This is a genomic window from Flavobacterium sp. ACAM 123 (assembly GCF_000264055.1).
GTDB lineage: Bacteria > Bacteroidota > Bacteroidia > Flavobacteriales > Flavobacteriaceae > Flavobacterium.
This window is the reverse complement of sequence record NZ_AJXL01000011.1, coordinates 1-56,196: the sequence shown is the minus strand read 5'-3', so window position 1 is coordinate 56,196 and position 56,196 is coordinate 1. Positions and strand designations below refer to the sequence as shown.

The window sequence follows — 56,196 nt, the reverse complement described above, 5'->3', positions numbered from 1 at the left end:
CTTATTATTCGTTTTTTTTTTTTTTGATATTTACTTTGGTTAACCAGAAAACAGTTATAAATTTAAACCAATTTAATTATGAAAAAATTAGTATTTACCGCTGTAGCAGTGGTAGCGTTTAGTGGTGTTGCAATGGCAAACACTGTTGAAGGAAATGAAGTTATAAATTTAGAAATAGAGAAGAAATTAGATGCTGATCCATGTAAGGATGAACAAGATGCTGCTGTGCAAGAGTGTCTGGCTAACGGATGTACTAAGGATGAAGCTTTTTATTTTGGAGCAGTAGCTTGGGGTGATTGTATGAATGAATTGAGTATCCAACCATAAAATCAATTTGATGGCGTCTTGAAACCAAAACTAGTTGTTTAAGCTCCGTCAAAACCTGAATAAATAATAGAAATAAGGCTGTTTTATGTTTTGTGAAATAGCCTTAATATTATCTACTTAAATTATGAAATTAATAAATTTATTTTTCTTTCTTGTATGTTTAAATTGCTTTAGTCAAATTAGTAATGGGAAAATTGAATATGGGCTCCACATTTCGTCTTTTGAAGGATTAGAAAAGACCACAAGAATGAAGGAAGCTTATGCAAAAGCATTTGAGAACGCACAATTTTTAAATTTTGATTTGATATTTAATTCTAATGATTCTTTTTTTTCTCTCAAGGATGGCTTAGGTATCGATGAGAGAGGGTATTTTTATGCCAAATTATTTTCAGGATATAAAGGGGTTGTTTTTCAAGACAATGAATTTTCATATTCAGAAATTAATAGTGAAATTGGGAAGTTTGTAATAAAAAAAGAAACTAAAAGGGATTGGATTTTAATTAATGAAACTAAAGAAATTAATGGTTTTGTTTGTTATCAAGCTACTGCTGTAAAAACTGTAGAAAATGGAGTTGGTGTTTTTCACTTCCCTATAATAGCTTGGTATTGTCCTCGAATACCTCTTTCGTATGGGCCAAATGGATTTGGAGGGTTACCGGGTTTAATATTAGAACTTCAAGTTAGAAACATTCTCTTCGGCGTTAATAAATTAGATTTTAAACCAAATCAAATTATTGTTTTGCCACAGCGTAAGGATTATAAAATTGTGAGTGAGAAAGAATTTGAAAGTTTACTAATTAAAAAATAAGTTTTACCGCTCTGGCAGTGGTGGCATTTAGCGGAGTTGCAATGGCAAATGATCTCGAAGTTAAAGTTGTTCAGGATACTGGGTGTTATGAGCAAGCTGCAGATTATGTAGACAATAGATATGACCCTGATGGTACGCACACAGAAGCAGAAAGTGAAGCTGCCTACCAAGGGTATTATGCAGCATGTGAAGATCAAAAAGAAACTCCCAGAATTACCGCGGGATAGTTTATTTTTTAATCACCAAGCAAAATGCGAAAGCAATTTTGCTTGGTTTTATACTAAAAGAAATGAAAAAAATTAAAATACTATTCTTTTGTGTTGCATTAGTAGCGATGTTTGACGGTTACAGTCAAGTTCTTTCCGGCAAAGTAACGTATAAAATTCAATTAGCTGATAATGGGGTAGATATCAAAAATTCACCTGACAGAGAATTCATTGAGGCCACAAGGGAAATTGCAAATAAGCAAACCGCCACTTTAAAGTTTAATAGGACACAGTCTAGTTTTATTTTAGATCAATATCTAATTGCTGATGCTGAGGATAGTGGGTTAAGAAAGTTTGCTAGGTCAATGGCTTTTATTCAAACAGTATTGAATGATTATTTTTTTGATAAAACGACGAACACCGCGGTACAACGAAAAGAGAATGGACAGTTACTTGAAATAGAGAACAAAAAATTAGAGTGGGAAATTACCGTAGAAAGCAAGAAGATTGATAATTATTTATGTTACAAAGCGATTTATTTAAATAAATTTATCAACCGCAGGGGCAAAGGTGTTAGTATACCCATTACCGCTTGGTTTGCGCCAAGTTTGCCTTACAGCTATGGCCCTAAATATTTTAATGGATTGCCAGGGCTTATTTTAGAATTACAAGATAGAGAAACCACTTTTTTAGCCTCGTCCATATCTATTTCTAATATCGAGGAATTGAAAATTGATTTTCCAAAAGGGAGAACCATTCCAAAAGAGGAATACGAAAAAAAGATGGAAGCACAGGGGAACAGGTAGTCCTGAAAGGAATTTAAAAATGAAATGTGTTACTTTATGTTAGGAATTAATAGTAAATGTGTAGTTGTTTTTTTGATGTTATTTGTCGCTTCTATATCCTTCTCGCAAACCATCACAGTTACTGGTGTCGTTTCTGACGATACAAACAAACCCTTGGAGTCTGCTAATGTTATCGCTAAACCGTTACAAGAAAAAGCGAGTCTAAAGTTTGCAATTGCAGATAATAAAGGACGTTATCGGCTTGAACTGGACAAAGAAGTCAAATATGAAATCACGGTTTCTTATATTGGTTTTTTGGAGGAAATTATTTTTGTAGATCCAAACTCGGCTCTTACGTCCTATGATTTTAAACTTAAACCTACTGGAGAAGAACTAAGTGAAATTGTGATCAAGTACGAGTTTAAGCCCATTATCGTTAAAAAAGACACGCTGATATTTGATATAAAAAGTTTTGCGAATGGAAACGAACGCAAGATGAAAGAAATTCTTGAGAAACTGCCAGGTGTTGAGGTAGATAAAAACGGTGGAGTTACCGTGCAAGGGAAAAAAGTCACCCAAATGCTGGTAGAAGGTAAATCCTTTTTTGGCGGTGGTTCTAAATTGGCTGTAGAAAATATTCCTGCGGATGCCCTAGACAAAATTGAAGTGATTGATCACTTTAACGAAGTAGGCTTTATGAAACAAGTTTCGGATAGCGATGAACTTGCAATGAACGTTAAGTTGAAAGCCGATAAAAAGAAATTCGTTTTTGGGGATGTCGAAGCTGGAGCCGAAGTTGGCAATGCGGATAATGGTTTTTATCTCGCTCATGCGTCATTATTTTATTATGCACCCAAAACTAATTTAAGTTTTATAGGGGATATTAATAATATAGGAAAAAGCACTTTTACGTACGATGATTTAAGCCGCTTTGGTGGCGGAACCAGTAGTTACCTTACTGGTAGAAAATCATTGACTAACTTGTATTCGTTTGCCAATGATAATCAAGATGTGGTCCAAAACAAATCGCAATTTGGAGCCGCAAATTTCAGTCACGAACCTTCCTCTAAACTAACGATTTCTGGATTTAGCATTTTTTCCAAAGTTTTTACCGCTTCACGAACTGAGAGTAAGAACGAGTATCTTCAAAATAGCACTGTCGCTTTTGAGAATAGGCTACAAAACGGAGACAATCGTTCAGTCTTAGGCATAGCAAATATAAAAGTGGATTATTCTCCAAGCGATACAGAAAAATGGTATTATAATGCCCAGTATCAATCAAGTACAAATGATGTATTCAATACCATAAATTCTATAACCGATAGTAATGCGAGCGTTTTTGAAACGATTAGTAAAGCAGATAACATTTCGGTAAAGCAGTATGTGGAATGGCACAAAAAATTTAACAAACGTCATACTACAACCTTTGTAGTTAATCAAGTGTATGAAAAGAGTACACAGAACAATCAGTGGTTTACAGATCAGCCTTTTTTAGCGGGTTCAATTCCATTACAAAATGATGTTTCCTATACTATTGACCAATTCAATAAAGTCAAAAACAACAGTGTTGATGCTTTATTCAAGCATTATTGGATTATTAATGACTTTAATCATTTGTATACCAATATTGGAAATAACTTGGGTAATTCCATTTTTAAAAGTTCAGAAAAACAAATTTTAACCAATGGCGCTATAAATGATTTTGGATTAGCAGGTTTTGGAAATGATGTTAAATACCAATTGAACGATAGCTACTTAGGATTAGAGTATAAATCTAAAATTGGCAAATGGACTAATAAGCCGGGGCTATACTTGCATCATTACAATTTGAAAACCAGCAAAATAGCACAAAATAATACTTTGTCAAAAATACTTTTTCAGCCACAATGGGATAGTGACTATGAATTTAATAAATCAGAAAATTTAAGCTTTACATACAAATTAGAGAATGGTTTTCCGCGAGTAACCCAATTAGCGGATCGGTTTACCTTGCAAAATTATAACTTGGTTTACAGAGGAAATGCACTTTTAGAAAACGAACAATACCACTCGGCTAGTTTGAGGTATTCTAAATTGAATATGTATCGTGGGATTACTTGGAATGCAAGAGCAAATTTTAATAAAAAAGTAAAAACGATTAGAAACGAAATTAAATTAGACGGAATCAATCAATTCAATACGCCAGTCCTTACTGATAATCCAGAAAATAATTACAATGCCAGCGGTTCTTTCAGTAAGAGAATCTATCGTTTTAATTTGAGAGTGAATACGCGTCTGAGTTGGTTTAATTACACACAAACCATAAATAATAGTATAACGGTAAATGATAGGAAGAGTCAAAATTTCGGAGTTTTGTTCAAAACTGCCTATAGAAAATGGCCGGGTTTAAGTATTGGCTATAACAAAGGTTTTAGCCAGTTTTCAGGATTAACCAAATCTAATTTTCAAACTGAGGCCATCACATCTGATTTTGATATTAATTTCGCAAAGTTCTGGACGTATAAATTCAGTTACGAAAATCTAAAAAATACAAATAACAACAATCAGAGTAATTTTTATGATATTGCCAATACTTCTTTGCGTTATCAAAAGAAAAATAGTCCATTTGGATTTGAATTAATCGCTAATAATTTGTTCAACAACAGGGTCAAAAATGATTATTCGTTTTCGGATTATTTAATCAGTGAACGAACAACCTTTGTTTTGCCAAGGGTTTTCTTGTTTTCAATAAGCTATAAACTATAGGTTTCTAGTTGTATACTCGTAGAACATTCCCATTAACCTCCACGCGATACTGTTTTAAAGGATATTGCAATCCACTCTGACCTGTAACCTGACCAGTAAATAAGCTGTATTCAGCATTGTCACAGGGACAGACTATATTAATGCCTTTCAGGGTCATAATGCCACAACTGCTCGGTGCCTGATTTGGGCAGGCAGCATCAAATGCATTGTAGCCACTTCCAGTATTGAAAATATAAATTCCGTTGATGCCAACACCTGCATAGTAGACCGCGTTACTGGGATATTGAAGATTAGAATAAGCGGGCAAATTCATGTTGATATCTATGGTAAACGTGTAATTAGGTAGGTAGGGGTTGTTATTGTTAAAACTACTGTCGCTGCAGCCAAAAAAGAAGGGTAATATTGCGAGTAGGATGAGGTGATTTTTCATTGTTTAAAATAAATTGAAAGTATTAGTGAAACAAATTTAATTTATTTACATTTGAATTATATATGATTTACATATAATTATTCACTAGAAAAAATAAAAGTATCTTTGTGGAAAGAAATCCCGTCCTGATGGGATTTTTTCTATTTACATAAACGATGAAATTATGAGCGCAATATCTTATTACACGGCAGAAGGATTAAAGAAATTGAGAGAGGAATTAGATTATTTAAAAAGTGTAATGCGTCCAAAAGCATCTGCAGATATAGCTGAGGCAAGAGATAAAGGAGATTTATCTGAAAATGCAGAGTATGATGCTGCAAAAGAAGCACAAGGAATGCTGGAGATGAGAATTGCGAAGCTCGAAGAAGTACATTCTAATGCGCGACTGATTGATGAAACAAATCTTGATATTTCTAAGGTTTTGGTTTTGTCTAATGTGAAAATAAAGAACCAATCTAACGGAATGGAAATGAATTATAAGCTTGTTGCTGAAAGCGAAGCGGATTTAAAAACCGGAAAAATATCAGTTACCTCACCTATAGGGAAAGGATTACTTGGTAAAAAGGTAGGCGATGTTGCTGAAATTACGGTTCCTAATGGTGTGCTGCAATTTGAAATTTTGGAAATTTCTCGAAACTAAAAAAGGTTTCTTAGGCTGATTTTAAAATCCTAAACTAAAATAATTACCCCGAGCGCAATCAAAGGGCTAAAAACAAAATTTACAATGAGTTCAATATTCACTAAAATAGTAAACGGAGAAATTCCTTGTTATAAAATAGCCGAAGACGATAATTATTTGGCTTTTTTGGATGTAAACCCAAATGCAAAAGGACATACTCTGTGTATCCCAAAATTTGAAGTCGATAAGATTTTTGATATGGACGAAGCACATTATTTAGGGCTGATGCATTTTGCAAGAAAAGTGGCTATTGCCTTAGAAAAAGCAGTTCCTTGCAAAAGGGTAGGTATGGCAGTCGTAGGACTGGAAGTTCCTCATGCACATGTTCATCTTATTCCATTGAATGAGATGGATGAAATGCGTTTTCAAAACAAAGTGTCTCTATCTACAGCAGAATTTGAAGCATTGGCAGAAAATATTAAAGCCAAAATGTAGCGTTTCAAATAAATTGGTACAGTTTTCGTTTAAAAGGGAATAGGTGAAAACCTAATCCCTTTTTATTTATACGGAACTCAGATCAGATGAAAAATATATATATAGCGCTCTCTTTGCTTTTTTCAATTTTAAGTTTTGCTCAAAAGCAGACTCAATATACTTTAGTTGATCAGAAAATTTCTCAAATACCCGTTCGATCAACCTATTCAACAGATGCAATTGCCGATTATATCAATGCTCATTTTCAGACTGATGATGAGAAAATACGTGCTGTTTTTTATTGGATAGCGTCAAATATCGGTTATGATGTAGCTAAAATGGTAGCGTTAAATAACAAAGAAGTCTTAGAAAATAATAGCACAAGAATACTGAAGAGTAAAAAAGGAGTGTGCAGTGATTACACCAAAATATTTAAGGAGATAGCAAATAAAGTGGGTATTGAGACGAACACCATAAGTGGCTATACAAAGCAAAATGGGAAGGTAGATACGATGTCACATGCCTGGTGTGCTTCTAAAATTGATAATCAGTGGTATGTCTTCGATCCAACTTGGGGTTCGGGATATGTGAATAACGGAAGGTTTGTCGCTGCGTTTGACAATCAATATTTTAAAGCGAATCCCAGCGAGATAATTGCTTCGCATATGCCGTACGATTATATGTGGCAATTCCTTAATTATCCCATTTCAAATCAAGAGTTTTACAATGGAGGTACTGGTGTAGATAAATTAAAAAAGCGATTTGATTTTGAGGCTGAAATTTCAAAATATTATAAATCATCTGAAATGGAGCAATTAATCGGTTCGTCAGCACGAATAAAAAAAAATGGAGTTGTAAATATGATGATATTGAATCAGCTTACCTATGAAAAAAGCAAGATAGAATATTATAAACAAGTTAAGACATCCATTTATTTCAATACTGTCGTGTCGCTTTATAATGAGGGGGTAAATGACTTAAACAAATTTATCAAGTATAGAAACAAGCAGTTTAAACCTGTAGCGTCAGACAAAGAATTGAGAGCTATGATAGATGGACCAAGAAACAAATTACTCCGTTGTCAGGAGATGTTGGCTAATTTTGGATTTATTGAAGAAAGGCACGCGTCAAGTGTAAATTCCATTAAACAATCTTTGATAGAATCTATTGGTCAGACAGAAGAGCATGCTGCATTTGTGAACGCCTATTTAAGAAGGTCCGAAGTAGTCAGAGAAACGATGTTTTATAAAACAAATAGCCTTTAAAAAATATTAAAATCAAGATGCTTTTTTTAAGCTGATTTGCATAGTAGTTCCTTTTCCTATTTCAGAATGGGAGACTTTTATAGTTCCTTTGTGGTATTCTTCCACAATCCTTTTTGTTAAAGATAATCCTAATCCCCAGCCTCTTTTTTTAGTAGTAAAACCAGGCTCAAAGACCCTCTTGAACTCTTTTTTCTGAATTCCATTCCCGTTATCAGTCACACTTATTTTTATGGAATCATGATCCTGCTCAATTTTTAAAGCCAGTTTTCCGCGTCCTTTCATGGCGTCAATAGCATTCTTTACCAGATTTTCAATCGTCCAACTGTGTAGGGTGGGGTTAAGCATAACGTAGATAGGTGATTTTGGACCTTCGAATGTGAATTCAATCTGTTTTGAAAATCGGGATTGAAGATAGTTATAGGATTGCAATGTCTCTTGTACAATGTCTTTCTTTTCTAATATGGGTTCCGAGCCAATTTTTGAGAAACGATCTGTAATAGTTTGTAATCGTTCAATATCTTTTTCAATTTCAATCGTTGTTGATTCATCAACATTTTCGGACTTCAAGATTTCGACCCATCCTATTAACGAAGAAAGTGGAGTGCCTATTTGATGGGCTGTTTCTTTTGCCATTCCCGCCCAAAGTTTGTTTTGAGTTGCTATTTTCGTGCTTCGGTAAAAATAATAGACCAAGGCAGAAAATAATACGATAATGAGCAATAAGGCGACGGGATAATATTTTAGTTTATTCAGTAGTGCCGAATTGCCGTAATATAATTTTTGAAATTTCCCTGGATCATACTCAATTACAATAGGGTCATTTTCATTTTTTAAATCCGATAAAAATGCGACAGCTCTGGCGTTTTCATTTACAATGTCGTCGTCGATATTAACGGTGTTGATGATGCTGTCATTCTCAGTAAGCACAATCGGAATTGACGTATTGTTGCTGAAGATTTGGAGAGGAAGTTCGACATCAGTGTTTTCACCTGCATTAATGAGTGTTTTTTGAGCTTTTGCCCAAAGATTCATTTTTAAACGTTCTTCGTTTTTGAATATTTGAAAAAAGGTATAGGTGTTCCAAAGTATCAATGAAATTATTAAAAATGAAGCAAAAATAATAATCCAACGAGTCGTGTCTTTTCTTTCAGAAAACTGCATAAACGAGATTTTGAGGTATAAATATAACGAAATATAAACAGTATTATTTTAGTTCTTAATACAAAGGAAAATTTTTAGGTGACGGGAATGTTTTTAGATTAAATAAGCGGGCGCTCTCATTAAAAACTTAAACCATTTACTTACTTTTGTAAATCAAGGTACTAAATAACTGAAAACAAAAAAGTATGATTACGATTGACCCAAAAAGTATAGAAACGGCTAAGTTGCAAGGATATCTTCAAGGTTCTGTAGGGCCTAGACCCATAGCTTTTGCCAGCACTGTAGATAAAAATGGTACTCCAAATTTATCGCCTTTCAGCTATTTTAATGTTTTTAGTGCAAATCCACCTATTCTCGTTTTTTCCCCAGCAAGGCGTGTTCGCGACAATTCGATTAAACACACTTTAATTAATTGTGAAGCCACGGGAGAAGTGGTTATTAATGTCGTTAATTTTGACATGGTACAACAAACATCTCTTGCCAGCACAGAATATGGCGATGGTGTAAATGAGTTTTTAAAAGCAGGGTTTACGGCAGTTCCATCTGATGTTGTAAAGCCATACCGAGTTAAAGAGTCGCCCGTACAATTTGAATGTAAAGTGAACCAGATAATTCCATTAGGGAGTGAAGGTGGAGCTGGAAATTTAATCCTTTGTGAAGTAGTCCGGATTCATATTAACGAAGCCGTTTTAGATGCTAAAGGAGCGATTGATCAACATAAAATTGATTTGGTTTCTAGGCTAGGAGGGAGTTGGTATTCACGCTCAAATCAAGGTTTATTTGAGGTGCCTAAGCCTTTATCGACCCTAGGAATAGGCGTAGATGTTATTCCGGATCGTATTAAAAAAAGCCTCATTTTTGATGGAAATGATTTAGGGAAATTAGGGAACATAGAAGCCTTGCCCACCCCGGAAGAAGTTAGTATATTTGTAAAACAGAATTTTTCTGTGAAAGGCGTTTTAAGCTCTGACGACCAGGATAAGCTGCATGTAGAGGCCAAAAAATACTTAGATGAAAACGATGTTCTTTCCGCATGGAAAGTACTTCTAGCAGAAAAATAAGATTATATAACAATTAAAATAACGAAGATGGAAGTTACAGGAAAAATTAAAGTTGTCAACCCAGAACAACAAATTAGCGCCGCGTTTAAAAAGAGAGAGTTAGTTGTTACAACAGAAGAACAATATCCTCAACATATTATGATTGAGTTTACTCAAGATAAATGCGATTTATTAAACAATTATTCAGTTGGTGAGACGGTAAAAGTGGGTATCAATTTAAGAGGTAGAGAATGGGTTAGCCCACAAGGAGAAACTAAATATTTCAATAGTGTGCAAGGGTGGAGAATTGAGAAAGCAGGAGCTGAGCCTCAAGCACCATCAGCACCTATGCCTACTGCTCAGACTTTCGCTCCAGCAACAAACTTAAATGAAGACGAACCAGACGATTTACCTTTTTAATTAAGAGTACATTGACAAAAAAAGCCTTGATATAGTCAAGGCTTTTTTCGTTTTAGAAAAGTTTAGAAATCAGGTTTTATAAGGATTCCTATCCCAGTAGTCCTTCCAAATTGGGGATAAACAAAAGCTGAGTTTCTATTTATTCTGTTAAATTTAATTGCCTGAAAAGGATTGTAAATAGTGACCAAAATTCCTGAGAGTAATCCAATTCCTGCTCCTGCTAATACATCAGATGAATAATGTTTGTTATTAGCCATCCGTAAGATACCAGTCGCTGTTGCAAATACAAACCCACTGCTGGCGTACCAAAAATTAGAATCTTTATATTCTTGAAAAAGTAGGGTTGCATTAGTAAAGGCAATGGCAGTATGACCTGAGGGGAAACTCAGATTATTTGAGCCATCCGGTCTTTCTTCTTTTACCCCATTTTTTGTAATTTGTACAACGGCTAATGTTAATGAATTAGCAATAACAACATCTACTGTTTGATGTAAAACTGTGTTTTTAGGTTTGAACCCCATGTATCGTCCGGCATATATTTGAGCAACTGGTACCAAAGGCGTAAAGTCATCTATTCTAGTACTAAATCCGTTTCCAAAAAAGGTGTTTGACTTTTCCTGAATGGTATTATTTGGAGTAGAATTCAATAGAAATATTCCGCCAGTTAAAAGAGCTGTGGGTACAATAAAGTTTTTATAGGATAGTTTTTTACTAATCGCTAAACTATCAATTTTTTGTCCCATTCATTTGTGAAATAAACAGCACTAAAAGGAAGATTGTTGATAATCTTTTCATTTTTAAAATGGTCAAATAAATAAGTTGTTTCAAATTTAATAGTTAGTTTTATATTTTAATTGATTATCCATGTTTTATTTATCTCAAGAATTGTTTTTTCCTCCAGTTTCTCATACTAGTTCGCATGGCATTGTTGCACTTGGAGGTGATTTGTCTGCAGAGCGCTTGAAATTAGCTTATAAAAGCGGTATTTTTCCTTGGTTTGAAGATGGAGAACCTATTACTTGGTGGTCGCCTGATCCCAGGATGGTTTTATTTCTAGATGAATTGGTGGTTTCTAAAAGCATGCGAAACATACTTAATAGGAATATTTTTACGGTTACTTTCAATCAAAATTTTAGAGAGGTGATTTCAAATTGCCAGAACATCAAGCGAGATGGGCAAGATGGAACATGGATTACAAACGATATGATCGAAGCATACTGTAAACTTAATGAATTAGGAATTGCAAAATCAATAGAAGTTTGGCAAAATCAAGAACTTGTCGGGGGATTGTACGGTATCGATTTAGGTCGTGTTTTCTGCGGGGAAAGTATGTTTTCTAAAGTCTCAAATGCGTCCAAAGTGGCTTTTATTGCTTTGGTTAACCAATTGAAAAAAGAAAATTATAGCTTGGTTGATTGCCAAGTCTATAATCCTCATTTAGAAAGCTTAGGTTGTAGAGAAATTGACCGTACTGAATTCATGGAGTTACTTCAAGAGAAGGATTAGGGCCTATTCCAGCTGTGCGTTACAAGTCCTCCTTTAAAAACCTTTTTTCTAAAGTCTTAAAGGAGCTTCCTGCTGGTCGCTCTTTTCAACTTAGAAAAAATAGTTTTTTCAGTCCGGGCTTTCCACTGCCATCTGGGGCAAAAGCACTACGGATTTTGAAAATAATAGTTCGTATATTATTCAAGAAAAAATATTTCTGGTAAACAAAAGATATGACTTGATCTGTATCATCGGCTTGCCATTGTTTTTAGTCTACGCACTAAAAATTCAACTTCACAAAACTCCAATCCAAAGTTTTAAACAAAACCAACTCATTCTTCAAAGTTGGTAATCCAATAATTAATTTTAAAGTTTCATGCGCCATCATCGTACCTATCATCCCTGGTAATGTTCCTAACACGCCGTTAAAATTACAATTAGGCACATCCTTAGCGCTTGGCGGCTCTGGAAATAAATCACGTAAATTTTTGCTTCCTTGGTGGTTAAAAACTGCAAGTTGGCCTTCAAAATTCAGAATGCTTCCATATACCACCGTTTTGCCTAAAGCCACACAAGTATCATTCACTAAATACCGAGTAGTAAAATTATCAGAACCATCGACTACGATATCAAATTGTGAAATGATATGAGAAGCATTCTCAATAGTAAGTTTTTCTTCAAATGCTATCACTTTAATCAGTGGATTCAGTTTTTCAACTGTGGTCTTAGCTGTCGTGGCTTTTGGTAATCCTGCTTGGTTCTCCGTATACAGAACTTGTCTGTGTAGGTTGTGAATTTCAATCAGGTCAAAATCGACAATCCCAATAGTTCCCACCCCAGCGGGAGCTATATATTGTAAAACGGGACAGCCTAAACCACCAGCACCAATGACAAGAACGCTAGCTTTCTTTAACTTTTGTTGTCCTTCATCACCTATTTCTGGTAGGATTACCTGTCTATTGTATCGTAAAAAATCTTGTACTACACTCATGTTTTGTCCTTAGTGATTAATTGGTTGCTGCGGTTTTCTTATTGCGTTGCTCCTAGAATTCGATGTTAGTTTAAGCGGAGGGACAGTCTTTAAAGGTTGTTGTTTTTATATGTGAAGAGGAAGATCAAAGCCAATAATTAGCTACTAAAACTACGATCCCAGTCTTTCCAAACTACTTCATATCCAGCATTCGAAATGACTTTTGCTATTTCACTTGGCGAACGTTCGTCACTAATTTCAAATTGTTCTAAGGATTGTGGATCAACTGCATAGCCACCGGGGTTAGTCTTAGATCCAGCGCTCATGCTTGTAATGCCTATATGAATAATATTATCTCGGAATTTTTCCTTTTCTCGGGTTGATAGTGATATTTCTAAATCTTCATTCCATAAACGATAGGCGCAAATGAGCTGGGTCAGATCCTTGTCGTCCATTATAAAATTAGGGGCTACAGTTCCTTCTGCAGGTCTTAAACGAGGGAAAGAAACAGAATACTTAGTCTGCCAGTAGGTTTTTTGCATGTAATCTAGATGCAAGGCGTTGAAAAAACTATCGGTGCGCCAGTCTTCTAAACCTAATAATGCAGCTAAACCTATCTTGTGAATACCCGCTTTACCAATCCGGTCAGGGGTGTCTAGTCGATAATCGAAGTTAGATTTCTTTCCTTTGGTATGGTATTTTTTATACACTTCCTGATGATAGGTCTCTTGATATACTAAAACAGAATGAACTCCTGCTTTATGCAAGCGCTCGTATTCCTCTTGTGTGAGCGGTTGTACCTCAACAGATATAGTCGAAAAATCATTTTTGATAACGTCAATAGCGTTTAGAAAATAATTGATGTTTACAGTATGATTTGCTTCGCCGCTGACTAACAGAACATGGTCAAACCCTAGATTTTTCAAGACTGCTATTTCTTGTCTAATCTCTGAATCCATTAGGGTTTTTCTTTTGATTTTATTATCCAAGCTAAAACCACAATAGGTACATATGTTTTGGCATTCATTGCTTAAGTACAAAGGGGCAAACATTTGAATCGTTTTGCCAAAACGCTTTTTAGTTAGTTCATGACATTCCTGAGCCATTTGCTCAAGATAGGGCTGTGCAGCAGGAGCTATCAGTACTAAAAAGTCATCTAGATTTCTTTTGGTTTTGGCGAGTGCTTGCTCGACCTGATTTGTTGTAGTGCCATAAATTTTAGATTGGATGTCATCCCAATTGTATTGTTCAAAAACGGATTTAAATGTGTTCATTTTATTTTTTATTTATTGCAAAAAAATATTTTTTGTTGGATGCAGATTTGACAGGGTTTCGCTGATATTTTTTAGAGCTGATTTGCTAAGCGTTTACTATCATTTAGAATTGTTGTGGTGTTGAAATTGACAAGTATTTCGAGTCTTTTATCAGTTAGTTTTAAATAATTCGTTTATCGTAAATTGGCGCTAAGTCTTCGATGGATTTTAATTCAATACTTACTTTGTCTTCAACCAATAAATCGATTCTAGAAGCAACATCTAAAATGAAGTCTTCTTAAGTAATGGTGATTGCGCGCTGTCGTTGAACTTTTAATTCCATTTTAGGTACTTCATAATATAAAGCACGTGCATAAACAGCTTCAAATAAACTCGGCCCCAATGTATCGTACACTTTGAAAATAGCTCTTCTGATTTTTAATGGTGTGTCGTTTTCTGTTATTTAAAAACAATCAATTTCTTTCAAAAAAAGCAGTGTTTTTTGTCTGCTCAAATCAGTTGAATCTGCGTGCTATTGCACATACTTTAATCAGACAAAAATCCCGTCAAAGGGCTAGATGCTATGGCCTGTTTGTATTGCGCCCCTAATTTAGCTTCATAGGCTTTGCGTCCAGCAATAACCGCCATTCTAAAAGCTTCTGCCATTAGTTTTGGGTTTCCGGCAACTGCAATAGCAGTATTTACAAGTACAGCATCTGCTCCCAGTTCCATTGCTTTTGCAGCGTCTGAAGGAGATCCTATTCCAGCATCTATGATAACAGGAACCTTGCTTTGCTCGATAATAATTTCTAAAAAGTCTATGGTTTTTAGTCCTTTATTACTCCCTATTGGGGAACCTAGTGGCATCACTGCTGCTGTTCCCGCTTCCTCTAAATGTTTGCATAAAACAGGATCAGCATGAATGTAGGGTAAAACGATAAAGCCTAATTTAGCTAATGCCTCTGTTGCTTTCAGCGTTTCTATGGCATCAGGCATCAGGTATTTTGGGTCGGGATGAATTTCAAGTTTTAGCCAATTCGTTTCTAATGCTTCTCTTGCTAGTTGCGCTGCAAAAACCGCTTCTTTCGCATTTCGGGCGCCAGAGGTATTGGGTAACAAATGAATATGAGGATGCTTGAGATGTGATATAATCGCATCTGTTTCCGTTTCTAAATCGATTCTTTTTAATGCTACCGTAACCATTTCGCTTCCCGAAGCTAAAATTGCCTCTTCCATTTCTTGGCTGGAACCAAATTTCCCCGTTCCTAATAATAAACGAGATGCTAAGGATAGATCTCCGATTTTAAATAGTGACATATAATTTTTCGTTTAGATGTGTGATTAATTCAGTTGGATTGTCGCTGTGTGTTAATAGGCCTGAAACCGCTATTCCATATATACCAGTTTCCATTAAGGGCGCAACATTTGCGGCTGTGATGCCACCGATGGCATAAATAGGAATTTCAATTTGCTGTCGTTTCAGTTTTTGTAGAATAGAGTGATACCCGTCAAGTCCAAGTATTGGACTCAGTTTTTGCTTGGTTGTGGTAAACTGAAACGGACCAAGTCCTATGTAATCTGCTCTATTACTGACATGAGTTAAAATATCTTCAAAAGTATTTGCTGTTGCACCTATAATTTTACCGGTGCCTAAAATTCTTCTGGCTTCGGGAATATCCATATCTGTGAGTCCTAAATGTACACCGTCTGCCGCAATCTCTTGAGCGAGATAGACATTGTCGTTGATGATTAAAATAGCCTTATAGTCGTTGCAGATTTCTTTTACGGCTTTCGCTAAAGTAACGACGTCAGTGGTATTTTTAGTTTTAAAGCGCATTTGTATCCAGTTACAACCGTTATCTACTGCTTTTTGAATGTTAAGCAATTGCGCCTCAACGGTGTTTCCTTGTGAAATGTATTGTAGTTTATTATACATGATGGTATCCTAATTTAGTTGGGTTTGATTGCAAATAGGTTTCGATGTAATCCTTAGCGAGTGAGCAGGCAGTTATTAAATCGTGTCCTAAAGCAAGGTTAGAAGCGATAGCAGACGATAAAACGCAGCCGGAACCATGCTTTTCTGAGAGAGATGATTTCTTAGGTAAAAATGAGGTGATCTCTTTATTTGTATATAAGGTATCGACGCCAATTTCTTCAGGATGATGTCCGCCTTTTAATAAAACAGCACAATATTCTGACAGCATTTTTGCAGTATTTTCAGCATTGGTTTCTGCCGGAGACAATTGTAGCATTTCATGATAATTGGGCGTAATCAAATCGACTTTTTTTACTATTTCAATCAAAACGGTTTCATTTTCGATATTGAGAAAGTCGTAATCGGTCGTTGATTTCAGAACTGTGTCCCAAACGATCCTTGTTTTTGGCGAAAGTCTTTTAAGTGCTAGCACTAATTCTTGCAAATATGCTAATGAGGGAACAATACCAATTTTCACTGCTGTAATGGGATAGCTTTTAAACAAAACTGCGATAGAATCCAATACTAAAGCAATCTCTGTCCATTGAATGGATAGAAACTGATCTTCGGTTTGGATAGTATTAGCAGTCGTGATTGCAAAACCATACACGCGATGTTGTTCGAATGTTTTGATATCAGTTAAAACTCCTGCGCCAGCTGTAGGGTCAAAACCGGCAATACTTAATACGAAAGGGCGATTTGCTGACATGATTTGAAATTTTCTATTGGGCTGTTACTTGTCCAGATTGTTCCTAAAAGTGCTATATTGTCAAAGCCACTTTTCAATGTGTGTTGAATGTTATCTACTGAAATACCGCTTAAAGCAATAAGCTTGGTTTTATAATTAGTTCTTTTTTTAATCTGGTCGAATAAATCTGTTTTTGGATGATAGTTTTCTTTAGAAATACTTGTGAAAACAGGACTTAAAAAGGCATAATCAAACGCGTAATCTAATTCGTTAAAATCTTCGATGCAATGGGTAGAAGCCGACAAAGTATACCCTTGTTTTTTGTAGGTTTCTAATTGTTTCTTAGTTGTTACTTTCTGATTATATTCTGTAAAATGAACGCGATGAATTGCTAAGGCTTTCGCCAAATGATGGTGACTGTGCAGCACCAGCCGGTTACTGTATTCTAGTCCAATTTGAGTTATAAAAGTGTTCAGTTCTTCCGCTGAGAAAGCAGGTTTCCTAATATGAAGCAACGCCATCCCTTCCTTAAACAAAGAATGGATGAGGCTGATTTCATTTGCTATTTCAGTAGGACTTGTTATTATAATCATACTTTTTATTTTAGATATTAGATAACAGAACAGAGAGTAAATGATGGAAAAACAGATCTGATATCATTGACTGCAACGATGCACCAAATCTGTTTTCTAAAATCAATAGTCTCTTCTTTCTAGCTGTAAATCTCTTTGCCGCCTTCTATAAATTCTTCTGACTTCTCTTTCATCCCTTTTTCTGCTTCGGCAACATCACGAATTTCTTGTGATATTTTCATAGAGCAGAATTTAGGCCCACACATAGAACAAAAATGAGCCACTTTTGCCCCTTCAGCTGGAAGCGTTTCATCATGAAATTCTCTGGCAGTATCTGGATCCAGTGATAAATTAAATTGATCATTCCAACGGAATTCGAAGCGTGCTTTGCTTAAGGCATTGTCACGGTATTGGGAACCAGGATGTCCTTTGGCTAAATCCGCAGCGTGCGCCGCAATTTTATAGGTAATCACCCCGTCTTTTACATCCTTCTTATTAGGTAGCCCAAGGTGTTCTTTTGGCGTAACATAGCACAACATAGCACATCCGTACCAACCAATCATTGCGGCTCCGATGGCAGAGGTAATGTGGTCGTAACCCGGAGCGATATCTGTAGTTAAGGGGCCAAGTGTGTAAAATGGGGCCTCGTCACAGTATTCCAGTTGTTTTTCCATGTTTTCTTTGATCATGTGCATGGGAACGTGTCCTGGACCTTCAATAAAAACTTGAACATCATGGGCATAAGCTATTTTTGATAGTTCTCCAAGCGTTTCTAATTCGGCAAATTGAGCTGCGTCATTGGCATCGGCAATCGATCCTGGACGTAGACCGTCTCCAAGAGAAAAGGCGACATCGTATTGTTTTAGTATTTCGCAAATATCTTCAAAATGGGTATAAAGGAAGTTCTCTTTGTGATGAAATAAACACCACTTTGCCATGATAGATCCGCCACGAGAAACAATTCCGGTGACGCGTTCTGCGGTCAAATGAATATAACGCAACAACACACCTGCGTGAATAGTAAAATAAGAAACCCCTTGTTCTGCTTGTTCGATTAAGGTGTCCCGGAAGATCTCCCAAGTTAAATCCTCTGCAATTCCGTTTACTTTTTCTAAAGCTTGATAAATAGGTACGGTTCCTATGGGTACGGGAGAATTGCGGATAATCCATTCTCGAGTTTCATGAATATTTTTTCCTGTAGATAAGTCCATAATCGTATCTGCGCCCCAGCGGCAAGCCCAAACTGATTTTTCTACTTCTTCTTCGATGGTTGAGGTAACGGCACTGTTCCCAATATTAGCATTAATTTTCACTAAGAAATTACGTCCCACAATCATGGGTTCGCTTTCGGGGTGGTTGATATTGTTTGGAATGATGGCGCGGCCTCTGGCGATTTCACTTCTTACAAATTCCGGGCTAATGTAGCTTTTAGGAGTATTAGCACCAAAATTATTGCCTGGGTGTTGGCATTGCATGGCTTTGGTTTGTTCTTGCAATAATTCAATACGTTGGTTTTCACGAATGGCAATGTATTCCATTTCAGGAGTGATAAGTCCTTGCTTTGCATAATACAACTGGGAAACATTAGCTCCTTTTTTGGCGCGCATGGGTTTGTGTAGGTACTCAAAACGCAATTCGTTTAGTTTAACATCATTCAAACGTTCTTTTCCATAGTCTGAAGATATTTCAGACAGTTCTTCTACGTCATTGCGATCAAGAATCCATTGTTCCCGTATCCGTGGCAAGCCTTTTCGGATATCGATTTCAATATTTGGATCTGTGAAGGGACCAGACGTGTCGTAAATGGTGATTGGCGGATTTTTTTCGATGCGACCATTGGACATTTTCGTATCGTCTTGGCTAATTTCGCGCATGGCTACTTTTATTGGGTGAATTTCCCCTGAGACATAAATCTTTGTTGAATTTGGAAATGGTGTTCTTGAGATTTTTTCTTCTTTGTTCATTTTGGTGTCTTTTACAGTTTCTTGTATTGTGGTTTTTGTTTATTGAATGCGGATTTGGACGGAATTATCTTCGTTGGTTGATAGGCACTGGAGTGCCTCTTTAGTGCTTTACGTGTTAGGGTTCTAGTTTTCTGCTAGGGATAGTAGTGGAAAGCCCGTAAAGCGAAAAACGTTCAAAAACAAGGCGTAGAAAAGCGACGGAAGGGAGCTTTTACTAAGACTATGTTTTTAAGTTTTTAGCTGCGGACTTGTAACGAATAGCCCGCTTGAGCAGCCTGATTATCCTCCTTGGGTTGCAGAGATGATGAGAATATCATCGGTATCGCTGAGGTAGTGCAAATCCCAATCTTTTTTTGGGACAATAGTATTGTTGATGGCTATGGCTATTCCGTTTTGTTTGAGGGGAATTTCCAAGTCAAGAAGCGTCTGAACAGTAAGGCTGTCAGATGTAAATTGTTTCGTTTGGTTGTTGATTTTAAGTTCCATTCCTTTTGAATTTAGTATATAGTTATACTTTAGGAATGGCTACAATGGTACATAAATGTACATGGAAGTCTTCTTACTTTTCCCTACGCTAGTATGAACTAGATCAGGTTCAGAGGGTAATTCTCAGCCTACATGTTGTAGACACCCCTAAAGTGTGAAACAAATGTAGGTTTTTTAGTTTTAGTATTCAGGTTTAAAACTTTTATATTTTAAACTAATGAGAAGCTGTTTGTTTTATTATTTGTTTACCATGTTGATAATTGAGCTAAGCTACTGCATATAATAGGGCTGCTTATGGGTTTCTTTTCCAACAATCAGTAAGATGATCGTTAACTATACCTGTTGCTTGCAAGTAGGCATAAATGACCGTCGAACCTACAAACTTAAAACTGCGCTTTTTTAAATCTTTACTGATGCTGTCAGAAAGTGGGGTGGTGGCGGGAACCTCTTTTAGTGTTTTTGGGCTGTTAATGATTGGTTTCCCATTAGTAAAATTCCAAATATATTTAGAGAAGCTGCCAAATTCTTCCTGAACTTTCATGAAGGCAATTGCATTTGAAATGGCAGAATGAATTTTAAGTCTATGACGAATGATTCCTGCGTTTTGAAGCAATTCCTGTACTTTTTCCTCAGAATATTGGGCTATAATTTTGTAATCAAACTGATCAAAGGCGGCTCTGAAGTTTTCTCTTTTGTTTAAGATAGTAATCCAGCTCAGTCCGGCTTGAAAAGTTTCCAAGATCAGGAATTCAAATAAAGTAGCGTCATCATACACGGGAGTTCCCCACTCTTGATCATGGTATTCTTTGTAAAGTTCACTTGATAAACACCAGTCACATCTTGTTTTAGTTTCCATTTTTCTGGGTTTGTTTGTTCAAATATAAAAGAAAAATCTCGTTTCAAATTGCTTTGAAACGGGATTTACTATCAAGTTTAGAATAATTTATCCTAAAAACAACTCTTTTGAAACCGGTAACGATACCCTCTTTATCTAAAGATTTTACGTAGTTAGCCACGCTCAATTTATTGTCTTTAATATAATTTTGGTTTGCCAAAGTGTTATTTCACAAAGGATTAAAAGAATCCTTGTTGTTGCTGCGATGTTAGTTATTTTTCATGTTTTCATTTAATTTTGTAGTAAAATTATTATGTAGTTTCGTTTTTTTTCCATTTGTACTCGTACGTCCTAAAACACTTGTTAAATAGTTTAGCAAGTTATAACCAAATTATTTTTAAGTTATAAAAAAATTCTTATTAAGTGCAACTTTAGTAGTTGCTTTTTCTTTAACTTCGTTTGCATCGGGAAGTAACACAGAAAATGTTTTATCTACTTCAACAATGGTTAATTCTGCTATTGTAGATCATGTAAACTATTCAAAGTTTAATTCTATTGTTTTTGATGGTGCATGTACAGTTTATGTAACACAATATAATAGCGAAGGAATAGCGACAGGGACTAGAATTCACACTCTTACAGCAACTAGTCAAGAAGACTGTGAGAAGACAGCTAAGTCAATACAAACACTTTATGAAATAGGTGCTTTAACAACGTAAAATAATAGGGTGGTTGCAATACCACCCTTTATTACTATTAAAATATGAGAAATCTATCTTTTGTTCTTTTTGTACTTATAAGTAGTACTATTTATTCGCAAAGCGATAATCAAACTTTTGCAAAGGTGCTGTATAATGTTTACTTTAATGTGGAAATACCAAATACTAGGAAAGCCATTTTAGAAATCAACTTAATTGACAACACCTCTGTTTTTGTAACTCTTACAGGAGATTTGCAGGCAGGATCTACGGTCAAAGACAACACAATAAGTTTAGTTGAAAAAGGAAGCGATCGTTATGTGAAAACCTTAAGTGATAAAAGAGCGTTTTTAGTAACAGAAAAGTTTAAAAATCAAGACTATTTACTTCATGACACTATTCCAGAATTGCTATGGGACATTAGCCACGAAGAAGTGAAGAAAATAGGGGAGTCTACTTGTAATTAAGCTACCGCTACTTTTAGAGGCAGGAATTTTATTGCTTGGTATGATGTTACTATTCCATTGAATTACGGACCATGGAAATTTAATAACTTGCCTGGTTTAATTCTAGAAATTTACGATGAAACTAAAAGGTTTAATTGGCAAGCAACTGCTATACTTTATAGTGATAAGTCCGAAGTTGTATTTCCTGTAACTAGTAATGCTAAAATAATAGTAATCAAGGATTATGCGAATTTGCGTTACAAGCAAATGGAATCCTCTGTAATGTCACAATTGCCGAGAGGTGTTGAGACGAAGACAATAAACCCTAGTAGAAATGGTATTGAGATAAAATTTGAATGGGAATAACATGAATAATTTTTTTTGTCTCTTCATTTCTTTTTTTTTCTCGCTATTTATTTTTGGCCAAAAAACAGTATCAGGTAAAATTACAAATCTTGCTAATGAGGCGGTTATTGCGACAGTCTTACTGAAAGAATCTTCAAGAACAATCTCTTTCACTATTTCCAATAATACAGGTAATTATGTATTGAAAATTAATAAAACGGGGGATTTCCAAATAGTAATCAATGCGCTAAATTACGAGCCTCAAGTTTTTGATATTCAAATTTCTTCTGAAGACACGAATATCGAAAAACATATACAGCTTCTTCCAAACCCTGTTTCTTTAAAAGAAATTGTGATTAAAACACTGCGACCTATAACTGTAGAAGAGGATAAAATCATTTTTGATGCTAGTTCTTTTGCTCAAGGAAATGAGCAAGTAGTAGAAGATTTATTAAAAAAAATACCTGGTGTAAATGTTGGTGCTGATGGAAGTATTAGAGTTGGCAATCAAGAGGTAGAGAAGGTAATGATTGATGGCGAAGATATGTTTGAAAAAGGATATAAAATCCTAACCAAAAACATGCCTGTTAATCCTATTGATAAAATAGAATTGTTAAAACGGTATTCCAACAACAAACACTTAAAAGGAATTGAAAATAGTAATAAAGTAGCGTTGAATCTCAGTTTAAAAGAAGATTTTAAGCGACAATGGTTTGGAAATGCTGTTGGAGGCTATGGTTTAATTTCAGAAAACAGATATGATTTTAGAGCTAATTTAATGAATTTTGGTAAAAAAAATAAGTATTATTTTGTAACAAATCTCAACAATTTAGGTGTTGATGCGGTTGGAGATGTTAATATGTTGGTGAGACCTTTCCGGTTTGATGAGCCTGGTAGTATTGGGGACAACCAGAGTGCGAATAGGTTATTAGGTATGGTTGCTGGCTTGCCTAACTTGAAACAAAAGAGAGTCAATTTTAACAATGCGGAGATGCTATCACTGAATAGTATTTTTACACTTTCAGATAAAGTCAAAGTAAAAGCATTGGGATTTTTGAATACGGATGAAAATGATTTTTTTAGAAATAGTTTTGAATCTTTCGCAGCAGGAACGACTAGTTTTCAAAACACAGAAGACTTTGTAGGAAGAAAAACTAAAATCACTGGATTTGGAAAACTAGATTTGACCTACGATATTACTAAAAACCAAACACTCGAATACACAGGGAAGTTTAATACAACCAACGAAAAAAATAGCAGTGATTTAGTATTTAATGCTGATTTACTCAATGAGCGCCTCAATACAAATAACCAACTCTTTGATCAAAAAATAGTGTTTACGAATAAGTATAAAGACAAAAAAGTTTTTCTGCTGTCGGGTAGGTACATCAACGAGAAAACACCTCAAAATTATTCGGCTAATCAGTTTCTTTTTCAAGATTTATTTGTAGCGAATGCAAAAAATACAAAGCAATTTTCGGAGAATAGTATGCAGTTCGCCGGTATAGAAGGTCATTTGTTAGACAAAAAGGAAAATGGAGATTTACTAGAATTAAAGGGAGGTGGTCAGTTTCGATTAGACCATTTAAATACTCGTTTTAAATTAGGTGATGACCAAACTAATTTATCGGTTCCTGATGGCTATCAAAATAATTTAACGTTCGGAACTACGGATTTGTATGCCTCTATCAAGTACCGTTTTAAAATCAATAATTTCACACTTCTTACTCAATCCGATTTTCATCAATTATTCAATCGCTTAGAAAATTTTGACGTTAGCAGAAACGAAAGTCCGTTTTTTATCATTCCAAAAATAGGTTTAGACTGGAAGATAAATGAAAAGAATAAGATCATGACAAGCTACTCCCACAACACTACTAACGCGGGTGTTTTGGATGTATATTCGGGCTTTGTGCAAACAGGTTTTCGCTCACTTTCAAAAGGACTGGACGATTTTAATCAATTAAATTCCTCTTCTGCAATTTTAAATTACAGTTATGGTAGTTGGGGCGACAAGTTTTTTGCTAATTCATTTTTGTTGTATTCTAAAAACAATGATTTTTACAGTACCAATAGTACCATATCTCAAAATTATTCACAGTCCGAAAAAATCATTATCAAGGATAGAGAATTTGTCTCCTTGTCCTCCAGTATTGATAGGTACTTTAAACTGATTCAATCCAATTTAAAAGTCAATTTGGGGGCAAGCAAAACTAATTTTAAGAATATAGTTAATAATTCTAATCTAAGAGAAGTAAAAAACTTTAATGCTGATTATGGTTTGGAGTTGCGCTCAGGCTTTAGAGGTTTTTTTAATTATCATATTGGTTCTAAATGGAATTATAATCAAGTAAAAACTACTATTACCAATGATTTTACAGACAATATGAGTTTTTTAGATTTGTCAATGCAGTTGAATGATAATTTCAACCTGCAAGTACAAGGAGAGCGATACTTTTTTGGGAATTTAAATAAGGATAGCAATAAATATTATTTTTTAGATATCGAAGCTCGTTATGTGTTGAAACCAAATAAGCTCACTTTTTTCCTTTCTGGAAATAATCTTTTAAATACCCAAACTTTCAAAAACTATAGTGTTTCGGATATCAGTATTTCACAAACAGAGTATAAATTAGTACCTAGGTATGTGTTGCTTAAAATGGAGTATCGATTTTAGGATTGCTAATTTAATAGTAGAACTGTTATTCTTATATTAATTAAAAACTCCCTTTCAAATTGCCTTGAAAGGGAGTTTTATATTTTAAATCAAACTTTAATATTATCTTAAAAACAACTCTTTTGAAACCGGTAACGATACCCTCTTTATCTAAAGATTTTAGATGTTCTATTTATTTTACCTCGATCTGATTTAAGAGATTATTGTTTTCCTGTAATTATAATAAGTAAACGCTATTATTTGTGTAGTGTACTTTTTTTAAAGGTTTAAGAACCCTTGTTTTTACTAGGGTGTAAGTTAATTACTTTGTTTTTATTTAATTTTGTAGTAAAATTATTAGTTTATATCGTTTTTTTTTAACTTCGTTTGGTGACGAGAAAGAAGTTAATAGTGAGTTAATCGACTTTGAAATGTCAACTGATTTAAGTAGTCCATTTAATGCAGAGGTTATAGTTGATCAAAATTTAGACGGATGTGAAACCAGTACTATTCGTTGGACATCCGCAGAAAGTGATGGTGAAGGTGGGATGATATTAACTTTTCACAAAGCCACTTTAGTGACTTGCGATGATGGTTTTGCGGCTATAGTTCCTTAAAATGTTTAAAATTATTTATCAAGGAGTGGTTTACCACTCCTTACTAAAAAATCTAGCCATGAAATTTTATTTAGTATTTATCTGTTTGCCTTTGTTCAGTATTTCGTTTGCCCAAAAAAGCATTAAAGTTACTTACGAACAAAAAATAATATACAGTGACACTTTCTTTAATCAACTTCCCGAAAGTGACAGGGAAGAATTTAGAACGATTTTAAGTGCTCCTACTTATTTTGAACTTACTAATAATGGCGATGGTTCGTTGTTTAAAAGTGTAAATCTGAAAAAAGAAGTAATTGCATCAAAAGAGATGAATACAGCAACATCTAGAAACATGGGTACTATATTTAAACCTTTTAAAGTTAGGGTTTTGAAAGATTTTATAAATCAAGTGATTATTAAAAGTGCTGAAGTAGAAGATAAAGAATATTATCTTGAAGAACCTTTTAGTAAAGAAGAACTACACTTTGATGAAAAGATTAAAACCATTGATAGCTATACTTGTAAATCAGCTTATACCTTGACTGCCGCAAATGATACCATTCAGTATTGGTACACGCAGGAGATCCCTGTTATCGATGGTCCTTTTAATATGCAAGAAATTCCAGGGCTAATTTTGAGTGTCGAATCTAAAAAGAAAGTCATCTATGCTACCAAAATTGAGTTTTTTGATAAAAAGTTACAGTTAGAAACAGTTCCGGTAAATGCTTCTTTTATTACTGATAAAGAGTTGAATAAGATGAAATTAGAAGCGCTAAAACCTACATCTTATACAGATGAATCTGGAATGAAACACGAGACCTATTCCATACACATTAAAGCAGATAAATAAAATGGAAGTAAAAGTAAAAAAGGGTCTATTAGTTATACTGATTAGTTTGGGCTTTTTCCAGATTAATGCGCAAAAAGCTATTGCAATTTTATACGAAACGCATACTAATCTTAAAGAAGACGCATTGAAAGGCCTTCCAGCTTATATAAGAGCAAGTGCACTTAAACAACTTCAAAGTATTAAAGGGGAATCGTTTATGACCATTCAAGGTGATAAAGTTTATTTTGAAATTAAACCTCAGGAAAAAGAAGAAACGAACAAAGGGATAATTGATGCAAATGGAACTGAAGGGAAAGTTTTTTTTGCAAAGAATTTGTCTGTATCAAGACAATACCGTTCAGTAAAATTGATTAAGGATTATAAAACAAATACCTACATAGAAAAAACGAACAATAACCTACAGACTGAAAAATTACCAATAGTAGAATGGATTTTCACCAATAAGAAAAAAGTAATAATAGGTTATACATGTTATGAAGCGATAGGTCAATTTAATGATCTGCAGTTGGTCGTGTATTTTACCAAAGAACTGAAAGTAATTGCAAGCCCTAATAAGCTTCCTTTTGTAAATGGTGTCGTTTTAGAATATAATTATGGACATACGTATGGTAAAGCTGTAAAAGTGAAAATGAACCAAGCTTTGATTGCTAATTTTTTATAAAATGTGAATTTGAAATATTTATTTTTTCTTTTCTTCCCAGTTATACTCTTTTCACAAAATACGATAAGTATTAAGATTTCCGACGAAAACAAATTCGCTGTTTCTAGAGCGATTGTAATAGTAAGTAAAGAGGATAATCAAATTGTTTTTGGGACAACTGATAGCGAGGGTGTTTTTGATAAGGAGCTACCTTCTGGCACCTATGTCTTCAATATTAAGAAGCTTGGTTATACCTCTATTATGAAAGTCGTGCTAGTTAAAGAAAGTGTAACCCTAAGTTTTGTAATGCTGCCTGAAATGAATCAGCTTCAAAATGTAGTGATTACAAGTAGGCCTAAAATAATGCGGATTAAGGGAGATACTATTTCCTATAATTTAAAAGCAATTGTTGATGGAACCGAAAACAAAATTGAGGATGTTATAAAAAAACTTCCAGGACTTGAGGTAGATTTAGATGGTAAAGTACTGTACAAAGGCCAACAAATTAATAATGTACTTATCGATGGGAATGAGTTCTTCGGGAATAAACATCAGATGGCAACCCAGAACATCAATGCCGAAATGATAGAAGGGATTGACTTATTGACAAATTATTCTGGTTTTGCATTAGCCGATGGCGCGTATAAGGGCATTGCTTTGAATCTTCATACGAAAGACAACTATAAAAATAAGTGGGTTTCTGATGTTGAAATTGGTTATGGAATCAATAATGCCCTTCGTTTTCACTCTAATTCTTTTAAATTTTTTAAAAAGGGTAATCTGGCTATCTTATCGGATTACAATACAATAGGAAAGACTCCGATATCGCTAGAGGATTACAGGGAAATGAGAGTAGCTTCTAACATTGATAATGAGGGTAGTGAGTCTAAAGAGCTTGAGGTTCCTTCTTTCCTTAATCCAAACAGTCTTAATAAAGAAAAGAAAAACAGCTTTATCGGACTCACTTATACCAGTTTGATTTCTCCACGTGCAAAAATAACCTTTTCTCCTATTTTTAATAAGACGAATTTAATGGAAGAGAATAACAAAACACAAACTAATATAGGAGATAGCGATAATCAAATTTCATTTTTTGAAGACAAAAAAGGTTCTTATTCCTTAAATAATTCCGCCTTTAAATGGGAATTCAATAAATCTAAAACTACTTTTTTATCCTATGTTGCTGGCTTAACTCCAAATTCAGATGAAGACAATCAGGAACTATTAAGGAATGTCAATCAAATTAATTATATCAAAAGCAATACTAATTTAAGCTTTGCGCAAGTTTTTAAATTGAAAACCTTGTTGTTAAAAACGATTGACTATAAGATATTAGTAAAGCAAAGCTCAGATTTAAGCGAGCAGTCTTTAGATTTGTTTTCACAAGAGAAGCTATTTGATTCTGGTTTTGAGGTGCTTAATCAAAAGAGTAAAAACCAAGACAGAAGTTTTGGCTTTTATAACTTGTTTTCGCTGTCAAAAAAATCGAATACCTTTACTTTAAAATTAAATTTGTTGACTCATAATACTGCAATAGAGAACACTATTTTTCAAAATTCTTCTTATAATTCCGTTTTTAATTTAAAGAATCAGTCGGTAGAGTCTAAGTTATCCTGGTTTAAAAACTGGACTTCCAATTTCCAGTCACTTATTGGATTAAATAGTACGAAAGTCAACAGTACATTTCAAGAATCACAAAATACGTTTTCACGATACGAGTCGAATTTGAGTTTGATATATAATTTTTCTGGATTCAATAAACTCACTTTTAATTACGCTTTAGAACATCAATTACCAACCGTGTTACAGATCCAAGACGCTAGTATGATTTTTGATTTTCAAACTATATTCAGAACTAGTTTAGTAGATTTCTCTAAAATAATACCCAAGAATAATTATTCGCTACAATATTTTAGTATTAATACTAAGACTAATAGTGTTCTTTTTTCAATGCTTTCGTACAGCAACGAACAGAATTCTATTTCAAATAATATAAACTATGCCTCTGATTATATAGAAAGCCAGCTATTCAATTCGGAGGGGAGTAAGTCTTTAAGAGCGGTGCTAGCTTATGATTTGAAATTTAAACGGCTACCTTTGTCTATTAAAACCACTTTGTTTTATTTAAATGGAAGTGGTTCTTCTCAATTCAGTGGCATTAATTATGACTTTTCATCAAACAACTTTACCAGTAAGATTAAAGTGATTTCTAATTTCAAAAATTCAGATATTCAGTTTGGTTTTGATTATAATTATAGTCAGAGAAGGATAGAGCAACAACGGAATGATTTTAGTAATGTTACGATAAATCATCAGCTTGGTTTTTCGTTGCGCGGTAAAAACAAGAACAAATTAAAATGGGATCTTGGTTTTGTTGTAGATAAGCAAGATTCTGGTTTTAACACTAATACTATGTTTTTTCTTAATTCGAATGTAGAGTACGTAGTTGCTAAAGATTTAAAACTAATATTCAAAGGTAGTAATATGTTGAATCTAAATAATAATCGGCTTATAGCGACTTCCTATACTCAAGGGTTTTTTACTGAATCTAGGGTGTCAATTATGCCAGGTTATCTTATGCTAGGAGTTAATTATTCATTGTAGTATTAATTGAAAAATCCCATTTTGTTATAAACAAAATGGGATTTAATATAAAGTTTAGAATAGATTATCCTAAAGCAGCTCTTTTGAAACCGGTTACAATAAGATCTTTATCTAAAGATTTCACGTAGTTGGCCACGCTCAATTTACTGTCTTTAATATAATCTTGGTTTACCAAGGTATTGTCTTTAAAGAAACGAGCTAGTTTGCCTTTAGCGATATTGTCTAACATTGCTTCTGGCTTTCCTTCTTGACGCAATAGATCTTTTGCGATTTCGATTTCTTTCTCGATAGTTACAGCATCAACTCCAGATTCGTCTAGAGCAATCGGAGACATAGCTGCGGCTTGCATAGATACGTTTCTAGCTACTTCTTCAGCACCTTCAATATTTTTAGATAATGCAACTAAAGTAGCAATCTTGTTTCCAGAGTGGATATAAGATCCTACAAAAGCACCTTCTAATTTGTCGAAAGTTCTGATTTCTAATTTTTCTCCGATAACTCCTGTTTGCTCGATCAATTTATCGGCAATAGTGATTCCGTTGAAATCTGAAGCTAAAAATGCTTCTTTACTATCAAAGTGCAATGCTTGATTAGCCATTTCAGTAGCCATCTTCACAAAGCTTTCATTCATACCTACAAAGTCTGTCTCACAGTTTAATGTGATAACTACACCAGCAGTTTTATCAGCGTTTACAACAGCAATTGCAGCGCCTTCAGTAGATTCTCTATCTGAACGGTTTGCAGCTACTTTTTGTCCTTTTTTACGTAGGTTTTCAATCGCTAAATCGAAATCACCATCAGCTTCCACTAATGCTTTTTTACAATCCATCATTCCAGCACCTGTAGCTGTTCTTAATTTATTTACGTCTGCAGCGGTTATTGTTGCCATGTTGTGTTTGTTTATAAGGTTAAAAGTAAAAATTCCAATTCCTAAATTCCAAATCCCAATTGTAATAAATTATCAACTTATTGTTTCTAATTTTATTGCGGGAATTTGGAATTTAAAATTTGGAATTTAAATATTGTTTTATTCTTCAGTTGCTGGAGCCACTGTATCGGCAGTCGGAGCTGCTGTTTCAGTTACTGCTGGGGCTGCTGTTTCAGTTGCTACTGGAGCTACTTTTTCAGCTGCCGGAGCTGCTTTTTCAGTTGCATCAGTTTCTTTATCAGAACCTCTATCAGAAAGTCCTTCAACTATTGCAGCTGTTACTAAAGTTAAAATTTTATCGATTGATTTAGAAGCATCATCATTTGATGGAATTACAAACTCTACTTCACGAGGATCAGAGTTAGTATCAACCATTGCAAAAACTGGAATGTTTAATTTTTGAGCTTCTTTTATTGCGATGTGTTCAGCCTTGATATCCACTACAAATAATGCAGCTGGTAATCTTGACATATCAGAAATTGAACCTAAATTTTTCTCTAATTTAGCACGCTGACGATCAACTTGTAAACGCTCTTTTTTAGAAAGGGTCATGAATGTACCATCTTTCTTCATTTTATCAATAGTAGCCATTTTTTTAACGGCTTTACGGATAGTCACGAAGTTAGTTAGCATTCCACCAGGCCATCTTTCAGTAATGTAAGGCATGTTTGCAGCTTTTGCTTTTTCAGCAACGATGTCTTTTGCTTGCTTTTTGGTAGCTACGAATAGTATTTTTCTACCTGATGCAGCGATTTTTTTCAAGGCTTCATTAGCCTCTTCAATTTTTGCTGCAGTTTTATATAGATTGATAATGTGAATACCATTACGTTCCATATAAATGTAAGGAGCCATATTTGGATCCCATTTTCTAGTCATGTGACCGAAGTGGACACCTGCTTCTAGTAATTCTTTTACTTCTACTTTGTTTGACATTTTTTGTACTAGTTTACGTTCTGTTGATTAGCAATGTATAAATGGCGATTGCTCGGCTAAATACATTTAGATGCTAAACTAATTCCTACCTCGGTAGGCAACAACAACATTGTTTTAAATTCAATAATAAACTCAATAAGTCTTGAATAAATGTATTCAAGACAGGCAATATTAACGTTTCGAGAATTGAAATTTCTTACGAGCTTTCTTCTGACCGAATTTCTTACGTTCAACCATTCTTGGATCTCTTGTCAATAAACCTTCTGGTTTCAAGATTAGTCTGTATTCAGGATTTACTTCACACATAACGCGTGCTAGTGCCATTCTTACAGCTTCTGCTTGTCCAGTTGAACCACCTCCGTAAACATTTACTTTTACATCAAAGTTAGTTGCATTCTCTGTCATAGACATTGGTTGCATTACTTTGTACTGTAAAGTAGCCGTTGGGAAGTAAGTTGCGAATTCTTTTTTGTTTACAGTGATTACTCCTGTTCCTTCCGAAACATAAACACGTGCAACAGCGGTTTTTCTTCTACCGATTTTGTGAATAACTCCCATTACTTAAGATCGTTTAGGTTAACTGTTTTCGGTTTTTGTGCACCTTGTTTGTGCTCTGAACCTACAACAACATTTAAATTTCTAAAAAGTTCAGCACCAATTTTGTTCTTTGGTAACATTCCTTTTACAGCTTTTTCTACTAGTAATGCAGGGTTTTTTGATTGCAATACTTTAGCAGTTAAAGTTCTTTGCCCTCCTGGGTAACCTGTGTGACGCATGTAGATTTTCTCGTCCATTTTGTTACCTGTAAGGTTGATTTTCTCTGAGTTGATAACGATTACGTTATCCCCACAGTCAACGTGCGGTGTGTAACTTGGTTTGTACTTACCTCTAAGAATCATTGCGACCTTTGATGCAAGACGACCTAAGTTATGCCCATCAGCATCTACAACAATCCACTCCTTTGTAACGGTGGCTTTGCTTGCTGATTTTGTTTTGTAGCTTAATGCGTCCATAATATTATTTTAATTAAACATTCCATCCCCATTAAAGGGGATGCAAAAGTACAATTAATTATTTTAAATACAAATAGCTTAAAAGAATAATTTTATCTCGCCTTATCCCTGATTATCAAATGGATATTTGATGTGCCTCGGATTAGTTATCTTTTACAATTATACAATATGGCGACTTTCTATTTTTATATTACTTTTGTTATCGAAATAAAATTTTTATATTGCGAAATAGCAATAAAAAGCCATTAGCGTAAAAATAGCTATTTGCAATCAAAGAAAACCATATATTTAGTATAGTAAGATGGATTTCTAATAAATTGCTAATAAAGTCAACACATACCTTAATTATGAAAGTCAAAGCAACTCTTAAACAAATAGCAAAAGAACTTAACGTTTCTGTTTCTACAGTTTCAAAAGCACTTAATGATAGTCCTGAAATTAGTGATCAGACAAAAATTAAAATTAAGGAATATGCAAAGCTTAAAAATTATAAACCCAATGTGATTGGTTTAAATCTTAAAAACCGAAAAACAAAAACAATAGGGGTTATTATTCCCAATATTCTTAATTCCTTTTTTGCCAAAGTGTTTAGCGGTATCGAAAAAGTAGCAGATGAAAAAGGATATAACGTTATTATGTGTATTTCTAATGAATCCATGGACAAGGAAGCGCATACCCTAGAAATGTTGAGTAATGGTACGATAGACGGATTTATTTTATCAGTGTCTGAAGAAGCGCAAAAACTGCATGAATACAATCACTTTTCGGCAATTATCAATGATGGCACTCCTATAGTTATGTTTGATAGAACTGCGGATGGTATTGAATGTGACAAAGTGATTGTTGACGACTTTGATTCTGCTTTAAATTCTACGCAGCGATTAATTGATTTGGGATGCAAAAATATTGCCTTGTTGTCTTCTGTAGATAATTTGAGTGTTGGAAAATTAAGAGCTGAGGGATATTTGAAAGCGTTAAAGAATAATAATATTCCAATTAATGAAAATATAATTCTTCGTACGGATTCAGAAGAAGATTTGAAAAGTAAAATTGATGCTGTTTTTGATAATAATGCCATTGATGGTGTTTTTGCCTTAGAAGAGAATGACTCTGTCGCAGCTTTAAAAATGGGCTTAAAGAAAGGATATAAAATTCCTGAGGAACTTTCTATAATAGGTTTTGCAGATGGTATTCTTGCTTCAAGAAGATTGACACCAAGTTTAACCACCATAAGTCAACACGGAGTCGAAATTGGCGAAGTAGCTGCTAAGTTACTTATTGACAGATTAGAATCTAAAGAAGAAAATATTCCTTATGAAACAGTTGTTATTAAAACTAAACTGAAAGAGAGAGAGTCTACTAGAAAAGGGTAGTTATAAGTAAGGATATTTAAAACATAAAAAAATCCATTTGCAATTTTAATCTGCAGATGGATTTTTTATTTTCACGAATCTTTAGTTATAATTTTTAATTGACTAATGCGCTTCCAGCCAATCTTTACCCATACCCAGCTCAACGGTTAAAGGTACATCAAGTTTAAAGGCGTTTTCCATTTCGTGTTTGATCATCGGTTGAATTTTTTCTAATTCACTATTGTGTACGTCAAATATTAGTTCATCATGAGCCTGAAGTAGTATTTTTGATTTTCCGTTAACTACTCTTTTCACTTGTTAAAATATTGTTAAAATAATTGATTTGTAAGTTAAATCGTTTTTTTTTTTGTTAAATTTGAAATGATCAGTAGCTGTTACTCAGTTAGTCAACCTTATATTGAACAAACATTAGCTTTAAAATAGTCGCGAATATTAAAAGCTAACCTTGCGAGGATGTTTATCTATGATAATGTTGACGGGGCGGAACAAATAAACCAAAAATATGTTCCTCAAGTTTTCGTCCTTAATGGCAGAGAGTCTGCAAGTCGAATTAATTGCCATATGAAAAATTTTAAATTTTATCCCATTTTTATTGCTACATTGAGCTTTTGTTTAGTTCAATGTTCGTCAGATAATTACAAAAAAGATGAAGTAATATCTAGTAAATATCAGTTAGAGGAATTTGTTAAAAAAACAAATCTTACCCCATATGTTGCAAATTTTGCGGTTTATGATTTATCAGTAGAAAAAATTAGTGTGAATAGTTTTAAAGTAACAACTTCGAATTACGATTTATCTACTGTTAACAAATATTTAAAAAGCTACTATTATATTGATGTGGTGCAAGACGGAGTTGTTCTTAAAACAACTATTGATAACGTTACTTATAAATTTTTAAAAAATGATATACGTGATGAAACTTTCTTTCAAATCGATGATGAGAAATTTCTAATTAATGAAGATTTTTTTACAAAAATGAGCACTGATAATACATTAGTTTTTAGTAATTTAGTATCTGTATATATTGAACTGTATGACATTGATGCAAAGCGTTTTAATTCTGATGTCACTAAGAAAGTTGCAGCCTCAATAGCTAATAAAACCGCTAGTGGATGTTTGAAATTTGAGTCAGGTGTTGGATTAACTGGTAGTGGATCAAAACTAAGAGCCTCAATGGACACCCAAGAGTATATTAGCGATGGGAATTCAGATTGTATTATAGTGGGTTCGGATACGTCTTGTGTTGTTGATAGCCATGTATGCATTACAACGGTAACGATGTCATGCTCAACTTCTTGCAGTTGGTGGAATTAATTAACTTTAAATTTATTGATTATGATTGAGATGTTTTTTGTTTGTCTAGTGGTTTTTTATCTGGTCTTTTGGGTTTACACTTTGTTTAAGGTAATACAGAATCAGTCTTTATCTTCTACGTCCAAATTAATTATAGTTTTATTACTTGTCTTTTTGCAGCCATTAGGTTTGGTAATATTTTGGACTGATACGTTTTTTAGATATAGAAAACAGACCTTAAATTAAGGTAGAGTTCATAATATCTATCCTTATGGTTAAATTAAAAAATCCATCAGTTTTTTTGTCTGATGGATTTTCAATTTTAAGTCAATCTTTTTTGAAAAGTGATATGCTAGCTCATTAATGCGTCTCCAACCAGTTTTTCCCCATACCTAGATCTACAACTAGCGGAACTTCGAGCTTAAAAGCATTTTCCATCTCGTGCTTAATCATCGGTTGAATTTTCTCTAACTCGCTATTATGAACATCAATAACAAGTTCATCATGAACCTGAAGTAGTATTTTTGATTTTCAGTTAACTACTCTTTTTACTTGTTAAAATATTGTTAAAAAAGTTTATTTGTAAGTTAAATCGTTTTTTTTTTGTTTAAATTTGAAATGATCAGTAGCTGTTACTCAGTTAGTCAACCTGATATTGAACAAATATTAGCTTTAAAATAGTCGCGAATATTAAAAGCTAACCTTGCAAGGATGTTTATCTATGATAATGTTGACGGGGCGGAACAAATAAGCCAAAAATATGTTCCTCAAGTTTTCGTCCTTAATGGCAGAGAGTCTGCAAGTCGAATCTATTTATTCTAACCAAAAAATTAAATAAAATAGAAAATGTATTTTTTTGTCTTACCTTTATTTGCATGAGTTTTTTCTCATTTGCAAAACCAGTTAAACAAACACTAGTAGTTACTCAAAAAGTAGATAAAACAGAGCTTTTTAACAATGGAGCTTTAAATGAAGATAATTCTACAGATGTTAAATATGTGTTCGCAGATGCGACTTGTCATGCAGATGTATACTATTACGGCAAATTAGTGAAAACGCTTCGTGCAGTTGGATCCGGAGACAGCTCTTTTGATGCACAACTAGATTGTCTTGCTGCGGCAAATCGAATGGCTCAAGAGTATATTAGGATGATGGATAAATATTTATCTGAAAACTAATTTATATAATAATTTAATAACAAAGAGGCTTTTTCTTAAGCCTCTTAATTTTTAGTTTATGAAAAAGAAATTTATAGGTTTATTTTTTTTCTTGTTTTTAATTCCCTGCTGGGCGCAGCAAGACTCTATACAAATGATTGCTGTACAGTACAATTATGTGGTTAGGGGGAACGCAACAAAACAAGTTACGTTTAAAGCAGATTATGATATGATTGTTGTACCGGACCACCAAGTTTCTATATATGATGAGAAGGTTGAAAATGAAAATTTGAAAGAGAGGCCAACCAATGATGGAATTATTAATTGGAAGCCCAAAGGGAGAAATCTTGAAACAGTTTATAAAAATTATGGTACAAATGAAATGTTTTTAAAGGATATTATCGATATGCGTTTTTTTGTCCAAAAAGATTCGTTAAATATATTCAATTGGGACATAAAGGAACAGACTAAGATTATTTTAGGTTATTCCTGTCAACTGGCAATTACATCATTTAGAGGAAGATCTTATGAGGCTTGGTTTACTGCAGTACTGCCAGATGCAGGGCCATGGAAATTTGGGAACTTACCGGGGTTGATATTAGCAGTAAAATCCTCGGACGAATATGTAAGTTGGGAGGCAGTAGGAATGAGTGTAAAAAATGTTTCCTCGGAATTTAAAATGCCTGAAAATCCTTTTCAATTGGATAAATTCCTTACTTGGTCTGAGTTTAAGGCTTTATACAAACAAAAAGCGATAGCGGCCAGTAAATATGCAACAGAAAAGGGTCCTGGTTTCTCGATTATTACTCCTAGAATGCAAATACAACGTTATATTGAAGATAATGATACTGATTATACTGCTGACAAAGAGTTTGAAAAGGAAGAAAATTCAAAAAAATAACGCGCATCATTTATAATTAAATATGAAATTTATTTTTTTCTGCGTATTATTTTGTCTCTGTTCAAAATTTTATTCCCAAAATATTAGCGGTACTATTTCAGATAACAACAATCATAGAATAGCCAATGCTACCCTATTATTCAAAGAAGCTACAAATTTAAATTCTATAAAAGAGTTTAATATGAGTCGCAACGGAATATTTTCATTTTCATTAAAGAAAGAGTATCAAAGCTTAGTTATAGAGGTTAGATCAAATGGATATACCACTCAAAGTATTTCATTAGAAAAGCCTATCCCTGCAAAATCGTACGTTTTTAATCTTGTTTTGGAGAAGAATAAAAATATAGTACTAAAAGAGGTTGTGATTGTAGCCAAGAAAAAACCATTTGAAGTTGTAGAGGACACGGTAAAGTACAACGTAGGCGCTTACAGCAATGGAACTGAGCGCAAAATTGAAGAGATTATAAAAAAACTCCCCGGTATTGAGGTAGACAGTAAATCAGGGCAAATAAAATACAAAGGTAAATCCGTTGAAACGGTTACTCTTGAAGGCGATAATCTATTTGGGTCTAATTACACACTAGGGACAAAGAATATCAATGTTGATATGGTGGACCAAGTGCAAGCCGTTGATAATTACAGCGAAAATCCTTTATTAAAAGGAATAGAGCAAGATGGTAAAGTATCCTTGAATTTAAAACTCAAAAAAGGAAAGGTCAGTTTTTCTGGCGATCTAAGTTACGGTGGAGGTCTGTTTGAGGGAGGAAAGGCAGTTCATCAAGATAATGTGACTGTTTTAGGTATTACTAAAAAGTTTAAATCTTTTGGGACTTTAAATTACAATAACATTGGAGTCAATAGTTCTCCATTTGATTATGTCGGATTTAATCTCAATGCAGAGGATTTGAAGGAAAGCAATGTTACCGGTAAAAAAATAATATCAGAAAGTCAATTTTCGAATGTTTTAGGTACAACGCGCACCAATGTAAACAATCAGTTATTTGGAAATTACAGTAGTATTTTTAAAATTGGAAAAAAATGGAGCGTTAAAACAAATTTGTATTATTTACAGGATAAAATATTTGCTAACAATTATTTTGAAAACCAATATCAAATCAATAATCAAAATTTTAGTACTAGCGATAATACGTTGATTACCAAAAGGCCAAAGCAGTATAGAGCAGATGTAGAGCTGAAGTACACCATGTCAAAAACTTCCTTACTGGAATATAATTTTAGAATTAAAGATGAACGTATAGGAACGCCTACGCAAATACTTCAAAATAATGCGAATAAGTATTCCTCATTTTTAGATTCTAGAGACCTACTGTATAGGCAAAATTTATTATGGACTAAAAAAATTTCGGATAAGAAAGTAGTACAAATGAATCTTTTTCATTCGTCTAATAACCTACCACAAAAATTATCAATTAGTCCTTCTTTATTTGATGGTGCTGCCAGGAATGATGTGCAAGAAAGCGCTTTCAAGAAAAACTATCTGGAAGTGAGTGCGAAATTACTTGGTGCAGTAAATAAAAATAAATATAATTTTAAAATTGGTGCCCTACTGGATTCTAATCCATTTAGATCAAACTTGTACAGCCAGGACAATGGCGGTAGTATTGCAGCTTCAATCAGTGACAATAATTTTGATTACACTAAAAAAGCAGTTTATCAAAATGGAGAATATAATTTTAGAATAGGGAAATTTAGTTTGTCTCCTTCCTATAGTTTGCAATTTCAGTCTCAAAATGTAGATAATCATGTTGAGAACAAAAAAATTGTTCAAGAGAATTTTATATTTGAACCAAGGCTGAACGCACTGTATCGATTTTCTAATATTTCATTTCTGAATGCAAATGCTAGTTATTCTCAAAATAGCAACGGTGAGCAGTTCTTTTTTACAAATCAAATTCTAATCAATAACAGGTCTAGTATTAGTAATCGTCCCTCTTCAAACTTACAAAAAAGTCAAAACTGGGGTTTATATTATAACATTAATGATCTTTTCAACCAGTTTGAACTTAGTGCAGGACTTAATTATAGGCTAAACAAAGGGAGTTTTTTTTCTAATTCGACCATAACTCAAAATGCTATACAAGTGGAATATTTCTTTCTTCCGCAGGCAAATAAACAGTTAGGAGCTGATTTTATGGTAGCTAAATATATTTCTTTTCTAGAATCGACTTTTAAACTAAAATCCAATTTTACTTCGTCTACCTACAGCAACATCGTTAATGATTCTGAATTACGAACTAATAGGAGTCAGTTTTTTCAAACGCAATTCTTGTGGAAAACTGCATTTGATCTACCCATTAATTTTGAAAACGAATACAGTTGGCGGTATTCCAATTCTAAAAGTCAGGGTTTACCACAAACATTCGCAAATAGTGCGATGCAAGAGGAGTTTAGAATTATAGTTAAGCCGTTAAAAAGATGGAATTATATCCTTTCTGCAGATTATTATATTCCTGATTTTTCAAATAAACACAAAGATTTTTTGTTTCTTGATAGTAGTTTGGAATATGTAGCCAAAAAAAATAAGTGGCGAGCCAGTTTCAAAATGACAAACATTGCCAACGAAAAGAATTTCGAACAAATTCAAACTAACGATTTCTCAACTACTATTTTTAGGAGTAATTTGTTGCCACGGTATTTTCTTGTGAATTGGTCGTGGAATTTTTAAAGTTAGTTAACAAATGTTATGTCAAAAAAAAACATCTAATCGTTCTGTAATGATTAGATGTTTTTACAAGTATAAGTAGGGTAATACTAATGCGCTTCGAGCCAATCTTTACCCATTCCTAATTCTACAGTTAAAGGCACATCAAGTTTAAAGGCATTCTCCATCTCCTGCTTAATCATCGGTTGGATTTTCTCTAATTCGCTGTTATGCACATCAAACACCAATTCATCATGAACCTGCAAAAGCATTTTACTTTTCCAGTTTTCTGAACTTAATTTTTTATGGATGTTGATCATGGCTATCTTGATAATATCAGCAGCACTTCCTTGTATCGGCGCATTTACTGCATTTCTTTCTGCACCGCCACGTACCATTGCGTTTTGAGAATTGATGTCTTTTAAATAGCGACGACGTCCCAGGATTGTTTGTACATAACCGTTTTCGCGAGCAAATTCAATTTGCTCTTGGATGTATGATTTTAATCTTGGATAGGTTTTGTAATAGGCTTCAATCAAATCAGCGCTCTCCTTACGCGACAAATTAGTTTGATTGCTCAGTCCAAAAGCTGAAACCCCATATATAATTCCAAAATTTACCGTTTTAGCATGACTTCTTTGTTCGCGAGTCACTTCCTCTAACGGCACGTCAAATACTTTTGAAGCGGTTGATTTATGAATGTCTTCGTTATTTAAAAAGGCTTTTATCATATTTTCCTCTCCACTCAATGCGGCAATGATGCGCAATTCAATTTGAGAATAATCGGCAGAGATTATAGTATAATCTTCATCGCGGGCAATAAATGCTTTTCTAATTTGTCTTCCTCTTTCTGTACGAATAGGGATATTTTGCAAATTCGGATTGGTAGAACTCAATCGCCCCGTTGCCGCAACAGTCTGCATATAATCGGTGTGAATGCGCTTTGTTACCACGTCTACTTGTAAAGGCAGTGCTTCAACATAGGTGTTTTGAAGTTTTATTAAGGAGCGCCAATCTAATATTGCTGAAACGATTTCGCTGTCTTTTGCTAAATAACTTAGAATTTCTTCGCCGGTAGCATATTGACCCGTCTTCGTTTTCTTTTGTTTGGGTCCTCCCAGTTTTAGTTTTTCAAATAAAATATCTCCCAATTGTTTTGGAGAAGCCAAATTGAATTTTTCGCCTGCAATTTCAAAAATAGTAGCTTCCAGCGTTTTAATGTCTTTGTCTAATTCTTGTGATAGGGACTTCAAAAAGGGAACGTCTAATCGAATTCCCTCTTTCTCCATATCAGCTAATACCTTTACTAAAGGAATCTCAATTTTGTCAAAAAGGCTTTTAGTCCCTGTTTTGTCTAACTCATTCGTAAATATTTCTTTTAACTGGAGTGTTATATCAGCATCTTCAACAGCGTATTCTTTGATTTCTTCTAATTCGACATCGCGCATCGATTTTTGGTTTTTTCCTTTTTTCCCAATTAAGCTTTCAATGGGTTTCGGAGAATATTTCAGGTAGGTCTCTGCTAGGATATCCATATTATGACGCATATCCGGATTGATAAGATAATGTGCGATCATGGTATCGAATAATTTTCCTTCGACAGTAATATCATAGTTGGAAAGTATTTTTAAATCATACTTCAAATTTTGTCCTATTTTCTCAATGTTCTCATTTTCGAAAAACGGCATAAACTTTTCAGCGAGTGCTTTGGCTTCCACCTGATTTTCTGGAAAGGGTACGTAAAATCCTTTTCCCTTTTCATAGGAAAAAGAAATCCCTACTAACTCGGCATGCAAGGCATCTAACCCAGTAGTTTCTGTGTCGAAACAAACAGCGCTTTGTTTCGATAAATTCTGTAACAATAACCTTAGGCCTAAATCTCCTTGAATGATCTGATAAGAGTGTTCGGTATCTTCTAATGTATTGTAATATTGATGATGGGTATCTTCAGAGGTTTCGTCTGAAATTCCACTTCCAAAAAGATCGAACTGATCTTCGCTTTTTTGTTGAACCTTTTTAGGTGAGTCTTCATCATCAGCAGCCACGCTCGCAGTTGCGGTCCCTCCTTTTTTAAATATAGAGTCAAACTGTTCTGCCATTCTTCTAAATTCTAACTCATTAAAAAGCGCATCCGTTTTTTCGATATCCGGCGTTGATAATTCATAATCAATTTCATTGAAAGCAACAGGACAATCAAGTAGAATAGTCGCTAAAGTTTTTGATAAAATCCCTTTCTCTTTGTTGGCTTCGATGTTCTCTTTCATCTTTCCTTTAAGCTTATCTGTATTTGCCAGAAGGTTTTCCATTGATCCATATTCTTTTAGGAATTTCTTTGCAGTAACTTCGCCCACACCAGGCAATCCCGGGATGTTGTCAGCCGCGTCACCCATCATGCCTAGAAAGTCAATCACTTGTTCCGGTCTTTCGATTTGGAATTTTGCTAAAACTTCGGGAACGCCCCATATTTCGATGCCATTACCCATTCGGGCTGGTTTGTACATAAATATATTCTCTGAAACTAATTGTGCAAAATCTTTGTCAGGAGTAACCATAAAGACTTTATAGTTTTCTTTTTCGGCTTGTTTTGCAATAGTTCCTATCAGGTCATCGGCTTCATAACCTGCTACTTCAATTATAGGGATATGCATTGCTTTTAGTAGAGACTGGATGTATGGAACGGCAATTTTTATAGCCTCTGGAGTGGCATCACGATTTGCTTTGTATTCTGGGAATATCTCATTTCTTAATTGGCTCCCGCCTTTGTCAAAAGCGACGGCTAAGTGATCTGGTTTCTCTCTTTTTATGACATCCAGCAAGGAGTTCATGAAGCCCATAATGGCCGAAGTGTCCATTCCTTTAGAATTGATTCTGGGGTTTTTTATAAAGGCATAATATCCGCGAAATATTAAAGCATAAGCATCAAGAAGGAAAAGGCGTTTTTGATTTGACATAATTGTGATTTTGTAAAGATTTCAAAAGTACAAAACTTAAGAGATAAAGAGGGAACTGAATTTAATATTTATAATAATAGGAATCATAATTGTTGTTTTAAGGGAGGTCACTTATACTACGTTTAGCTATGAATGATTTTGTCTACATGTGGGCTGAACGCTTTAAAAGGGCTGGGGCTAGGGGGCTTGTTTGAGTGAGTCTGCAAATACTACAGCTATCTATCATGAAATTTATAAGTTTGGGCGGTTTCTGGTGTCGCGTAATTATTTTGCATAATAGATGGTTTTCGACACAAATAAAGGCAGCGACTCAGTTATGATGCCTTTTTCTATTTTAAAAAGCGTGACAGTAAAAAATTTGCTGATTTTTTAGTTAAATTTTGATTAATAACTACAGATAGTGTTTTCTTAATTTGTTATTTTGTCGACAAAAATAATTACAATGATTTTTCGTGTCCTGTTTTTAAGTTTTATCCTTATTATCGTCGAACTTTATGTATTTCAAGCATTGAGAACATTAATAAAGGTAAAATGGGTTTTAGTCTCTTATCAGATTATTAGTGTGCTGGTTTTTATATTTATTGTTTATTCTTTTATGCAATTTGACCGTTCTGTGGGGCAAACGAAACAGACGCTCTTCACAATGGGTTTAGTGCTTCTAGTTTATGTTCCTAAAATGGTATTGACTCTGGTATTACTGGGAGAAGATGTATTTAGAATAGGTGCTGGTTCAATAAATTATTTTGTAGATGATGATGATAATGCAACCTTTTTTGCCTCGAGAAGAAAATTCGTTAGCCAGGTAGGATTAGGATTAGCAGCAATTCCATTTATGTCTTTGATTTATGGAATAACCATTGGTAAGTACAATTATAAAGTGATAAAGCAACGCATCTTTTTTCCGGATTTACCGGACGCCTTTGACGGTTTTACTATTACACAAATATCAGACGTGCACAGTGGTAGTTTTGATAATCCAGAAAAGATTAATTATGCCATCGATTTAGTAAACGAGCAAAACTCAGATATGATTTTGTTTACCGGTGATATTGTCAATACAGATGCTAAGGAAATGCATCCTTGGATAGAGACGTTCAATAGAATCAAGAAACACGAGTACGGAAAGTATTCTGTTCTGGGGAACCACGATTACGGAGAGTACGTCACTTGGCCTACAGAGCAGGATAAAGCAGATAATTTTCAAGCTATAAAAAATCTGTATGGAGAAATTGATTTCAAACTCTTATTGAATGAGCATACGTATATAGAAAAAGGAGGCCACAAAATTGCTTTAATAGGAGTAGAAAATTGGGGTCAAAATTTTAAAAAGGCTGGCGATATTAACAAGGCTTCCGAAGGGGTGAATCAAGAGGATTTTAAAATCTTGATGAGTCACGACCCAAGCCATTGGGATTATGAAATTAAAAACCACGATAAGAATTTTCATTTAACATTTTCTGGACATACGCATGGGATGCAATTTGGAATTGAAATTCCGGGTTATTTTAAATGGAGTTTGGCGCAATACGTATATTCACAATGGGCTGGTTTATACGAAAACTTAGGAAGATATGTTTATGTAAATAGAGGATTTGGATTTCATGCTTACCCAGGTAGAGTTGGGATTATGCCTGAAATTACAGTCATTGAACTAAAAAAAGGCAAGAATGTAGCATGATTAGTTAAAAATAGCTACATTTGTAAACTAGCTGTCTTTTTTTTTAAGTAGATTTAAAAATTAAATTCGTTGGTTTTATGTCAAAATTTGGAGAACTTATAAGTGCACAAGTGCCTGTGTTGATAGATTTTTACACAGATTGGAATGAGTCATCTGTTTCTATGCATCCCGTAATTAGAGACGTGGCAGCGGCGCTTGGCGATAAAGCTAAGGTCATTAAAATTGATGTCGATAAAAACCAGGAACTAGCTGATGCCTTAAGAATTAAGGGGCTTCCTACCTTAATGATTTATAAAGGCGGGCAAATGATCTGGAGACAATCAGGTGAGCTGGATGCGAATACTCTCATAGGTATCGTACAAGAGCAGCTGTAACAATTTATGATTTATGGTTTCATTCTATAACTTCACATTTGAAGCCGTTTTTATCTACATAATCCAATACTTTTGGCAGGGCGTATTTTAGGTTTTTGAATGCTTTCGCGCTGTCATGAAATACAATTATACTCCCCGGTTTTATATTTGAAACTACATTTTTCAAACATCTTTCTTCTGTAATTGTTTGATCAAAATCAGCACTAAGAACATCCCACATAATAATCTGGTACCCTTGGCTCTTTAAATTTCTTGCTTGCGTGGGTTTAATTTTCCCATAAGGAGGGCGGAAGATTTTAGAATCAGAATTACTAATTTCATTTTTATACTTTTCAATCGAATTCTCGCAAAGTGAAACATTGGCAGTATAGTCATCGGTTGTAGTTTCCCAGCCGTTTAAATGATTGAAAGTGTGATTTCCTACAGTATGTTTCTTATTTATTAATTTTTCGAAAAGGGAAGGGTATGCTTCGATATTTTTCCCGATGCAAAAAAAAGTGGCTTTGGCGTTGTGCCGTTCTAACTGTTCCAAAACCCATTCTGTAATTTCAGGAGTAGGGCCATCGTCAAATGTCAGGTATACTTTATTTTCCGTATTTGGGAAGTCCCATACATATCGAGAGAATAGCTTCTTTATTAGTGAATGTGTTTTAATCCAGTAAAAGCTCATTTTGGTAGTTGTTTCTATAAAAATTAAAAAAAAATGCAGCAAAAAATATAGTATTTTGCTGCTATTTTTTAAAAGATATTTAGGGTGTTTCTTTATTCTTTTTCTCTTCCGAAACGTTCGAACATTTCAATGTAGGTATTAAATACAGTTCTGTTTTTAGTATAAAACTTCAAATCTCCGTTTTCTTTCATCACTTGCAGTAAGCTTCGGTAGCGTTCAAGGTCTGTGATAATATCAACAGCTAAATTAGATTGTTCTGATGACTTTAAGTGGCTGTAGTAAGTAAGATTGTCTTTGTATTTTGCCATCAATTTCTCTAAGAGTTGTCGTGCTTTGGCTTTTTCACCCACTTGGTAGTATCCTTTTGTAAAAGGCTCTACTAAAGAATAGTAGCCAAATTTGTCTAATGGCATTTTTGTCATAGCCAATTCAATAATCGTTTTTGCCTTCTCAAACTTTCTTTCAACAATCAATTGATCCATTAATCGAGCAAGATTTGTTCTGTACGTTATGCTTTCGCGTCTTGTTTCAACATCGTGGTATATTTTGTCGCTGTCGCTATTGCCCCAGTCCCATTTCATGACATTGGTGTACATTTTCTCAGAATCGATTTGTCCCATGTCTAATGGGCTGCCATTTTTAGGAATTGTAGTTTTTACTGGAACTAATTTATAGACCATTCCATCAAGCTGGAGGTATTCTTTCATCCATAGGTAGTCTTCGTCATCAAAAGCACCAGGGCTAAAGAAGATGGGTCTTTTCCAGTTGTTATTGGCTACAATGTCCAGCATCATTAGTCGGTTTTTATATAACGCATTCCCTTTAATATCAACATCTATATAAGGCACAATGGAATCATAGTATTTAGGCGAAACGATCTTGTTTTTTATAACAGCATCTTTGTCAACAGGAATTCTAACTTTATTGGTTGGATAAAAATGAATGGTCTGTCCGTTCTGCATACCGACCGTAGATTTTGGATTTTTAATAAAATCCATGAAATCCTTTATTTCCCATCTGCTGTCTGTTTTTGGAATATGTACAACATAGTCTAATTTATCTCCTACATATTGATCATGTGTAAAAGAGATTGGTAATGGTTCGGCTTCATATGTCTTCGTTTTCATCTGGTCGATATACCAATCCGTCATAAAAAGACTGGTATTTACAATCTTTACGTCGGTTCTTACGTGTTCTATTTCTTGTGCATACCATAACGGGAACGTATCGTTGTCGCCTATGGTGAATAGAATGGCATTAGGAGCACAGGAGTTAAGATATGCTTTTGCCATTGCTGTTGCGGTGTACTTCCCGGAACGGTCGTGGTCATCCCAGTTTTGAGCCGCCATAAGTACCGGAGCGGCTAATATGCTCGCTGCAATAATTAGGGGTCCTGCTATTCGTGGCGCTAAATACTTTTGAGCACTTTCATATAGCGCGTAGACCCCAAATCCGATCCAGATTGCAAATACATAAAAAGAACCCACTAAAGCATAATCTCGCTCTCGCGGTTCAAACGGTCTTTCATTCAAGTAAATTTTCAACGCAATACCGGTGAATAAGAATAAAGTCAACAGTACATAAAAACTTTTTCGGTCTTTATTGGCATGATACATCAGTCCTATAAGCCCCAGAAGGAATGGAAGAAAATAATAGGCGTTACGTCCCTTATTGTTTAGTACATCTTCTGGTAAATTGTCTTGGGAACCCAAATGTAATTCGTCTAATAATTTTATTCCGCTCATCCAGTTTCCGTCTTGACTATCGTATCTTCCTTGCACGTCATTTTGACGTCCAACAAAGTTCCACATCAAATACCTTACGTACATGTAGCCAAATTGGTATTCAAACATAAAACTTAAATTGTCTACCGTTGAGGGTTTATCTATGATTAAATAATCACCGTAACTCTTTAAAAATTTTACATAACCGTCATTGTCGATTTGTTTTTGAGCGTAGGCAGTTCTAAATTCAGCTACCGTTTTCCGAATTTCACTCTTTAATTGTCCAATAGCCCTAGCATAGTCTTCTTCGGATAATTTACTGGCGTCAATACCGTATTTGGCTAAATCCTCTTCATAAGGATAGGCAGGATTTAGGTGAAACTCAGGAGCGTTTGTGAAGTTCATGTAATTGGCTATATGATCTGTACTCCACATTCGGGGTAAAATAGTTTTATGATCGTCATCGCTATTTTGAACGGCATTTTTGAAATTATTTACGATTTCATATTTTCCGGTTTTATAGTTTCGTTCGTAGTTAGGCGCTTTGTCAAGATAGGGATTGTCTTTGTCTAAACCGGCAAAAACTTCAGTGTACTGAGGGCCGTAAAACAAAGGGTTAGAACCATATTGTTCTCTATTGTAATAAGCGAGTACCTCGCGCGCATCTGAAGGTTTGTTTTCATTGATGTTTACATTGGCATTAGCACGAACAGGCAACATAGTCCAAGTCGAAAACCCAATTAAAACGAATAGAATACACAGAATTAAGGTGTTGAATGTTACAAGACCCTTGTTGTTAGTGTATTTTAAACCAAAATAAAAGGCAGCACAGAGAAGAATAGTAACTAGAATCGTTCCGGAGTCAAAAGGCATTCCTAATTCATTAACTGTAAAAACTTCTGTGTCGGCAAAGAAAGACATGGTTAAGGGCAGCAGCAATTTGAAAATAAATAATAATATAGAAACAACTGCAACATTGGCAATGATGAAATTCTTGACCGTAACTGTTTTGTAATGCTTAAAAAAGTACAATAACCCGATGGATGGAATAGTTAAAAGAGCCATAAAGTGAACCCCAAATGATAGTCCGATAACCAGTGAAATAATCAATAACCATCGATTTCCTCGGGGTGTGTCCATGTCTTGCTCCCAACGTAAACCCAGCCAGAAAAGCAAGGAAATAAATAAAGAGGCCATCGCATAAACTTCTGCTTCCACGGCGTTGAACCAGAAACTATCAGAATAGGTAAAAGCTAAAGCCCCAACAAAAGAACTACCTAAAATTACGGTAGCGTTGCTTGTGCTTAATTGAACTGCGTTATCCTTTTTTTGATTTGGCTCCGCTATGCGCGAAATTAGTTTCTTTAAAATCATCGAAGAAGACCAAAACAGGAATAATATAGTGAAGGCACTCGATACAACAGAAGTCATATTTACCATTAAGGCAATATGTTCATTATCTGAAGCAAACATGGCGAAAAAGGCACCGATCATTTGAAACAAAGGCGCTCCGGGCGGGTGACCAACTTGAAGTTTTGCAGCGGTGGCGATATATTCTCCACAGTCCCAAAAACTCATCGTGGGTTCAACTGTAAGAGTATAGGTTATTAATGCGATTGCAAATGTAAACCAACCTATAATCGTATTCCATTTATTGAAATTGAATGGCGCCTTATTCATGTATTGAAATTTAGTTATATTTTAAGTTGCAAAGAAAATGTTTTTTTACTTAAGGAGGTAAACATTAGCAAAATTTTCTGTCAAACTAATTTGATCGGTAACAGCTTGGTTTTTAGTAATTTTCAAAATCTATCAGGTGTGGATGGATTTTAGCTAAAATTTTTTTCAATAAAAAGTGAAAAAAAGTTTGCGCAAACTGAATTTTATTATAAATTTGCACTCGCTTAGCAGCAACGATGGTCTATGGTGTAATGGTAACACAACTGTTTTTGGTACAGTCGTTCAAGGTTCGAGTCCTTGTAGACCAACAAAGGCCTCTCAATTTGAGAGGCTTTTTTTATGGAGTAATTTTAAAGTATAATTAATTGGATTGGTTCTTTTTTTATTAGGCTTTTTTAAACGAGTTGGATTATGGAGTATCTGTTTAGATCTTAAATGTTATTACTGGTTTTGCGGCATGGTTTACCAAGTCCTCACTAACACTTCCTGTGAAGAAATGTGCTAAACCGGTTCTTCCATGGGTGCATAACCCTATCAAATTTGCATTTATGGAATTCGAAAAGTTAAGGATTCCCTTTTCAATATTTACGTCGTTATAAATGTGCTTGGAATAGTTGGTAATTTTAAAATCAGCGACGAAATCAGTCATTATTTTTTCTGAAAGGGCAGTTGACTTGAAGCTATTAGGGGTGCAAATCATCACTAATGTCAATTTGGCGTCAAATATTTTACTAAATTCCATCATTTTTTCGAAAGGCTTTTTTGTTTCTTGCGAAAAATCGGATGCGAAAACAAAATTAGTCCCTTTCAGCTCAGTAGTATCTTTTTTAATAACTAAAACCGGGATTTCTGATAGCCGAACTACTTTTTCGGTATTAGAGCCAACTAAGACCTCTTCAAGTCCGGAAATTCCATGGGATCCTATGACAATTAGGTCAATCTCATTTTTGCTGCTAAAGGATAAGATTCCGTCGAATGCTTTTTCAAACTCCACGTATTCAGTGACTTGGATTCCTTTTAGATAATCTTGATCTTTAAGTTTTTGAAGTGTTTCTTTAGATTTTTTAATAAATAACATCACTTCTGGAATGCCTGGAGCTAAGGTTATAGCGTCATTCATTTGGTTTGGAATTTCCAACATATGAAGTAGTATTATTTCGGAATGGCTTTTTTTTGCAATTTGTGCTGCAATTCTCAATGCGTTTTCTGCATGGGCCGAAAAGTCGGTTGGAACTAAAATTCGTTTCATAATTAAAGGGTAAAATTATGAGAAAAATCGTCATTTTTCCTCTTGTATAAAGATAAGAAATATTTTAACAGCATTCAATCAATTCGATTTATAAAAAAAACACTATATTTGCACCGTTATTTATTAAAAACTAGATGATGAGGCACGCATTGCGTGCCTCTTTTTATAAAAAATATGACATTTAAAGAAAAAGTAAATTTATTGTTGACCGAAGCTCTTGTAGAAAAGCCATCGCTTTTTTTAATAGACCTTACCATCACTGATGCTTTTAAAGTTATTATAACTTTAGATGACGATAATGGTGTGGCGTTGCAGGACTGTATCGATATTAGTCGCGCGATAGATGCCAGTTTAGATAGAGAAGAGCAGGATTATTCGATGGAAGTAGCCTCAGCAGGGGTTTCATCGCCATTAAAGAAAATCAGACAATACAAGAAAAATATAGGTAGAACCTTGATTGTGAAAACTAATACAGAAAATATTGAAGCGGAATTAGTGGAAGCTAATGATGATTTTGTAATTTTGTCGTGGAAAGCAAGAGAGCCTAAAAAGATAGGTAAAGGGAAAGAGACCGTTCAAAAGACGGTACAGATCCCTTACACAGAGATAAACGAAGCAATTGTTACAGTAACATTTTAATTAAAGGATTCGCATGGAAAATTTAGCACTAATCGATTCATTCTCAGAGTTTAAAGATGATAAACTCATTGATCGTGTAACGCTTATGGCAATTTTGGAAGATGTATTTAGAAATGCATTGAAGAAAAAATACGGTTCAGATGACAATTTCGATATTATTATAAATCCTGATAAAGGAGATATGGAAATCTGGAGACGAAGAGTTATTGTTGCGGACGAAGATTTAGATTTTGAAAACGAAGAAATAACTTTAACAGAAGCAAGAAAAATCGAACCTGATTTTGAAATCGGGGAAGATGTTTCTGAGGAAGTAAAGTTAATAGATTTGGGTAGAAGAGCGATTTTGGCTTTGCGTCAGAATTTAATTTCTAAAATTCACGAACATGACAACACAAATCTTTATAAACAATTTAAAGATATAATCGGTGAAATTTACACAGCCGAAGTACATCATGTAAGACCTAGAGTTGTTATCTTAGTTGATGATGAAGGGAATGAAATTATTTTACCAAAAGAAAAACAAATACCTACTGACTTTTTCCGTAAAGGAGATAATGTTCGTGGAATTATTGAAAGCGTTGAATTAAAAGGGAACAAACCTCAAATTATTATGTCTAGAACCGCTGATGTGTTTTTAGAAAAATTGTTTGAACAAGAAATTCCTGAAGTATTTGATGGATTGATAATGGTTAAAAACGTGGTAAGAATACCAGGTGAAAAAGCGAAGGTAGCTGTGGACTCTTATGATGATAGAATTGATCCTGTAGGAGCCTGTGTGGGAATGAAAGGATCGCGTATTCATGGAATTGTACGTGAATTAGGAAATGAAAATATAGATGTTATTAATTACACAAGTAACATTCAATTATACATTACAAGAGCACTAAGCCCTGCAAAAGTATCGTCAATCAAAATCAATGAGGAAACTAAAAGAGCAGAAGTGTTTTTAAAATTAGAAGAGGTTTCGAAAGCAATTGGAAGAGGAGGTCACAATATTAAATTAGCTGGTCTATTAACAGGGTATGAGCTTGATGTTATTAGAGAAGGTGATATTGCTACCGGTGAGGATGATGATGTGGAGTTGACTGAATTTTCAGACGAAATCGAAAGCTGGGTTATTGAAGAGTTTGCGAAAATTGGTTTAGATACCGCAAAAAGTATTCTAAAACAAGACGTCGAGGATTTAGTAAGAAGAACTGACCTAGAGGAGGAAACGATTCTAGATGTAATGAGAATATTGAAAGAAGAATTTGATAGTTAATCTATGCTTCTAACAACACAACAAAAAAGGTAATAATAAAAAGGTTTTATGTCTGAAGAGAGAATTATTAGAATAAACAAAGTTTTAAGGGAATTGAATATTTCTTTGGAAAGAGCTGTGGATTATCTAAAAGATAAAGGGATCGCTATTGAAGCAAATCCAAACACAAAGATTTCTGATGATGTATACAATGTCTTGTGCGGTCAATTTGCAGGTGACAGAGGTAAAAAAGAGGCTTCAAAAGAAGTAGGAGAAGAGAAAAGGAAAGAGAAAGAGGCTTTACGTATTGAGAGAGAGAAAGAAGTTGAGGAGAAACGTAAGCACGATGAAGAGATTCTTAAAAAACAGCAAGAAGTTGTAAAAGCGAGAGCTGTTATAGCGGGACCTATTCAAGTAGGGAAAATTGATCTTAATCCGAAGAAAACTGCTGCTGCTGCTGCAGCGCCAGTTGCGCCAAGTCCAGTTGTACCAATTGTTGTAGCCGAAAAAACGGAAGTGCCCAAAGCTAAAACTTCGACAGAAAAACCGGTTGTAAAAGAAAAGGTTGGGGAAAAAATTGTCGCTGACAAGAAAGAGGTGAAAGCCGTTGTCGAAACAAAAGAACCCTCAAAAGAGCCTATAAAGATAGTGGTGAATGAGCCTGTAAAGGAAGCAGTTAAGGAAGATAAAAAAGTAGTTGTTTCGGAAGAGAAAGTGGCTACCAAAATGGAGGAAGCTGCTGCCGAGGAAGCGATTGCGACTCAATATCAGAAACTATCTGGGACCAAATTGACAGGACAAACTATTGATTTGTCTCAGTTCAATAAACCGAAAAAGAAGAAAGAAGAGCCTAAAATCACTCCAAACAAGCCTGGAGCTGCTGGAGCGGCTAATAAAAATAAACGCAAAAGAATAGCCCCTAAACCGGGCACACCTCGGCCTCCTGGAGTCCCTGGTGCACCAAATCCTAATAAGATTACGCCAAATGTTGGTGGTGGTGGTTTTAATGCTAATAGGAGTTCAAGGCCCGGATTCGTGAGAGGAAACAGACCTGCAATTGTAGCAAAAGTTGAGCCTACGGAAGAAGAGGTTAAAAATCAAATTCGTGAAACTTTAGAAAAACTTCAAGGTAAAAAAGGAGGTAAATCCAAAGCGGCTAAGTACAGAAGAGACAAAAGAGATACGCATCGTCAGAAATCTGATGATGAGCAAAGAGCTTTAGACGAAGGAAGTAAAACCATTAAGGTAACAGAGTTCGTAACTGTTGGTGAAATTGCCATTATGATGGATGTGCCAATTACTAAGGTCATCGGTACTTGTATGTCTCTCGGAATCATGGTTACCATGAATCAGCGTCTTGATGCAGAAACATTGACTATCGTTGCGGATGAATTTGGCTATGAAGTTGAATTTATTACTGTAGATATTGAAGACTCAATAGCTGTTGTTGAAGACAGAGAAGAAGATTTAGTATTCAGAGCTCCGATCGTTACTGTAATGGGTCACGTAGATCACGGTAAAACGTCTTTATTGGATTATGTTCGTAAAGAAAATGTTATCGCTGGTGAATCAGGGGGTATTACGCAGCACATAGGTGCATACGGAGTAACTTTAGATAATGGACAAAAAATTGCTTTCTTAGATACACCGGGTCACGAGGCGTTTACTGCCATGCGTGCACGTGGTGCTCAAGTGACAGATATTGCTATTATTGTGATTGCAGCGGATGATGATATCATGCCACAGACTAAAGAAGCGATTAGTCATGCTCAAGCAGCTGGTGTGCCGATTATATTTGCTATCAATAAGATAGACAAGCCCAATTCAAATCCTGAGAAAATCAAGGAGAAATTAGCGGGTATGAATTTACTTGTAGAAGACTGGGGTGGTAAATTTCAATCTCATGATATCTCTGCAAAAATAGGTACAGGCGTAAAAGAATTATTGGAAAAAGTTTTATTAGAAGCGGAAGTTTTAGATTTAAAATCGAATCCGAATAAGGAAGCGCAAGGGACAGTAGTAGAAGCCTTTTTAGATAAAGGTAAAGGATATGTTTCAACTATATTAGTACAACATGGTACTCTTAAAGTGGGGGATTATATGTTAGCTGGTAAGCATCATGGTAAAATTAAAGCCATGCATGACGAGAGAGGTAATACGGTTACTGTAGCAGGTCCTTCAACCCCGGTGTCTGTATTAGGTCTTGACGGTGCGGCAACAGCAGGTGATAAGTTTAACGTTTTCGAAGACGAAAAAGAAGCAAAACAAATTGCGTCCAAACGTTCTCAATTGATGCGTGAACAATCTGTTCGTACACAACGCCATATTACATTAGATGAAATAGGACGTAGAATTGCATTGGGTCAGTTTAAAGAACTGAATGTGATTCTTAAAGGAGATGTTGATGGGTCTGTTGAGGCGCTATCTGATTCATTCTCTAAATTATCTACTGAAGAAATTCAAATTAATATTATACATAAAGGTGTTGGAGCGATTACTGAAACTGACGTTATGTTGGCTTCAGCTTCAGACGCAATCATCATAGGATTTAACGTCCGTCCTGCAGGTAATGCAAGACAGTTAGCTGATAAAGAAGAAATCGATATCCGTTACTACTCTATTATCTATGCAGCAATAGATGACTTGAAAGATGCAATGGAAGGAATGCTTGCTCCAGAGATGAAGGAAGAAGTTCTGGGTACTGCTGAAATCAGAGAGATATTTAAAATCTCTAAAGTAGGATCTATCGCTGGTTGTATGGTGATGGATGGTAAAATATCGAGGAATGCTAAAATCAGAATTATTCGTGACGGTGTTGTAGTTCATGCAGGTGAGCTTAGTGCTTTGAAACGATTTAAGGATGATGTTAAAGAAGTAGCTAAAGGATATGATTGTGGTATCCAAATCAAAGGATACAATGACATTGAAGAAAGAGATGTCATTGAAGCTTATCATGAAGTAGCAATCAAGAAAAAATTGAAATAGGATTTTAATTTATTTCTAGAATTTAAAAATCCCGATTTGTCGGGATTTTTTTTGTCATATATTTACAAGTATAAGTACAACGGTAAAGAGCTGCAGGATGAGTTGGGACTGAATGTTTACGACTATGGGGCTAGAACTTATATGCCTGATTTAGGTCGTTGGATGCATATTGACCCGTTGGCGGAGAAGTTCCCAAGCCAATCTCCCTACGTTTTTACAGATAATAATCCTATCAACTTGATTGATCCCGATGGCAGGGCTGCAGTACCCCCAGATGACCACTTTGATAGTTCAGGAAAGTTTCTATATACTGATTTTAGAAAAACAAATAACATTGTTATACATTCAGGAACATTTAATTTTTCACAATTGAATGATGAAGTTCAATTGAAAGATTTTACATTTAATAAATCTAACTATTCAACTTTGTCAAATATAGCAGGGCATTACTCAAAAGATGCAGGAGTAAATTTAGGTAAAGTACATAATGGTGAAATTTCGGTATCGGATGCAATTATTACTGGTCATAAAGGAGGTCAACCCGAGGGATATATTGAAAACTATAATGATGGAGTCTATAGTGCTACTGATATATATGGTAGTTCAACAATTATGAACACAAAAGGATCGACAGTAACTGTTAATCTAAATAATGGAAAAGTAGATCCGTTGTTGAATGATGTTAATAGTTTTACAGCAACATTAGATCACGAAGGTGGTCCAATAGGTCATTTAGTAAATCCTGAAAAAAAACACACAACTATTTATAAAGATGAAATAAAGAAATATTCTGAAAAAGCCACTCCTGAATTTAAAAAGCATATATCGGATAATTTGGAATATTACAAAAAAAGAGAGGAATAATGATAAATAAAAAAATAACTATTATTGCAGTAATTTCTTTATTAGTTTTTCAAAAATGTACTTTTCTAGATTCTAATAAGAATATTAAAATCGTAAGTCAAGAGCTGATATATGATTCTTTATACAAGAAACCTAGCGTTTTTAATGTAAATCTTTATACAACATTAGAGTTTAAAAGAAATGCCATAACTAGAGAAGAATACAATAACTTTTTTGTCATAATTAGCAAAGATACTTTTCCGTTAATTCCTGATATCAATATTAAAGAAAAGAAAAGTAATAATAATGAGATCAAGATTAAATACACTTCACTAATTAATTTTAAATCCAAAAATTATGAAAATGACTCTTTGTCTAAAATCATTATTAAAGATTGTAAAGTAATTAATATCAGAGGTCAAGAAATACCTAAAAAGGATACTTATGATTTTAAATCATTAATTAAATTTCATAAAATAAAAGAAGATAGATTAAAATATGAATGAAATTTTAAAACTGAGCTCCTTAAGGTCTTCTGATTTTAAAGTAGTACACAACAA

Annotated in this window: 50 protein-coding genes, 1 tRNA gene, 4 pseudogenes and 1 riboswitch; of the genes and pseudogenes, 32 read left to right on the top strand and 23 right to left on the bottom strand. The window is 34.5% G+C overall.

Annotated elements, in window-relative coordinates:
• Positions 1 to 78 precede the first annotated feature (78 nt).
• The 5 genes from A3SG_RS0103410 (at position 79) to A3SG_RS0103390 (ending at position 4,871) form a co-directional block, all read left to right on the top strand.
• Positions 79 to 327 carry a hypothetical protein gene (locus A3SG_RS0103410; RefSeq protein ID WP_016988604.1) on the top strand — a complete coding sequence of 83 codons (249 nt, stop codon included), beginning with the start codon at positions 79 to 81 and terminating at the stop codon, positions 325 to 327.
• A 124-nt stretch (positions 328 to 451) separates the two neighbouring features.
• Positions 452 to 1,135: a GLPGLI family protein gene (locus A3SG_RS20665; RefSeq protein ID WP_016988603.1), complete on the top strand. Its 684-nt coding sequence runs from the start codon at positions 452 to 454 to the stop codon at positions 1,133 to 1,135.
• 41 nt (positions 1,136 to 1,176) lie between these two features.
• Entirely contained in the window at positions 1,177 to 1,362 is a 186-nt protein-coding gene (locus A3SG_RS0103400) for a hypothetical protein (protein WP_157485291.1), read from the top strand.
• A 62-nt stretch (positions 1,363 to 1,424) separates the two neighbouring features.
• Positions 1,425 to 2,147 carry a GLPGLI family protein gene (locus A3SG_RS20660; RefSeq protein ID WP_016988601.1) on the top strand — a complete coding sequence of 241 codons (723 nt, stop codon included), beginning with the start codon at positions 1,425 to 1,427 and terminating at the stop codon, positions 2,145 to 2,147.
• 36 nt (positions 2,148 to 2,183) lie between these two features.
• Positions 2,184 to 4,871 carry a TonB-dependent receptor gene (locus A3SG_RS0103390; protein WP_016988600.1) on the top strand — a complete coding sequence of 896 codons (2,688 nt, stop codon included), beginning with the start codon at positions 2,184 to 2,186 and terminating at the stop codon, positions 4,869 to 4,871.
• A 4-nt stretch (positions 4,872 to 4,875) separates the two neighbouring features.
• Here the strand turns inward: A3SG_RS0103390 and A3SG_RS0103385 are convergent, their stop codons facing one another.
• Positions 4,876 to 5,301, bottom strand: a complete 426-nt coding sequence (locus A3SG_RS0103385; RefSeq protein ID WP_016988599.1) for a Rieske (2Fe-2S) protein — start codon at positions 5,299 to 5,301, stop codon at positions 4,876 to 4,878.
• A 163-nt stretch (positions 5,302 to 5,464) separates the two neighbouring features.
• On the opposite strand from A3SG_RS0103385, the gene greA reads away from it, so the two are divergent.
• The 3 genes from greA to A3SG_RS0103370 all read left to right on the top strand — a co-directional run bounded on the left by greA (position 5,465) and on the right by A3SG_RS0103370 (position 7,659).
• A complete protein-coding gene (greA, locus tag A3SG_RS0103380; RefSeq protein ID WP_016988598.1) occupies positions 5,465 to 5,941 on the top strand; it encodes a transcription elongation factor GreA in 477 nt (158 codons plus the stop codon).
• Between the two features lie 84 nt (positions 5,942 to 6,025).
• Positions 6,026 to 6,415, top strand: a complete 390-nt coding sequence (locus tag A3SG_RS0103375; protein WP_016988597.1) for an HIT family protein — start codon at positions 6,026 to 6,028, stop codon at positions 6,413 to 6,415.
• A gap of 86 nt (positions 6,416 to 6,501) precedes the next feature.
• On the top strand, positions 6,502 to 7,659 hold the full coding sequence (locus A3SG_RS0103370; RefSeq protein ID WP_016988596.1) for a transglutaminase domain-containing protein: 1,158 nt from the start codon (positions 6,502 to 6,504) through the stop codon (positions 7,657 to 7,659).
• A 12-nt stretch (positions 7,660 to 7,671) separates the two neighbouring features.
• On the opposite strand, the gene A3SG_RS0103365 is transcribed toward A3SG_RS0103370, so the two are convergent.
• On the bottom strand, positions 7,672 to 8,820 hold the full coding sequence (locus tag A3SG_RS0103365) for a sensor histidine kinase (RefSeq protein WP_016988595.1): 1,149 nt from the start codon (positions 8,818 to 8,820) through the stop codon (positions 7,672 to 7,674).
• Between the two features lie 185 nt (positions 8,821 to 9,005).
• Between A3SG_RS0103365 and A3SG_RS0103360 the strand changes: the two genes are divergently transcribed.
• Positions 9,006 to 9,881 carry a flavin reductase family protein gene (locus tag A3SG_RS0103360; RefSeq protein ID WP_016988594.1) on the top strand — a complete coding sequence of 292 codons (876 nt, stop codon included), beginning with the start codon at positions 9,006 to 9,008 and terminating at the stop codon, positions 9,879 to 9,881.
• Between the two features lie 27 nt (positions 9,882 to 9,908).
• Complete coding sequence (locus A3SG_RS0103355) at positions 9,909 to 10,280, top strand: DUF3127 domain-containing protein (protein ID WP_016988593.1); 372 nt, start codon at positions 9,909 to 9,911, stop codon at positions 10,278 to 10,280.
• Between the two features lie 62 nt (positions 10,281 to 10,342).
• On the opposite strand, the gene A3SG_RS0103350 is transcribed toward A3SG_RS0103355, so the two are convergent.
• Positions 10,343 to 11,023: a phosphatase PAP2 family protein gene (locus A3SG_RS0103350; RefSeq protein ID WP_016988592.1), complete on the bottom strand. Its 681-nt coding sequence runs from the start codon at positions 11,021 to 11,023 to the stop codon at positions 10,343 to 10,345.
• Between the two features lie 121 nt (positions 11,024 to 11,144).
• On the opposite strand from A3SG_RS0103350, the gene aat reads away from it, so the two are divergent.
• A complete protein-coding gene (aat, locus tag A3SG_RS0103345; protein WP_016988591.1) occupies positions 11,145 to 11,786 on the top strand; it encodes a leucyl/phenylalanyl-tRNA--protein transferase in 642 nt (213 codons plus the stop codon).
• A gap of 259 nt (positions 11,787 to 12,045) precedes the next feature.
• Here the strand turns inward: aat and A3SG_RS0103340 are convergent, their stop codons facing one another.
• The 10 genes and pseudogenes from A3SG_RS0103340 to A3SG_RS0103300 all read right to left on the bottom strand — a co-directional run bounded on the left by A3SG_RS0103340 (position 12,046) and on the right by A3SG_RS0103300 (position 20,529).
• On the bottom strand, positions 12,046 to 12,756 hold the full coding sequence (locus A3SG_RS0103340; RefSeq protein ID WP_016988590.1) for a HesA/MoeB/ThiF family protein: 711 nt from the start codon (positions 12,754 to 12,756) through the stop codon (positions 12,046 to 12,048).
• Positions 12,757 to 12,893: 137 nt separating this feature from the next.
• Positions 12,894 to 14,009 (bottom strand): 2-iminoacetate synthase ThiH, encoded by a 1,116-nt coding sequence (thiH, locus tag A3SG_RS0103335; RefSeq protein WP_016988589.1) that lies wholly within the window; start codon positions 14,007 to 14,009, stop codon positions 12,894 to 12,896.
• Between the two features lie 160 nt (positions 14,010 to 14,169).
• A pseudogene (locus A3SG_RS22175) lies at positions 14,170 to 14,403 on the bottom strand (GxxExxY protein).
• Positions 14,404 to 14,534: 131 nt separating this feature from the next.
• A complete protein-coding gene (locus A3SG_RS0103330; RefSeq protein ID WP_016988588.1) occupies positions 14,535 to 15,305 on the bottom strand; it encodes a thiazole synthase in 771 nt (256 codons plus the stop codon).
• Positions 15,292 to 15,924: a thiamine phosphate synthase gene (locus A3SG_RS0103325; protein ID WP_016988587.1), complete on the bottom strand. Its 633-nt coding sequence runs from the start codon at positions 15,922 to 15,924 to the stop codon at positions 15,292 to 15,294. Before A3SG_RS0103325 ends, A3SG_RS0103330 begins: the two co-directional genes overlap by 14 nt.
• Entirely contained in the window at positions 15,917 to 16,672 is a 756-nt protein-coding gene (locus A3SG_RS0103320; protein WP_016988586.1) for a hydroxymethylpyrimidine/phosphomethylpyrimidine kinase, read from the bottom strand. The genes A3SG_RS0103325 and A3SG_RS0103320 overlap by 8 nt, the downstream gene beginning before the upstream one ends.
• On the bottom strand, positions 16,645 to 17,244 hold the full coding sequence (locus A3SG_RS0103315) for a thiamine phosphate synthase (RefSeq protein WP_016988585.1): 600 nt from the start codon (positions 17,242 to 17,244) through the stop codon (positions 16,645 to 16,647). The genes A3SG_RS0103320 and A3SG_RS0103315 overlap by 28 nt, the downstream gene beginning before the upstream one ends.
• Before the next feature lie 119 nt (positions 17,245 to 17,363).
• Positions 17,364 to 19,187 (bottom strand): phosphomethylpyrimidine synthase ThiC, encoded by a 1,824-nt coding sequence (gene thiC, locus A3SG_RS0103310; RefSeq protein ID WP_016988584.1) that lies wholly within the window; start codon positions 19,185 to 19,187, stop codon positions 17,364 to 17,366.
• A 279-nt stretch (positions 19,188 to 19,466) separates the two neighbouring features.
• Entirely contained in the window at positions 19,467 to 19,673 is a 207-nt protein-coding gene (gene thiS, locus A3SG_RS0103305) for a sulfur carrier protein ThiS (protein ID WP_016988583.1), read from the bottom strand.
• Between the two features lie 63 nt (positions 19,674 to 19,736).
• Positions 19,737 to 19,832, bottom strand: a riboswitch (TPP riboswitch).
• A gap of 133 nt (positions 19,833 to 19,965) precedes the next feature.
• Positions 19,966 to 20,529 (bottom strand): DNA-3-methyladenine glycosylase I, encoded by a 564-nt coding sequence (locus A3SG_RS0103300; protein ID WP_016988582.1) that lies wholly within the window; start codon positions 20,527 to 20,529, stop codon positions 19,966 to 19,968.
• A gap of 482 nt (positions 20,530 to 21,011) precedes the next feature.
• On the opposite strand from A3SG_RS0103300, the gene A3SG_RS0103290 reads away from it, so the two are divergent.
• From A3SG_RS0103290 to A3SG_RS0103255, 8 genes and pseudogenes are all read left to right on the top strand, one after another.
• Positions 21,012 to 21,227 carry a hypothetical protein gene (locus A3SG_RS0103290; protein ID WP_016988580.1) on the top strand — a complete coding sequence of 72 codons (216 nt, stop codon included), beginning with the start codon at positions 21,012 to 21,014 and terminating at the stop codon, positions 21,225 to 21,227.
• A 44-nt stretch (positions 21,228 to 21,271) separates the two neighbouring features.
• Positions 21,272 to 21,673, top strand: coding sequence for a hypothetical protein (locus A3SG_RS20655; protein WP_016988579.1), 402 nt, complete (start codon positions 21,272 to 21,274; stop codon positions 21,671 to 21,673).
• A 12-nt stretch (positions 21,674 to 21,685) separates the two neighbouring features.
• Positions 21,686 to 22,018, top strand: a pseudogene (locus A3SG_RS18990) (GLPGLI family protein); the annotation flags it as partial.
• A 1-nt stretch (position 22,019) separates the two neighbouring features.
• Positions 22,020 to 24,674, top strand: coding sequence for a TonB-dependent receptor (locus A3SG_RS0103275; RefSeq protein WP_016988577.1), 2,655 nt, complete (start codon positions 22,020 to 22,022; stop codon positions 24,672 to 24,674).
• Between the two features lie 410 nt (positions 24,675 to 25,084).
• A complete protein-coding gene (locus A3SG_RS0103270; protein WP_016988576.1) occupies positions 25,085 to 25,270 on the top strand; it encodes a hypothetical protein in 186 nt (61 codons plus the stop codon).
• Positions 25,271 to 25,328: 58 nt separating this feature from the next.
• The gene (locus A3SG_RS0103265; protein ID WP_198008495.1) at positions 25,329 to 26,099 is read left to right on the top strand and encodes a GLPGLI family protein; all 771 of its coding nucleotides are present in this window, start codon (positions 25,329 to 25,331) and stop codon (positions 26,097 to 26,099) included.
• A gap of 1 nt (position 26,100) precedes the next feature.
• The gene (locus A3SG_RS0103260; RefSeq protein WP_016988574.1) at positions 26,101 to 26,760 is read left to right on the top strand and encodes a hypothetical protein; all 660 of its coding nucleotides are present in this window, start codon (positions 26,101 to 26,103) and stop codon (positions 26,758 to 26,760) included.
• A gap of 9 nt (positions 26,761 to 26,769) precedes the next feature.
• Entirely contained in the window at positions 26,770 to 29,343 is a 2,574-nt protein-coding gene (locus A3SG_RS0103255) for a carboxypeptidase-like regulatory domain-containing protein (protein ID WP_157485289.1), read from the top strand.
• Between the two features lie 64 nt (positions 29,344 to 29,407).
• On the opposite strand, the gene tsf is transcribed toward A3SG_RS0103255, so the two are convergent.
• From tsf to rplM, 4 genes are all read right to left on the bottom strand, one after another.
• Entirely contained in the window at positions 29,408 to 30,232 is an 825-nt protein-coding gene (gene tsf, locus A3SG_RS0103250) for a translation elongation factor Ts (protein WP_016988572.1), read from the bottom strand.
• A 138-nt stretch (positions 30,233 to 30,370) separates the two neighbouring features.
• Complete coding sequence (rpsB, locus tag A3SG_RS0103240; protein ID WP_016988570.1) at positions 30,371 to 31,204, bottom strand: 30S ribosomal protein S2; 834 nt, start codon at positions 31,202 to 31,204, stop codon at positions 30,371 to 30,373.
• Positions 31,205 to 31,375: 171 nt separating this feature from the next.
• Positions 31,376 to 31,762: a 30S ribosomal protein S9 gene (gene rpsI / locus A3SG_RS0103235; RefSeq protein ID WP_016988569.1), complete on the bottom strand. Its 387-nt coding sequence runs from the start codon at positions 31,760 to 31,762 to the stop codon at positions 31,376 to 31,378.
• Positions 31,762 to 32,217, bottom strand: coding sequence for a 50S ribosomal protein L13 (gene rplM / locus A3SG_RS0103230; protein WP_016988568.1), 456 nt, complete (start codon positions 32,215 to 32,217; stop codon positions 31,762 to 31,764). Before rplM ends, rpsI begins: the two co-directional genes overlap by 1 nt.
• Before the next feature lie 347 nt (positions 32,218 to 32,564).
• On the opposite strand from rplM, the gene A3SG_RS0103225 reads away from it, so the two are divergent.
• Positions 32,565 to 33,590: a LacI family DNA-binding transcriptional regulator gene (locus A3SG_RS0103225; protein ID WP_016988567.1), complete on the top strand. Its 1,026-nt coding sequence runs from the start codon at positions 32,565 to 32,567 to the stop codon at positions 33,588 to 33,590.
• A gap of 102 nt (positions 33,591 to 33,692) precedes the next feature.
• On the opposite strand, the pseudogene A3SG_RS0103220 reads toward A3SG_RS0103225, so the two are convergent.
• Positions 33,693 to 33,869 (bottom strand): annotated as a pseudogene (locus A3SG_RS0103220) (DNA polymerase); the annotation flags it as partial.
• A 282-nt stretch (positions 33,870 to 34,151) separates the two neighbouring features.
• On the opposite strand from A3SG_RS0103220, the gene A3SG_RS0103215 reads away from it, so the two are divergent.
• Positions 34,152 to 34,904 carry a hypothetical protein gene (locus A3SG_RS0103215; protein WP_232226265.1) on the top strand — a complete coding sequence of 251 codons (753 nt, stop codon included), beginning with the start codon at positions 34,152 to 34,154 and terminating at the stop codon, positions 34,902 to 34,904.
• 339 nt (positions 34,905 to 35,243) lie between these two features.
• Here A3SG_RS0103215 and A3SG_RS21055 read toward each other — a convergent pair.
• Positions 35,244 to 35,414, bottom strand: a pseudogene (locus tag A3SG_RS21055) (DNA polymerase); the annotation flags it as partial.
• 344 nt (positions 35,415 to 35,758) lie between these two features.
• On the opposite strand from A3SG_RS21055, the gene A3SG_RS0103210 reads away from it, so the two are divergent.
• From A3SG_RS0103210 to A3SG_RS0103200, 3 genes are read left to right on the top strand one after another with little or no spacing between them, the layout of a single operon-like run.
• The gene (locus A3SG_RS0103210) at positions 35,759 to 36,061 is read left to right on the top strand and encodes a hypothetical protein (RefSeq protein WP_016988564.1); all 303 of its coding nucleotides are present in this window, start codon (positions 35,759 to 35,761) and stop codon (positions 36,059 to 36,061) included.
• Positions 36,062 to 36,119: 58 nt separating this feature from the next.
• Positions 36,120 to 36,941: a GLPGLI family protein gene (locus tag A3SG_RS20650; RefSeq protein ID WP_016988563.1), complete on the top strand. Its 822-nt coding sequence runs from the start codon at positions 36,120 to 36,122 to the stop codon at positions 36,939 to 36,941.
• A gap of 22 nt (positions 36,942 to 36,963) precedes the next feature.
• A complete protein-coding gene (locus A3SG_RS0103200; protein ID WP_016988562.1) occupies positions 36,964 to 39,627 on the top strand; it encodes a hypothetical protein in 2,664 nt (887 codons plus the stop codon).
• An 86-nt stretch (positions 39,628 to 39,713) separates the two neighbouring features.
• On the opposite strand, the gene polA is transcribed toward A3SG_RS0103200, so the two are convergent.
• Entirely contained in the window at positions 39,714 to 42,554 is a 2,841-nt protein-coding gene (gene polA / locus A3SG_RS18980) for a DNA polymerase I (protein WP_016988561.1), read from the bottom strand.
• Between the two features lie 442 nt (positions 42,555 to 42,996).
• Here polA and A3SG_RS0103180 point away from each other — a divergent pair, with 442 nt between their 5' ends.
• Positions 42,997 to 44,232, top strand: coding sequence for a metallophosphoesterase (locus A3SG_RS0103180; protein WP_016988559.1), 1,236 nt, complete (start codon positions 42,997 to 42,999; stop codon positions 44,230 to 44,232).
• 77 nt (positions 44,233 to 44,309) lie between these two features.
• Positions 44,310 to 44,606, top strand: a complete 297-nt coding sequence (locus A3SG_RS0103175; protein WP_016988558.1) for a thioredoxin family protein — start codon at positions 44,310 to 44,312, stop codon at positions 44,604 to 44,606.
• Between the two features lie 19 nt (positions 44,607 to 44,625).
• Here the strand turns inward: A3SG_RS0103175 and A3SG_RS0103170 are convergent, their stop codons facing one another.
• On the bottom strand, positions 44,626 to 45,276 hold the full coding sequence (locus tag A3SG_RS0103170; RefSeq protein WP_016988557.1) for a polysaccharide deacetylase family protein: 651 nt from the start codon (positions 45,274 to 45,276) through the stop codon (positions 44,626 to 44,628).
• Between the two features lie 92 nt (positions 45,277 to 45,368).
• The gene (locus tag A3SG_RS0103165; protein WP_016988556.1) at positions 45,369 to 48,680 is read right to left on the bottom strand and encodes a DUF2723 domain-containing protein; all 3,312 of its coding nucleotides are present in this window, start codon (positions 48,678 to 48,680) and stop codon (positions 45,369 to 45,371) included.
• A 237-nt stretch (positions 48,681 to 48,917) separates the two neighbouring features.
• Between A3SG_RS0103165 and A3SG_RS0103160 the strand changes: the two genes are divergently transcribed.
• Positions 48,918 to 48,988 (top strand) — tRNA-Gln (locus A3SG_RS0103160).
• Positions 48,989 to 49,104: 116 nt separating this feature from the next.
• Here A3SG_RS0103160 and A3SG_RS0103155 read toward each other — a convergent pair.
• The gene (locus A3SG_RS0103155) at positions 49,105 to 49,929 is read right to left on the bottom strand and encodes a universal stress protein (RefSeq protein WP_016988555.1); all 825 of its coding nucleotides are present in this window, start codon (positions 49,927 to 49,929) and stop codon (positions 49,105 to 49,107) included.
• A 174-nt stretch (positions 49,930 to 50,103) separates the two neighbouring features.
• Between A3SG_RS0103155 and rimP the strand changes: the two genes are divergently transcribed.
• From rimP to A3SG_RS0103130, 5 genes are read left to right on the top strand one after another with little or no spacing between them, the layout of a single operon-like run.
• A complete protein-coding gene (gene rimP, locus A3SG_RS0103150; RefSeq protein ID WP_016988554.1) occupies positions 50,104 to 50,568 on the top strand; it encodes a ribosome assembly cofactor RimP in 465 nt (154 codons plus the stop codon).
• A 13-nt stretch (positions 50,569 to 50,581) separates the two neighbouring features.
• Entirely contained in the window at positions 50,582 to 51,829 is a 1,248-nt protein-coding gene (nusA, locus tag A3SG_RS0103145; protein ID WP_016988553.1) for a transcription termination factor NusA, read from the top strand.
• Positions 51,830 to 51,877: 48 nt separating this feature from the next.
• The gene (gene infB / locus A3SG_RS0103140; protein WP_016988552.1) at positions 51,878 to 54,793 is read left to right on the top strand and encodes a translation initiation factor IF-2; all 2,916 of its coding nucleotides are present in this window, start codon (positions 51,878 to 51,880) and stop codon (positions 54,791 to 54,793) included.
• Positions 54,794 to 54,829: 36 nt separating this feature from the next.
• Positions 54,830 to 55,657 carry an RHS repeat-associated core domain-containing protein gene (locus A3SG_RS0103135; RefSeq protein WP_016988551.1) on the top strand — a complete coding sequence of 276 codons (828 nt, stop codon included), beginning with the start codon at positions 54,830 to 54,832 and terminating at the stop codon, positions 55,655 to 55,657.
• Positions 55,657 to 56,142 carry a hypothetical protein gene (locus tag A3SG_RS0103130; RefSeq protein WP_016988550.1) on the top strand — a complete coding sequence of 162 codons (486 nt, stop codon included), beginning with the start codon at positions 55,657 to 55,659 and terminating at the stop codon, positions 56,140 to 56,142. Before A3SG_RS0103135 ends, A3SG_RS0103130 begins: the two co-directional genes overlap by 1 nt.
• The last annotated feature ends 54 nt before the right edge of the window (positions 56,143 to 56,196 follow it).

What these genes read in the sequence shown, in the direction of transcription:
- A3SG_RS0103410 (WP_016988604.1), top strand. Translation starts at nt 79, where the DNA reads ATGAAAAAATTAGTATTTACCGCTGTAGCAGTGGTAGCGTTTAGTGGT.
- A3SG_RS20665 (WP_016988603.1), top strand. Translation starts at nt 452, where the DNA reads ATGAAATTAATAAATTTATTTTTCTTTCTTGTATGTTTAAATTGCTTT.
- A3SG_RS0103400 (WP_157485291.1), top strand. Translation starts at nt 1,177, where the DNA reads ATGGCAAATGATCTCGAAGTTAAAGTTGTTCAGGATACTGGGTGTTAT.
- A3SG_RS20660 (WP_016988601.1), top strand. Translation starts at nt 1,425, where the DNA reads ATGAAAAAAATTAAAATACTATTCTTTTGTGTTGCATTAGTAGCGATG.
- A3SG_RS0103390 (WP_016988600.1), top strand. Translation starts at nt 2,184, where the DNA reads ATGTTAGGAATTAATAGTAAATGTGTAGTTGTTTTTTTGATGTTATTT.
- A3SG_RS0103385 (WP_016988599.1), bottom strand. Translation starts at nt 5,301, where the DNA reads ATGAAAAATCACCTCATCCTACTCGCAATATTACCCTTCTTTTTTGGC.
- greA (WP_016988598.1), top strand. Translation starts at nt 5,465, where the DNA reads ATGAGCGCAATATCTTATTACACGGCAGAAGGATTAAAGAAATTGAGA.
- A3SG_RS0103375 (WP_016988597.1), top strand. Translation starts at nt 6,026, where the DNA reads ATGAGTTCAATATTCACTAAAATAGTAAACGGAGAAATTCCTTGTTAT.
- A3SG_RS0103370 (WP_016988596.1), top strand. Translation starts at nt 6,502, where the DNA reads ATGAAAAATATATATATAGCGCTCTCTTTGCTTTTTTCAATTTTAAGT.
- A3SG_RS0103365 (WP_016988595.1), bottom strand. Translation starts at nt 8,820, where the DNA reads ATGCAGTTTTCTGAAAGAAAAGACACGACTCGTTGGATTATTATTTTT.
- A3SG_RS0103360 (WP_016988594.1), top strand. Translation starts at nt 9,006, where the DNA reads ATGATTACGATTGACCCAAAAAGTATAGAAACGGCTAAGTTGCAAGGA.
- A3SG_RS0103355 (WP_016988593.1), top strand. Translation starts at nt 9,909, where the DNA reads ATGGAAGTTACAGGAAAAATTAAAGTTGTCAACCCAGAACAACAAATT.
- A3SG_RS0103350 (WP_016988592.1), bottom strand. Translation starts at nt 11,023, where the DNA reads ATGGGACAAAAAATTGATAGTTTAGCGATTAGTAAAAAACTATCCTAT.
- aat (WP_016988591.1), top strand. Translation starts at nt 11,145, where the DNA reads ATGTTTTATTTATCTCAAGAATTGTTTTTTCCTCCAGTTTCTCATACT.
- A3SG_RS0103340 (WP_016988590.1), bottom strand. Translation starts at nt 12,756, where the DNA reads ATGAGTGTAGTACAAGATTTTTTACGATACAATAGACAGGTAATCCTA.
- thiH (WP_016988589.1), bottom strand. Translation starts at nt 14,009, where the DNA reads ATGAACACATTTAAATCCGTTTTTGAACAATACAATTGGGATGACATC.
- A3SG_RS0103330 (WP_016988588.1), bottom strand. Translation starts at nt 15,305, where the DNA reads ATGTCACTATTTAAAATCGGAGATCTATCCTTAGCATCTCGTTTATTA.
- A3SG_RS0103325 (WP_016988587.1), bottom strand. Translation starts at nt 15,924, where the DNA reads ATGTATAATAAACTACAATACATTTCACAAGGAAACACCGTTGAGGCG.
- A3SG_RS0103320 (WP_016988586.1), bottom strand. Translation starts at nt 16,672, where the DNA reads ATGTCAGCAAATCGCCCTTTCGTATTAAGTATTGCCGGTTTTGACCCT.
- A3SG_RS0103315 (WP_016988585.1), bottom strand. Translation starts at nt 17,244, where the DNA reads ATGATTATAATAACAAGTCCTACTGAAATAGCAAATGAAATCAGCCTC.
- thiC (WP_016988584.1), bottom strand. Translation starts at nt 19,187, where the DNA reads ATGAACAAAGAAGAAAAAATCTCAAGAACACCATTTCCAAATTCAACA.
- thiS (WP_016988583.1), bottom strand. Translation starts at nt 19,673, where the DNA reads ATGGAACTTAAAATCAACAACCAAACGAAACAATTTACATCTGACAGC.
- A3SG_RS0103300 (WP_016988582.1), bottom strand. Translation starts at nt 20,529, where the DNA reads ATGGAAACTAAAACAAGATGTGACTGGTGTTTATCAAGTGAACTTTAC.
- A3SG_RS0103290 (WP_016988580.1), top strand. Translation starts at nt 21,012, where the DNA reads ATGGTTAATTCTGCTATTGTAGATCATGTAAACTATTCAAAGTTTAAT.
- A3SG_RS20655 (WP_016988579.1), top strand. Translation starts at nt 21,272, where the DNA reads ATGAGAAATCTATCTTTTGTTCTTTTTGTACTTATAAGTAGTACTATT.
- A3SG_RS0103275 (WP_016988577.1), top strand. Translation starts at nt 22,020, where the DNA reads ATGAATAATTTTTTTTGTCTCTTCATTTCTTTTTTTTTCTCGCTATTT.
- A3SG_RS0103270 (WP_016988576.1), top strand. Translation starts at nt 25,085, where the DNA reads ATGTCAACTGATTTAAGTAGTCCATTTAATGCAGAGGTTATAGTTGAT.
- A3SG_RS0103265 (WP_198008495.1), top strand. Translation starts at nt 25,329, where the DNA reads ATGAAATTTTATTTAGTATTTATCTGTTTGCCTTTGTTCAGTATTTCG.
- A3SG_RS0103260 (WP_016988574.1), top strand. Translation starts at nt 26,101, where the DNA reads ATGGAAGTAAAAGTAAAAAAGGGTCTATTAGTTATACTGATTAGTTTG.
- tsf (WP_016988572.1), bottom strand. Translation starts at nt 30,232, where the DNA reads ATGGCAACAATAACCGCTGCAGACGTAAATAAATTAAGAACAGCTACA.
- rpsB (WP_016988570.1), bottom strand. Translation starts at nt 31,204, where the DNA reads ATGTCAAACAAAGTAGAAGTAAAAGAATTACTAGAAGCAGGTGTCCAC.
- rpsI (WP_016988569.1), bottom strand. Translation starts at nt 31,762, where the DNA reads ATGGGAGTTATTCACAAAATCGGTAGAAGAAAAACCGCTGTTGCACGT.
- rplM (WP_016988568.1), bottom strand. Translation starts at nt 32,217, where the DNA reads ATGGACGCATTAAGCTACAAAACAAAATCAGCAAGCAAAGCCACCGTT.
- A3SG_RS0103225 (WP_016988567.1), top strand. Translation starts at nt 32,565, where the DNA reads ATGAAAGTCAAAGCAACTCTTAAACAAATAGCAAAAGAACTTAACGTT.
- A3SG_RS0103215 (WP_232226265.1), top strand. Translation starts at nt 34,152, where the DNA reads ATGAAAAATTTTAAATTTTATCCCATTTTTATTGCTACATTGAGCTTT.
- A3SG_RS0103210 (WP_016988564.1), top strand. Translation starts at nt 35,759, where the DNA reads ATGAGTTTTTTCTCATTTGCAAAACCAGTTAAACAAACACTAGTAGTT.
- A3SG_RS20650 (WP_016988563.1), top strand. Translation starts at nt 36,120, where the DNA reads ATGAAAAAGAAATTTATAGGTTTATTTTTTTTCTTGTTTTTAATTCCC.
- A3SG_RS0103200 (WP_016988562.1), top strand. Translation starts at nt 36,964, where the DNA reads ATGAAATTTATTTTTTTCTGCGTATTATTTTGTCTCTGTTCAAAATTT.
- polA (WP_016988561.1), bottom strand. Translation starts at nt 42,554, where the DNA reads ATGTCAAATCAAAAACGCCTTTTCCTTCTTGATGCTTATGCTTTAATA.
- A3SG_RS0103180 (WP_016988559.1), top strand. Translation starts at nt 42,997, where the DNA reads ATGATTTTTCGTGTCCTGTTTTTAAGTTTTATCCTTATTATCGTCGAA.
- A3SG_RS0103175 (WP_016988558.1), top strand. Translation starts at nt 44,310, where the DNA reads ATGTCAAAATTTGGAGAACTTATAAGTGCACAAGTGCCTGTGTTGATA.
- A3SG_RS0103170 (WP_016988557.1), bottom strand. Translation starts at nt 45,276, where the DNA reads ATGAGCTTTTACTGGATTAAAACACATTCACTAATAAAGAAGCTATTC.
- A3SG_RS0103165 (WP_016988556.1), bottom strand. Translation starts at nt 48,680, where the DNA reads ATGAATAAGGCGCCATTCAATTTCAATAAATGGAATACGATTATAGGT.
- A3SG_RS0103155 (WP_016988555.1), bottom strand. Translation starts at nt 49,929, where the DNA reads ATGAAACGAATTTTAGTTCCAACCGACTTTTCGGCCCATGCAGAAAAC.
- rimP (WP_016988554.1), top strand. Translation starts at nt 50,104, where the DNA reads ATGACATTTAAAGAAAAAGTAAATTTATTGTTGACCGAAGCTCTTGTA.
- nusA (WP_016988553.1), top strand. Translation starts at nt 50,582, where the DNA reads ATGGAAAATTTAGCACTAATCGATTCATTCTCAGAGTTTAAAGATGAT.
- infB (WP_016988552.1), top strand. Translation starts at nt 51,878, where the DNA reads ATGTCTGAAGAGAGAATTATTAGAATAAACAAAGTTTTAAGGGAATTG.
- A3SG_RS0103130 (WP_016988550.1), top strand. Translation starts at nt 55,657, where the DNA reads ATGATAAATAAAAAAATAACTATTATTGCAGTAATTTCTTTATTAGTT.